General features: G+C 47.2%; 43 protein-coding genes and 2 pseudogenes. 27 read left to right on the top strand and 18 right to left on the bottom strand.

Translation table 11 applies throughout. The features are described 5' to 3' along the window. Positions 1-121 precede the first annotated feature (121 nt). Positions 122-643, top strand: a complete 522-nt coding sequence (locus LRY47_RS11205; protein WP_295225420.1) for a tetratricopeptide repeat protein — start codon at positions 122-124, stop codon at positions 641-643. Between the two features lie 87 nt (positions 644-730). On the opposite strand, the gene gmhB is transcribed toward LRY47_RS11205, so the two are convergent. Next, positions 731-1,264 (bottom strand): D-glycero-beta-D-manno-heptose 1,7-bisphosphate 7-phosphatase, encoded by a 534-nt coding sequence (gene gmhB, locus LRY47_RS11200; protein WP_295225418.1) that lies wholly within the window; start codon positions 1,262-1,264, stop codon positions 731-733. A gap of 72 nt (positions 1,265-1,336) precedes the next feature. On the opposite strand from gmhB, the gene LRY47_RS11195 reads away from it, so the two are divergent. The 15 genes and pseudogenes from LRY47_RS11195 (at position 1,337) to LRY47_RS11120 (ending at position 19,885) form a co-directional block, all read left to right on the top strand. Then, positions 1,337-2,125 carry a ParA family protein gene (locus LRY47_RS11195; RefSeq protein WP_295225417.1) on the top strand — a complete coding sequence of 263 codons (789 nt, stop codon included), beginning with the start codon at positions 1,337-1,339 and terminating at the stop codon, positions 2,123-2,125. Then, a complete protein-coding gene (locus LRY47_RS11190; RefSeq protein ID WP_295225413.1) occupies positions 2,122-3,621 on the top strand; it encodes an Hsp70 family protein in 1,500 nt (499 codons plus the stop codon). Before LRY47_RS11195 ends, LRY47_RS11190 begins: the two co-directional genes overlap by 4 nt. A 21-nt stretch (positions 3,622-3,642) precedes the next feature. Then, on the top strand, positions 3,643-5,883 hold the full coding sequence (locus LRY47_RS11185; RefSeq protein WP_295225410.1) for a methyl-accepting chemotaxis protein: 2,241 nt from the start codon (positions 3,643-3,645) through the stop codon (positions 5,881-5,883). 38 nt (positions 5,884-5,921) lie between these two features. Then, positions 5,922-7,433: a chemotaxis protein CheW gene (locus LRY47_RS11180; protein WP_295225406.1), complete on the top strand. Its 1,512-nt coding sequence runs from the start codon at positions 5,922-5,924 to the stop codon at positions 7,431-7,433. Beyond that, positions 7,430-8,503 carry a chemotaxis response regulator protein-glutamate methylesterase gene (locus LRY47_RS11175; protein WP_295225404.1) on the top strand — a complete coding sequence of 358 codons (1,074 nt, stop codon included), beginning with the start codon at positions 7,430-7,432 and terminating at the stop codon, positions 8,501-8,503. The genes LRY47_RS11180 and LRY47_RS11175 overlap by 4 nt, the downstream gene beginning before the upstream one ends. Position 8,504: 1 nt before the next feature. Beyond that, entirely contained in the window at positions 8,505-8,801 is a 297-nt protein-coding gene (locus LRY47_RS11170; protein ID WP_295225402.1) for a hypothetical protein, read from the top strand. Continuing rightward, positions 8,801-9,164: pseudogene (locus LRY47_RS14185) on the top strand (response regulator). Before LRY47_RS11170 ends, LRY47_RS14185 begins: the two are co-directional and overlap by 1 nt. Before the next feature lie 16 nt (positions 9,165-9,180). Then, positions 9,181-10,236 (top strand): HEAT repeat domain-containing protein, encoded by a 1,056-nt coding sequence (locus tag LRY47_RS11155; protein WP_295225393.1) that lies wholly within the window; start codon positions 9,181-9,183, stop codon positions 10,234-10,236. Between the two features lie 18 nt (positions 10,237-10,254). Further along, positions 10,255-11,082: a protein-glutamate O-methyltransferase CheR gene (locus LRY47_RS11150; RefSeq protein ID WP_295225391.1), complete on the top strand. Its 828-nt coding sequence runs from the start codon at positions 10,255-10,257 to the stop codon at positions 11,080-11,082. 2 nt (positions 11,083-11,084) lie between these two features. Further along, complete coding sequence (locus LRY47_RS11145; RefSeq protein WP_295225388.1) at positions 11,085-11,450, top strand: response regulator; 366 nt, start codon at positions 11,085-11,087, stop codon at positions 11,448-11,450. Positions 11,451-11,466: 16 nt separating this feature from the next. Next, on the top strand, positions 11,467-14,409 hold the full coding sequence (locus LRY47_RS11140) for a chemotaxis protein CheA (RefSeq protein ID WP_295225385.1): 2,943 nt from the start codon (positions 11,467-11,469) through the stop codon (positions 14,407-14,409). Positions 14,410-14,420: 11 nt separating this feature from the next. Continuing rightward, complete coding sequence (locus tag LRY47_RS11135) at positions 14,421-14,777, top strand: response regulator (RefSeq protein WP_295225382.1); 357 nt, start codon at positions 14,421-14,423, stop codon at positions 14,775-14,777. After that, complete coding sequence (locus LRY47_RS11130) at positions 14,770-16,242, top strand: hypothetical protein (protein ID WP_295225381.1); 1,473 nt, start codon at positions 14,770-14,772, stop codon at positions 16,240-16,242. The genes LRY47_RS11135 and LRY47_RS11130 overlap by 8 nt, the downstream gene beginning before the upstream one ends. Before the next feature lie 8 nt (positions 16,243-16,250). Further along, positions 16,251-16,934 carry a response regulator gene (locus LRY47_RS11125; RefSeq protein ID WP_295225378.1) on the top strand — a complete coding sequence of 228 codons (684 nt, stop codon included), beginning with the start codon at positions 16,251-16,253 and terminating at the stop codon, positions 16,932-16,934. Positions 16,935-16,984: 50 nt separating this feature from the next. After that, positions 16,985-19,885, top strand: coding sequence for an EAL domain-containing protein (locus tag LRY47_RS11120; RefSeq protein WP_295225375.1), 2,901 nt, complete (start codon positions 16,985-16,987; stop codon positions 19,883-19,885). Here the strand turns inward: LRY47_RS11120 and larC are convergent. Together larC and nth are read right to left on the bottom strand one after the other, a co-directional pair. Then, positions 19,860-21,017, bottom strand: a complete 1,158-nt coding sequence (gene larC / locus LRY47_RS11115) for a nickel pincer cofactor biosynthesis protein LarC (protein WP_295225373.1) — start codon at positions 21,015-21,017, stop codon at positions 19,860-19,862. The two genes, LRY47_RS11120 and larC, sit on opposite strands and share 26 nt — an antisense overlap. Further along, complete coding sequence (gene nth / locus LRY47_RS11110; protein ID WP_295225371.1) at positions 20,989-21,621, bottom strand: endonuclease III; 633 nt, start codon at positions 21,619-21,621, stop codon at positions 20,989-20,991. Before nth ends, larC begins: the two co-directional genes overlap by 29 nt. Positions 21,622-21,788: 167 nt before the next feature. Here nth and LRY47_RS11105 point away from each other — a divergent pair, with 167 nt between their 5' ends. Next, entirely contained in the window at positions 21,789-22,544 is a 756-nt protein-coding gene (locus LRY47_RS11105) for a sulfite exporter TauE/SafE family protein (RefSeq protein WP_295225369.1), read from the top strand. Here LRY47_RS11105 and LRY47_RS11100 read toward each other — a convergent pair. Then, positions 22,537-23,412, bottom strand: a complete 876-nt coding sequence (locus LRY47_RS11100; RefSeq protein WP_295225367.1) for a phosphatidylglycerol lysyltransferase domain-containing protein — start codon at positions 23,410-23,412, stop codon at positions 22,537-22,539. The two genes, LRY47_RS11105 and LRY47_RS11100, sit on opposite strands and share 8 nt — an antisense overlap. 233 nt (positions 23,413-23,645) lie before the next feature. Between LRY47_RS11100 and ccsA the strand changes: the two genes are divergently transcribed. The 6 genes from ccsA to LRY47_RS11070 are packed head-to-tail and all read left to right on the top strand — an operon-like array spanning position 23,646 to position 29,019. Further along, on the top strand, positions 23,646-24,437 hold the full coding sequence (gene ccsA, locus LRY47_RS11095) for a cytochrome c biogenesis protein CcsA (RefSeq protein ID WP_295225364.1): 792 nt from the start codon (positions 23,646-23,648) through the stop codon (positions 24,435-24,437). 7 nt (positions 24,438-24,444) lie between these two features. Continuing rightward, complete coding sequence (gene hemA / locus LRY47_RS11090) at positions 24,445-25,716, top strand: glutamyl-tRNA reductase (protein WP_295225361.1); 1,272 nt, start codon at positions 24,445-24,447, stop codon at positions 25,714-25,716. Further along, on the top strand, positions 25,713-26,636 hold the full coding sequence (gene hemC, locus LRY47_RS11085; protein ID WP_295225359.1) for a hydroxymethylbilane synthase: 924 nt from the start codon (positions 25,713-25,715) through the stop codon (positions 26,634-26,636). Before hemA ends, hemC begins: the two co-directional genes overlap by 4 nt. Then, positions 26,636-27,313 carry a uroporphyrinogen-III synthase gene (locus LRY47_RS11080; RefSeq protein ID WP_295225357.1) on the top strand — a complete coding sequence of 226 codons (678 nt, stop codon included), beginning with the start codon at positions 26,636-26,638 and terminating at the stop codon, positions 27,311-27,313. The genes hemC and LRY47_RS11080 overlap by 1 nt, the downstream gene beginning before the upstream one ends. Positions 27,314-27,323: 10 nt before the next feature. After that, positions 27,324-28,295: a porphobilinogen synthase gene (hemB, locus tag LRY47_RS11075; RefSeq protein WP_295225355.1), complete on the top strand. Its 972-nt coding sequence runs from the start codon at positions 27,324-27,326 to the stop codon at positions 28,293-28,295. Beyond that, positions 28,285-29,019 (top strand): DUF815 domain-containing protein, encoded by a 735-nt coding sequence (locus LRY47_RS11070; protein WP_295225353.1) that lies wholly within the window; start codon positions 28,285-28,287, stop codon positions 29,017-29,019. Before hemB ends, LRY47_RS11070 begins: the two co-directional genes overlap by 11 nt. Here the strand turns inward: LRY47_RS11070 and LRY47_RS11065 are convergent. The 11 genes from LRY47_RS11065 to LRY47_RS11015 form a co-directional block, all read right to left on the bottom strand. Then, positions 29,010-29,387 carry a (deoxy)nucleoside triphosphate pyrophosphohydrolase gene (locus LRY47_RS11065; protein WP_295225351.1) on the bottom strand — a complete coding sequence of 126 codons (378 nt, stop codon included), beginning with the start codon at positions 29,385-29,387 and terminating at the stop codon, positions 29,010-29,012. The two genes, LRY47_RS11070 and LRY47_RS11065, sit on opposite strands and share 10 nt — an antisense overlap. A 195-nt stretch (positions 29,388-29,582) precedes the next feature. After that, positions 29,583-30,755, bottom strand: a complete 1,173-nt coding sequence (locus LRY47_RS11060) for a phosphoglycerate kinase (protein WP_295225349.1) — start codon at positions 30,753-30,755, stop codon at positions 29,583-29,585. 9 nt (positions 30,756-30,764) lie between these two features. Then, positions 30,765-31,763, bottom strand: a complete 999-nt coding sequence (gene gap, locus LRY47_RS11055; protein ID WP_295225347.1) for a type I glyceraldehyde-3-phosphate dehydrogenase — start codon at positions 31,761-31,763, stop codon at positions 30,765-30,767. Positions 31,764-31,810: 47 nt separating this feature from the next. Continuing rightward, positions 31,811-32,992: a PAS domain-containing protein gene (locus LRY47_RS11050; RefSeq protein WP_295225346.1), complete on the bottom strand. Its 1,182-nt coding sequence runs from the start codon at positions 32,990-32,992 to the stop codon at positions 31,811-31,813. A gap of 36 nt (positions 32,993-33,028) precedes the next feature. Beyond that, positions 33,029-33,688: a double zinc ribbon domain-containing protein gene (locus tag LRY47_RS11045; protein WP_295225345.1), complete on the bottom strand. Its 660-nt coding sequence runs from the start codon at positions 33,686-33,688 to the stop codon at positions 33,029-33,031. Further along, complete coding sequence (gene gpmI / locus LRY47_RS11040) at positions 33,688-35,205, bottom strand: 2,3-bisphosphoglycerate-independent phosphoglycerate mutase (protein WP_295225344.1); 1,518 nt, start codon at positions 35,203-35,205, stop codon at positions 33,688-33,690. The genes LRY47_RS11045 and gpmI overlap by 1 nt, the downstream gene beginning before the upstream one ends. Positions 35,206-35,284: 79 nt before the next feature. Continuing rightward, positions 35,285-35,647, bottom strand: a complete 363-nt coding sequence (locus tag LRY47_RS11035; protein ID WP_295225341.1) for a TraR/DksA C4-type zinc finger protein — start codon at positions 35,645-35,647, stop codon at positions 35,285-35,287. A gap of 56 nt (positions 35,648-35,703) precedes the next feature. After that, positions 35,704-36,111, bottom strand: a complete 408-nt coding sequence (locus LRY47_RS11030; RefSeq protein ID WP_295225338.1) for a 23S rRNA (pseudouridine(1915)-N(3))-methyltransferase RlmH — start codon at positions 36,109-36,111, stop codon at positions 35,704-35,706. A gap of 68 nt (positions 36,112-36,179) precedes the next feature. After that, complete coding sequence (locus LRY47_RS11025; RefSeq protein ID WP_295225335.1) at positions 36,180-36,863, bottom strand: RNA methyltransferase; 684 nt, start codon at positions 36,861-36,863, stop codon at positions 36,180-36,182. Then, positions 36,860-38,770, bottom strand: a complete 1,911-nt coding sequence (locus tag LRY47_RS11020; protein WP_295225332.1) for a transketolase — start codon at positions 38,768-38,770, stop codon at positions 36,860-36,862. Before LRY47_RS11020 ends, LRY47_RS11025 begins: the two co-directional genes overlap by 4 nt. 200 nt (positions 38,771-38,970) lie before the next feature. Then, positions 38,971-39,828 (bottom strand): DMT family transporter, encoded by an 858-nt coding sequence (locus LRY47_RS11015; RefSeq protein WP_295225329.1) that lies wholly within the window; start codon positions 39,826-39,828, stop codon positions 38,971-38,973. 82 nt (positions 39,829-39,910) lie between these two features. Here LRY47_RS11015 and LRY47_RS11010 point away from each other — a divergent pair, with 82 nt between their 5' ends. Next, entirely contained in the window at positions 39,911-40,495 is a 585-nt protein-coding gene (locus LRY47_RS11010; protein WP_295225327.1) for a TetR/AcrR family transcriptional regulator, read from the top strand. Here LRY47_RS11010 and LRY47_RS11005 read toward each other — a convergent pair. From LRY47_RS11005 to waaF, 3 genes are read right to left on the bottom strand one after another with little or no spacing between them, the layout of a single operon-like run. Beyond that, positions 40,482-40,733, bottom strand: a complete 252-nt coding sequence (locus LRY47_RS11005; protein WP_295225325.1) for a glycosyltransferase family 9 protein — start codon at positions 40,731-40,733, stop codon at positions 40,482-40,484. The two genes, LRY47_RS11010 and LRY47_RS11005, sit on opposite strands and share 14 nt — an antisense overlap. 14 nt (positions 40,734-40,747) lie before the next feature. After that, on the bottom strand, positions 40,748-41,419 hold the full coding sequence (locus LRY47_RS11000) for a glycosyltransferase family 9 protein (protein ID WP_295225323.1): 672 nt from the start codon (positions 41,417-41,419) through the stop codon (positions 40,748-40,750). Further along, complete coding sequence (gene waaF / locus LRY47_RS10995) at positions 41,419-42,456, bottom strand: lipopolysaccharide heptosyltransferase II (RefSeq protein ID WP_295225320.1); 1,038 nt, start codon at positions 42,454-42,456, stop codon at positions 41,419-41,421. Before waaF ends, LRY47_RS11000 begins: the two co-directional genes overlap by 1 nt. A gap of 321 nt (positions 42,457-42,777) precedes the next feature. Between waaF and pheA the strand changes: the two genes are divergently transcribed. From pheA to LRY47_RS10980, 3 genes and pseudogenes are all read left to right on the top strand, one after another. Continuing rightward, the gene (gene pheA, locus LRY47_RS10990) at positions 42,778-43,848 is read left to right on the top strand and encodes a prephenate dehydratase (protein ID WP_295225317.1); all 1,071 of its coding nucleotides are present in this window, start codon (positions 42,778-42,780) and stop codon (positions 43,846-43,848) included. Continuing rightward, on the top strand, positions 43,845-44,942 hold the full coding sequence (gene hisC / locus LRY47_RS10985) for a histidinol-phosphate transaminase (protein ID WP_295225315.1): 1,098 nt from the start codon (positions 43,845-43,847) through the stop codon (positions 44,940-44,942). Before pheA ends, hisC begins: the two co-directional genes overlap by 4 nt. Next, a pseudogene (locus LRY47_RS10980) lies at positions 44,939-45,360 on the top strand (3-deoxy-7-phosphoheptulonate synthase); the annotation flags it as partial. The gene hisC and the pseudogene LRY47_RS10980, both read left to right, overlap by 4 nt.

The raw sequence follows: 45,360 nt of genomic DNA, 5'->3' as shown, positions 1-45,360 counted from the left end.
AGAAGGCTGCATTCAGCTTTGGGATATAAGAGACCTATGGAAGTGCACATGAATCAGATGAAGATGGCGGCATAATATTTACTAAGAAATAGTAAACTGATGTCTTGACAATAGGTCCACTATAAGACTAGAAGCCATTGAATGGATGGCAATAGGTGATAAAGCAAGTGCTGGCGGGAGATTTAGTGACGCCATAAATGCTTATGAAAAGGCAATTAATATTGAACCGGATAACTATCAAGCATGGAATAATATGGGAATTTCACTCGGGCAAATAATGAATTACGAAGAAGCTCTGGAAGCCTTTGAAAAAGCGAAACATATTAAACCTGACTCTCATGGTGTATGGAATAATATTGGTTTCGTTCTCAATAAATTAAATAAAAAAGAAGAAGCTTTGAAAGCTGTTAATAAAGCTCTAGAGTTTAATGACAAAGACCCATATATCTTAGATACAAAAGCGGTAATTCTAATGGATATGGGAGATGTAGATGAAGCTCAAAAGTGCATTAGAAAAGCAGTAGTAACGCTTTCACCTAATTCTTCTTACAAAAATGAAATACTTGAACATCAAAAGAAAATCCTTAAAGCTATAGCGGAAAGAGATAAGAAGAAGGCTGAGGAAGAAAAGAAGGACGTTTAAAAATAGACTGCTTCGTCATTAAATTCCTCGCAATGACGAAAAGTATAAATCCACCCCGACCCTCCTTTGCCAAAGGAGGGAGGAAAATCAAAGTCTCCCTTTCAGAAATTCGTAGACCTCTTTGACACTTGAAAAAATTTCGTCCGCCTCATCCGGTTTTGCGTCGGCATACTGGCTGGCGACAATGATATTAAGCCCCACGCCTGCGGATTTGCCCGCCTGCATATCAGAGACCTTATCACCCACCATAACGGATTTTGAAGCATCTATATCATACATTGTCATTGCCATCAGGAGCATACCGGGGTTAGGCTTGCGGCATCCGCACTCGCCTGTGAAATCCGGATGGTGCGGGCAATAAAAGAAATCAGTCAGCTCAACACCGCGCATCTCAAACTGCACCCTCATCCATTTATGCAAAGTCTGAACGTCCTCTTCCGTGTAAAAACCTCTGTCCACCCCTGCCTGATTTGTCACCACAATTATCTTATAGCCTTTGAAATTCGCAAAAAGACACAGATCGAATATTCCGTCTATGAACTCGATATCCTCCGACCTGTAAAGGTACCCTTTATCGACGTTGATTATGCCGTCTCTGTCCAGAAAAAGTGCCTTCTCCATACCATCTCCGCGTGTTTTTTTCATGAATATCAATGTAGCATAATTTTTAAATGTACACTATAATTGTCTACTATGTCAGCAGTAATCACATTTGCAAACAAAAAAGGCGGCAGCGGGAAAACCTCCACAGTGGTCAACACGGCGGGGGTACTTGGAAGCCGCGGGTATCGGGTGCTGACCGTAGACCTCGACCCGCAGGCACACTTATCTTTCTGGTCGGGCGTCAACACATATGACACATACCTCAGCATTTATGACGCACTGCTTGGCAAATGCAGCGGAAAAGACACTCTGTTCCGCACGGAACACGGGCTTTACGACGTTCTGCCTGCATCCACATCTTTCTCATCATCATTCATCAAACAGCTTCTTGACGGTCAAAATCCCGAAGGTCAGCTCAAGAAAGTTTTACTTGATTTCAGAAACGATTACGACTGCATACTTATAGACACACCGCCCACTGTAGCGGCACTCACGCTGAACGCACTGTCGGCTGCGGAATCGGTTTTCATCCCGATATTGCTCAATTTCCTCGCCATAGAGGGGCTGGCACAGCTCACCCAGACCATCTACCGCATCAACGCTGCGTTTAATCCTGATCTGCGCATGTGCGGCATCATCCCCAACCAGTACGACATCCGCAGCAACCACTCCAAACGCGTTATGAAAGAGATAAACGAAAACTTCGGTGAACAGATGATATCACCCCGAATCCGCAACGATATCAGGATAGCCGAGGCACCGGAATACAGAATTCCTATAAATTTATTCGCTCCTAACAGCAGAGGGTGTATGGATTTCAATCTTTTAGCCGATTTTATACTTGAAAAAGTAACAATCGCTAAAGGAGCGTCCAAATGAGCAGATATCCCGTCGGAATAGATTTCGGCACTACAAACTCCATGATAGCAATATTTAAGGAGAAGGGAACCATCGAGGTCATTTCATCCGACAGCGGAAAACGATTCCTGCCGTCTGTGATATATTTCAAAAACGGTAAGGAAGCTGTTACGGGCGACAATGCCCGCAGTATGCAGATGCTTGAATCGGAAAACACCATATCCAACGTCAAAAGATATATGGGATCCGATAAAGAATTCTCGATATACGGCAAAAACTTCACAGCGGTGGAACTGGCTGCTCTGTTCTTTAAAAAGCTCAAAAACCTGCACAAAGACTATACAGGTGACGACACGGCGGAAGCCGTCATAACCGTTCCTGCATATTTTGACCACCTCCAGCGGGAAGCTGTCCGTGCGGCGGCGCAGACTGCGGGTTTTGAGGTTATTGCGCTGCTCAACGAACCCACTGCCGCAGCGATATACTACAACAACATAGGCAAAAAAGAGAACGAACTATGCCTTGTTTTCGACCTTGGCGGCGGGACGCTCGACATAAGCCTCATAGAGCTGAACAAGGACTGCTTGAAAGTCAAAGCCACAGGCGGCTCAACACAGATAGGCGGCGTAGATTTTGACGTTGCAGTTGCGGACTATCTCAACGAAGAATTCCGTAAACTCCACGGCATAGACCTGAAAACCGACCCGATAGCCTATCAGCAGTTACTTTTTCAGGCGGAAAAAGCAAAAATGGAGCTTTCCAGCCTTAACGAAACAAATCTTGTTATTCCATACATAACCATAACCCCCAAAGGTCCTCTGCATTTCAAGATGGAGCTGAACAAACAGCTCTTCGGTAAGATAACCGAACCCATCATTCAGGGCATCCGCGATATTACCGAGGGACTTCTTAAAGAGAACAACATAAAACCTGAAGACATAAGCCGTGTGCTTCCTGTGGGCGGCGCAAGCAGGATATGCAACGTGCGCGCATTCATAGAAGAAATGTTCGGAGCATCAGTCAGCAAAGACCTGAACCCCGAAGAGGCTGTGGTCTGCGGCGCGGCAACAAACGCCGCAATGCGTCTGGGGCTTCTGGGCGACAGAACTTTTTTCGATGTCACAAGCCACAACATGGGGCTTGAAGACGACAACGGAATGTTTGAAGTCATTATGCGGAAAAACGAACCCTACCCCGTATCTTTCACACAGACGTTCACAACGGCAAGTGACGACATAAACGATATAACGGTTCATGTTCTGCAGGATACCGCACACTCAAGTCTTAACGTTTCCGACAGTCCGGAAGACGATCCGGAATACTTCATTAGCCTTGCAAAATTCGATTTTACAGTGGAAAATAGCGAAGAAGAGAAATTGATTGATATCTGTTTCATCATAGACGACAGCGGCATCGTAACCATCACCGCAAAAGATGTTAATTCTGGTAGGGAAACCGATTTCACGCTGAAAGCGTCTTTCGATTCTGATAAGATTAGTGATATAAAAATATATTAGGTTCATTTGGAGGTATCGATTATGAAAAAGCTGGCGAAACCCACCAGCCTAGCCGGAAGGACGGGTATTTTAAAAAAGGATGCAGATTCAGCGGCAGCTTCACGGGAGGAATCCAAAAAAATGGCTGTTGAAAAAGCAAGAGCAAGAACTCTGGCAAAACAGCAGTCAAACGCGGAAAGACTCGCCACCGCATCCGAAGAGATGGCATCCGCTATTGAACAGGCTTCAAGCGCGGCAAACCAGCTTAACGCCTCCATGGAACAGGTAACAATAGCCTCCGCACAGGCAAGCCGAAGCGCGGAAGGCATCAAAAACGACACAACCGCTCTTGAAACAGACGCAAAAAACGTACTCTCCACAACCATAGAATATGAAACCTCCACGGCAGAACTTATTAAAAAAGTTAAATCCACTGTGACTGCCGCAAACGAACTGAAAGATTCCGTTAAGGACGCAACGGAAAAAGTTGAGGAATCAACTCAGCTTGTTGACCAGCTTAAGGAAAAAGCGGACTCCATCGGACAGATAGTTCAGGTTGTTACAAAAATTGCCGACCAGACGAACCTTCTGGCGCTCAACGCCGCCATTGAAGCGGCAAGAGCCGGAGAACACGGAAAAGGATTTGCCGTTGTCGCGGACGAAGTCCGCACACTGGCGGAAGTTTCCGAAAAATCAGCAAAAAACATTAAAAACGTTATAGATCAGTCGCTCACCCAGGTTCAGCACGTTGTCAGCAAGGTTGACAGCTTCCTTATTCTTTCCAGAACAAACCTTTATAAAGCAGATTTCATCTCCAAACATTGCGGCTATGTCGGCAGTCATACGGATGAAATAGGCATTGAAGTCGGAAAGATCAAAAGCGGTGCAGTGGCAATCAGTCAGGAATCCACACGCGCTATGGATCTTGTGAACAGGCTGGCATCCTCTGCGGAACAGAACGCGGCAGCGGCGGAAGAGGTGGGAAAGTTCACCGAAGAACAGACAAAAGCGTTCAGCGAACTGACCGTTGCATCTCAGGAACTCGCTGAAATGGCGGACGACCTCAAACAGTCGACCGACATAGCTAAATCCTCCGAAGAGGTTGCGGCGGCAGCGGAAGAGCTTTCTTCCACAATCGAAGAGCTTGACGCATCGGCAGACGAGGTTCTCAAAGCCATCGACCAGATGGATACCGGAACAACCGAGATATTCACAGAAATAACCGGTATCACCAAAGAATTCGACAAAATAAGCACTCACATAAACAACGTTAAAAACAGCTGGCACGTCATGGCTGATCACGGAAAGCTGGTTGATAATGCACTGGACGAGATAAAAGCTCTGGATCACCTCGTGTTCATAGATCAGCTTGAAGACGCGATGAACAACAATCACGAATTCCACGGACAGCTCGACCCCACAAAGTGCGCGTTCGGTTCATGGTATCTCTCATATAAACCCGACAACGGAAAAGAAGAAAAGGCATACGAGTGTATCCGCGAACCTCACAACCATGTCCACCTTGGTGCAGGCGAAATAGTAAACCTCATGAAAGACGGCAAAATTCAGGAAGCAAGACGCATTTTTGACGAAAAGGTGAGACCTGCTGTCGGTGAATTCAAAACTCAGTTCAAAGACTTTAAACACGGCATAGAACTCATCATCAAAGGTTTCGTTGCTTCCATCAACAACCTGAAAGACGTTCACGATGAAGTGACCGTACTGAATAAATCGTTCGGCAATATCAAAAAGATCGTGGACACCATCAACAACGTCGCTATCCAGACCAATATGCTTGCAGTAAACGGCAATATTGAAGCGGCACGCTCAGGCGAATACGGAAGAGGTTTTTCTGTTGTTGCCGCAGACATCCGCGCACTTGCAAACGAATCCGCAGACAACGCGGACAAAATGAAAGACATCCTCGACGAAATGTATGAGCAGGTCATCAACTTTCAAAATGAACTGGCGGAGATCACCTCTCTCATCCGCGTGCAGATAACAAAATCCCAGTACGCAGTGGACAACCTTACGGAAGTGGGAATGATCCGCAAGCACCTCATCGAGCTTTATAAAACATGTTCAGGACACGTTGACGCGGCTGAATCCAGAGTCGAACAGGTCAACGGAGCATGTGAAGAGGGCAGAGAGGCGGCAGAAAACCTTAAGGCTCTCTCCGAAGAGGCGAAAAATGCCGCAGACGAGCAGGTAAAAGGTCTGCGTGAAATAGCGGCAGCAGCAGAAGAGGTTGCATCCCTCGCAGACGAAATGCAGACATTCTGATAATGCTCCTTGCAGCATACTGACAGAGGAGAGATTAAATGTCATCATCAGTTGAAAGCCGGCAGGACAGCATATATGTGTCGTTCCGCATCGGACAGGAAACATACGGCATAGGCATAGACGATGTTAAACAGATTATCCGTCTGCCGCACATCACCCGTGTGCCGAAGATGCCCCCCCATGTTCTGGGTATGACAAACCTCAGAGGTGAGGTCATGCCCCTCACAGATCTTTCGCTTCGCCTTGGCTACACGAAACCATGCGAAAACACGGACGATACCCGAGTAATAGTGGTGGAAAAAGAGGGTACGCTCAACGGCTTCGTTGTTGAATCCGTAAGCGAAGTGAAATCCACAGAGGTACACCAGCTTGACGCTTTCCCCGAAATGCTCAACGCGGACGTGGATAAAAGATATATCAGCGGAATAATGAAGGTGAATCAGGGCGGCAGCGTTATGCTCGTCCAGATACTCAACACCAACGAAGTAATCGACATTGCGATGCTGAAAGCGCAGATAGAGAAGCAGGGATTCCGCAAAACGGCAGCAGCAAAAGCGGAAGAGGCGGCGGCGGCGAACCTGCACGAAAAACGCTTCATCAGCTTTAACATAGGAAAACAGGAATATGCTGTGGAGATCCACCGTATAAACGAGATAATCTGGATGCCGGAAGTTACGGCAATCCCCGGACTTCCCGCCTATGTTCTCGGTATCTTCTCCCTGCGCGGGAAGGTGATACCGCTCATCTCGCTCCACGACAAGTTCGGAAGGAAAAACAGCGTTATCAATGAAAACAGCAGAGTGATCATCGTTGACATAAACAACGTGCTGGTGGCTTTTGCCGCGGACAAAGTGAACGCCGTGCTGAGCGTTGAAGAGAATCTCATTGAGGAACCTCCGAAAGCTTTTGCAGAAGAAAACAGCGAGATAGCCGCCGTGCTTAAGCTGGAAAAGGGCGAAAGACTGGTTATGGCTCTCGAGCCGAAGAATATCATGAACAAATCGGAACTGGAGGCGCTTTCAAAGGTTGCCGATCAGTCCGCAGGGGATCTGACTATGAGTGACCTTAACTCCCATTCAAAAGACGATGAAAAGCAGATAGTCACCTTTGAAATAGAGAACGAACAATACGGTATCCTTATTGAAAAGGTTCAGGAGATAAACCGCTACACCAACGTTACGAAGGTGCCTAAAACACCCAAATTCGTGGAAGGCATCATCAATCTCAGAGGCGAGGTTATCCCGCTTATAGACCTGCGCACCCGTTTCGACCTGAAGGCTAAGGAACGGGATGAATTTACCCGCATTATCATCGTTAATCTGAAAAAAATGAAGGTCGGCTTCGTCGTTGACGGGGTTGACGAGGTTCTGCGGATCAAAAACGAAGAGATCGACGCAGTTCCGCCTGTTCTTTCCGCAACCGTAAGCTCGGAATTCATCGGAGGGGTCGTTAGCTTGAACAGCAAGCAGAAGATGATACTTCTGCTCAACATTGAAGACCTGTTCTCGCAATCCGAAATGAGCAAACTGGAGAAAATGAAACAGGAATGAAAAAAGTAAGAGTTCTGGTTGTCGACGATTCCGCATTAATGCGGAAGAAAATTAAAGAGATGCTGGATGATTCGTTCGGTATAGAGGTCGTTGACACGGCAAGAAACGGAGAGGACGGGGTTGCAAAGGCAATGGCGCTTAAGCCGGATGTCATAACCCTTGACGTGAACATGCCGGTGATGGACGGGCTGACAGCCCTTAAGATCATCACCGATAATAATATATGCCCTGTAATAATGCTCAGCTCGCTGACGCAGGAGGGCGCGACGACAACCTTTCAGGCGCTGGAACTTGGCGCTTTCGACTTTGTTGCGAAACCCAGCGGAACCGTTTCCCGCGACATTGATATGGTCAAAAGGGAGCTTTCCGCAAAAGTTAAGGCGGCGGCAGGTCTAGGTCTGTCGAAACTCACAAGAAAAATATCCGTCCCCAGATTTGAAAAACACGAAGCGGAAGAACCCGAATATCCGGCAGAGCGGGCGGCGGGCGGAGACTTCAAAGCGGTCTGCATAGGCATATCCACAGGCGGACCCAAGACTATTTTCGACGTTCTGCCCCATATCCCGCAGAACCTGAACGCGGCGATATTCATGGTTCAGCATATGCCTGTGGGCTTTACGGAGGCTTATGCGAGAAGGCTTAACGATTCCTGCCGCGTAACCGTCAAAGAAGTTACACCCGGAGACATAGTGACCCCCGGGGTATGCTATGTTGGCAAAGCGGGAAACCACATGACGCTTTACAAAAAGATGAACGGCGAAATAACCATCAGGCTGGGGAAAACCCCTGAACATGCGTTCATCCCCAGTGTTGACATAATGATGGAATCTGTTTCCGGTGTTTTCGGCGATAAGACATTGGGCGTCCTCATGACAGGTATGGGCAATGACGGCGCCGCGTCAATGTGTAAAATTAAACAGGCCGGCGGGTACACCATAGCAGAATCCGAAGAAACAGCCGTTGTTTACGGCATGCCGAAAGAGGCGGTGCTTAAAGGCTGCACGGACATAGTACTCCCCAGCTATAAGATTGCCGCGGAGATATGCAGAAAAGTGGAAAAAGGTTGGTGATATGGAAGTTAAAGAGCTTAAAACCAAAATCAAAGTCACTTTCCCCGACGAATCCGAAATCTTCATGGCGGAAGAATTCCTGTCGCTTTTCGGCGAAACATCTTTCGGCGGGAAAGAGCTTGAAGCCGATATGACAAAGGTTTCATCCATGGACACAGTGTTTTTGCAGATAGCTCTTTCACTGTTTAAGACTGCGAAGGACGCAGGCTCAAAAATAACTCTCAAATCATGTGAATCATTTGATAAATTAATCTGTTTGTACGGATTGCAGATACAAGATGCGATCGGAGGAAATTAATGAAACGTATCCTTATTGTTGACGATGCCATAACCATGCGTCAGCTTGTTGCGGCAACTCTGAAGTCTGCCGGCTACGAAGTTGTGGACGCGAGGGACGGGGTGGACGCGCTTAAAAAAACTTGAAACGGGGCGCTTCAATCTTGTCGTTTCCGATGTCAACATGCCAAACATGGACGGCATCACCTTTCTTAAAGAGATGAAGAAAAACCCTACCCATAGATTTACGCCTGTAATAATGCTGACGACAGAATCTCAGGCTGGCATCAAGGAAGAGGGCAGACAGGCGGGCGCGAAAGCGTGGATAGTAAAGCCTTTCAAACCGAACGACCTTCTTGCTGTAATAAAAAAGATAATCGGCTGACGGCAGGAGCAGACAAGTGGACAGACAGACGCTCATTGAAAAGCTGAAAAATCCCGACGAGGCGGAAAGGATTTATACCGTCGAGGACGTTCTTTCCGAAAAGAACGAAGACCTCTATCCGGTACTCATCTGCCATATGTATTCGGAAAACAGCCGTCTTGTCCGCGAACTGATTGTCGAAGCTTTCAAAGTTCTCGACATCTCTCCTTTCTTTTCAGATATCGCGAAATATTTTGAGTCTGCCGATGCATACATAAGAAACTGTGCCATCGAAATATTCGGTTCAAAGGGCGAGGACGCGGTGGCGTTTCTCACCTCCATAATGGATCACCAGAACCGCGAAGTTCGCAAGCTGGTGCTGGACAGTCTTGTGGCGACCAGCTCCAAATACTCAATTCCAGCATTGCGGGCGGCGCTGAACGACAAGGCGCCAAACGTTATGATGACCGCTGTGGAATACCTCGGAAAGATATACGACGAGGACTCTCTGGAAGACATTATGAATATTTTTGAGCAGACACAGGAGCCAATGGTTCGCATGTCCTGTCTCGAAACACTCACGATAATGGGCAAACCCGCCACTGTTGACAGGGTTCTTGCCGTTGTGGGCGGAAGAATGATGGACAGTATTTTCAAACCCACGGTACTAAGACTCGTCGGAGAAAAAGGAGCAACACGCCATCTGGATTTCCTGCTGTCTTTTTTGAACAACAAAAATACGATGTATTTCAAAGAGATAGCAAATGCCGTACTCAAAATCGTTTCCAGACACGACATACATAAGCTGGACGAGGAACATACAAAATTTATGCTGACTAACCTCCGCAACCTTAACGGGTATCCGGAGGAGAGACTTACTTTTCTTTATATTGTGTCGCACCTTGATATCCCGGACAAGGCCGCTCTTTACGAGGAACTGGCGTCAGATTCAAACGAGAACATATGCATGACCGCTCTCGAACATCTGGCTGTGACAAGCAGGGACAAAGCTATCAGGATAACCGAAATGAAACTCGCAGGAGCAAACGGCGAGTTCCGAAGGATGCTTCAAAGCCTTTTGGAAACCTTATAGGAGCGGCACAAGCTGATTATGTTCATCAACAACGATGACTACACTGACCTGACTGCGTTTATTTATAAAAAGTCGGGTATTAAATTTGAAGAAAAGAAACGGTACTTCATCAACAAAAGGGTCGAAAAAAGGCTGCTTGAGATGGGTATAGAGGGCGTAAGGGAATACCTGCGTTATCTCAAATTCAAGGACACCGGCGATGAGTTTCAGGCTCTCATGAACCTGCTTACGGTTAATGAAACCTATTTCTTTCGCGAGTTCTCCACCCTTGAGACATTTGCAGAGCATTGTCTTCAGGAGATCATCGAAAGGAAAGAAGCCGCAAACGACAGAAATCTGCGCATATGGTCCGCGGGATGCTCCACAGGCGAAGAACCATATACCCTCGCCATCATCATAAGAGAGATGATGGACAACCTTGCAAACTGGGATGTGCGCATAACCGCCAGCGATATAGACGAAAACGTTCTGGCAAAAGCAGACGAAGCAAAATACGACGACCGGAGTCTGAAAGACGTTCCGGACGAATACTTCAGAAAATACTTCACCTCCTCCGGCGGTTTTCATACCCCTGTGAGAGAGGTGCGGAACATGGTCACCTTTGAACATCTCAATCTGATGGACAGGGACGCCATGAGGAAAAAGCGCGGATTTGATTTCATCTTTTGCAGAAATGTGCTGATATATTTTGACGAACTGTCCAGAAAGCAGGTGGTGGACCACTATTACATATCCATGAACAGAGGCGGTTACATTTTTCTGGGACACAGCGAATCGGTGGGCAGGATAACCACCGCATTCAGTATGAAACGCATGGGCTCAGGCGTTGTATACTACAAGGGGTAATTATGGCTATTAAGGTATTGGTTATAGACGACTCGGATATGGTCAGGCATTTCCACAGCAATATCCTTAAGTCTTCAGGATTTGAGGCAGACGGAGCTATCGACGGCATGGACGCTCTTGAAAAAGCCATGCAGACCAACTATGCCCTGATGCTGTGTGACCTGAACATGCCCCGAATGGACGGTATCACATTCATAAAAGAATACAGAAAAACGGGCAAAGAGACCCCGATAATCATAATAACTACGCAGGAAGAATTGGAAAACCGTAAGAAAGGTTATGAATCAGGTGCAAACCTGTACATAACAAAACCCGTTAAACCCGACGACCTGATACTGAATATAAAGATGCTTCTTGGCATCATTTGATTACCGGAGTGGAAATATGACTCAGATCGACATGGAAAAATTCAGGATGGAGTTTCTTGAGGAGGCAGCAGACCTCCTTGAAAACGCCAACGAAAGCATCCTTAAAGCCGAATCGGAGGGAGATGCGGAACTGTTCAACGCGGTTTTCCGCAATATCCACACCATAAAGGGCAGTGCAGGAGGGTTCGGGTTCGATAATATGTCGGAGTTCGCACACCACCTTGAATCACTGCTGGACAAGCTGAGAAACGGTGAGATCAAAATTGACGGGGATATAACAGACCTGCTTCTGAAAGGAGTGGACATCCTCTTTGAAATGATACAGTACGCACGCGATAAAAGACCATACGACCGCAATCTTTCTGACATAATAGCCATGTATGAGGCCACAAACGGCGAAGAACATGAAGAAGTGCAGAAAACCGAAACCGTTGTAAAAAACCTTCCGAGCGCGGCGGCAGATATCACTGAACATCTGCGTCTGAACGACCCTGGATTCGGTAAAGCATACAAAATTCAGGTGAACTTCACCGACGACATGCTTGAAAACGGCTACGACCCGCAGACACTCCTTGCCAACCTTAAGGAGATATCCGAATACTACCTGGCAGTCACAGACACCTCAAAGATATCCGAACTGTCGGCTCTGGAACCTTATAAGCTTTGCCTGCGTCCCGAAATATACATAATAAGCGACGCGGCAACAGAAGAGATAGCCGATCTGGCATTCGACCCTGACCTCATAACCATCACAGAGATATCTCTTAAAGAACAGGCGGCGCCTGTTCAGGAAGAACCCGAAGCACAGGTACAGGCTGAAGAATTCTCCGAAGCGGAGCCTGACGTCGATACTGTGAACACGTCCGGCATCCAGTACGAAATGCTGGCGGAGCTTGCCAGCGGTATCGAAGACTATTTTGAGTCAATAGAGAATTTCCTGATAGACATAGAAAAAACAGGCGAAGGCAAAAAAGATGCGGTGGACAACATCTTCCGTGTTTTTCACAACATAAAGGGTGACTGCGGATACGTCGGTTTCACCTTCCTTGAGAAATACGCCCACCTTGTCGAAAACATGCTGGACAAAGTGCGTTCAGGCTCAATTGTTTTCGACAGAAAAGCGGCTGAATTCATTCTCAACGTCATATCAGACGTTAAAGCGCTGGTGAAATCGCTTCTGAACAACACAACACCCGAGCTGCCGAAAACTTACAGGCAGTTGCAAAACCTCCAGGAGTCTATGCTGACACTGGAAGAGAAAGTTCCTGCCGTAACAGGCGACGTAAAGATATTCCTTGCACAGGTGGATCAGTTCTTCGAGATAATTTCACTGGCAAAAGCGGATGGAAACAATGCCGGCATGCTTAAACGTGCCGCCATGGGATTTTCCAATGCCGCCAAGTTCATAGGTTTTACCGACCTGATGGAAATAGCACATAAATTCGCAGATAAAGCAGGAGCGGGAGCAGACTTCTCATCCGAGCTGACACAGATAGAGCATTATATCAAAGACCTGAAATCTCCGGCAAAGAAACTCGGCGAACTGCTGATTGAGTCCGGCAAGGTCACTGCAAAAGAAATCGAGGAAGCTAAGGCTCAGCAGAAGAAGATAGGCGAGATACTTGTGAATCAAGGCAAACTTGAGCCCAAAGACCTTGAGATAGCCCTTAAAAAACAGGTTATCATGAAAGCCACCACGAGCGTTCCCGAATCCGACAGCAGCAGCATATCCCTCGCCTCCGCCCTCACAAAAGAAGAACAGGAGGAGAAGGGCGATACCTCCAAAGAGAAATATTCCCAGTCCATGAAGGTGGATCAGGAGAAAATAGACAAATTCACAAACACCATAGGCGAACTTGTGGTGGCGAAGAACGCATACGAATATATGATGCAGAGGCTCATACGCGAGTTTGATCTCCCCACAAGTCTGATAAAAGACTTCAAGGACAATTCAAACCTGATATCCCGCATTTCTCAGGATCTCCAGCGCGACATAATGTCTCTGCGCATGGTGCCCATTAAGCAGATATTCAACAAATTCCCACGCGTTGTCAGAGACATCGCACGCAAGCAGAACAAACAGATAGACCTGCGCATAATAGGCGAAGACACAGAGATTGACAAAAAGATAGCGGATATCCTCTCCGACCCGCTGGTTCACCTTGTGCGAAACTCCTGTGACCACGGTATCGAATCACCTGAAGAAAGATCGAAAGCTTCCAAACCGGAAGAGGGGCAGCTCATTCTGAAGGCATACAACGAGGGCAGTTTCGTCTATATCGAGGTTATCGACGACGGACGCGGAATGGATCCTAAAAAGATTCTGGCAAAGGCCATACAGAAAGGACTCGCTCCCGATGATGCAGTGCTTTCCGACAACGAGATAATACAGTTCATCCTTGCGCCCGGCTTCTCAACCGCGGAACAGGTGACGGACATCTCCGGACGCGGCGTAGGCATGGATGTCGTTAAAAGCTCCATAACCAGCGTAGGCGGCACAATAGACGTTCAGTCGTCTCTGGGCGACGGTTCAAGAATGGTAATGAAAATACCCGTAACAATAGGCATGTCAACATCGCTTCTTGTGCGCATGAAACCTGATGAACACTACGCTTTCCCCATTGAGAACGTGGCGGAAACCATAAAGGTTGCCAAAGAACAGGTCAAGGACCTCCATTTCGGCAACGGGATATACTACAGAGGCAACGTACTGCCTCTGATACAGCTTTCAAAACTGCTCGGCGACGAGGAAAAAGAACTCGCCGATGAGGTTAATATCGTTATAACGGTTACAGATGAGGGAAAAACGGGTATAATTGTGGATGAACTGCTGAACAGAATGGACATTGCCATCAAACCCGTGCCGGAATACTTCGCTCATCTCAATTACATAGGCGGTGTTACCATACTTGGCGACGGACAGGCTGTTCTGGTTTTGAATGTTAACAAATTATTATAGCGGCGGGAATTATGAATGTACTTATTGTGGACGACAACTCTCTTCACCTGAAGATGTGTAAGATACTATTGGAGAAACTGAAACATAAAGTTGATACTGCGGAATCCGCGAACGTGCTGAGAAAACTGCTCCCATCCATGCAGCAGCCGGACGTTGCTCTTGTGGATTTCAGGCTGGAACCGGGCATAACAGGTGTCGATATCCTGAATATGCTTAAAATTGAGCACAATTGGACAAAAACAAAATACATCGCTCTTACGGCAGACGTTGCCGAAAAGAGCAATCTCGGCGGAGCAGGATTTGACGGCATTATATTTAAACCCGTTACAGAGACTCTTCTCGCAGAGACACTAAGAGCATATGAATAGCGCATACGACAGACTTAAAAAAGAAATCGACGGGTGTTTTTTACAGATCGTAGGGATAATAAACGAAATAATCGAACACCGCAGTGAAAGTTTCGGCGCAATGCTGAGCGTTGGAGAGAAGATTCAGAGCGACTCGAACAGCTTTGTCGGCAACACGGATGAGATAGTCCGCCACATTTCGGACAACATCAACAAGAAAATAGAAAATCTGAACATGGAGAAGATGCGTGGAGAGCTGAACGATGCCACAGATACTTTTCTCTCCATAACGGAAGAGCTTGAGCTTCTGTCATACAATACCATTTGCAGGACAATGGCGCTGGGCGATAAAGGTTCAACCATTACCCACATCAGCAAAGAGATAAAAAAATACTCAACAACCGTTAAAACCCTTCTGGATGAAATAACCAAAGAATTTGCCGCCGTTTACGAACAGTTCAGGTATATAGCAGAGAACATAATCAACAGCGATATAAACAGCAGTGCGGAATTTCTTAAACTGGACGACACAGACACTATAGTCATCACGTCGGATGTATCGGAGCTTATTGAAAACTCCCAGTTTCACGACATCTTTTCGCAGGAACTTGAAATAATCAAAGACGCCATGGGCAAAAACAGTTTCAGCGGGGCTTACGAAGCCGGAACTGTATTCGGCATATACGAAAAGGCGCTGGCAAAACTGGATTTTGTGAAAAGTGAACTGCAAAGCAAGCTCTACAACATAAAAGAGATCATGAAGGACTTCCTGTACTCCTTCAACACCGACCTGCAGAATATCGTCGGCAAAACCAATATCCTGCGCGAAGAACTTATGCGTGTGCATGAGGTTTCAAGCACAATATGCAGCACAATAAACGACCTTCAGCTGAAAACAACCCGTTCCCAGACGGTTATAAATCAGGCGTCGATGCGTGTAAACGGACTTGGAAAACAATCCAAAACATTCAAAAACCTTGTGGTTGTGACAGCTATAGAAGTTGCCAGAATAAACGACGAAGACCTGAAAAGCGTGGTCTCATCCATGTTGAGCACTGAACAGGAACTTCAGAGGCTTATAGCAAAACTACACGCAAATATTACTCTATGGCAGGATCTGCAGACGGATTTCAGTTCAACCTTTAAAGAGGCGGGAACACATCTGAAATATATTTGCAGTTCCAACACGTCCACGGAAAGAGACTACATGCTCAAGAACACATACGACCTTGAAAACCAGCTCACTAATTTCCGCAATATCTTCACAGGCGATAAATATATGAGTTTCTTTGACACCAACACTGAAAAACTCATTGATCTGTTCAGCGAATTCATTGACAACGTTCAGGAAGAGTTTGAAAAATTCAACAATAGGCTCACCAATGAAATACTTTCCGACGAAGACTTCACCAGAGGCAGAAACGAATCTGAACTGAAAGACATACTCGCATCAGAAGACGAGCAGTCCAGCATAGAGTTCTTTTAGGCATAACTATGAAACTGCTGATAGCCGACGACGACAAACTCAACAGAACACTCCTTTCAAAGCTTATGCAGAAGATGGGCGTTGAATGTATTCCTGCGGAAGACGGACAACAGGCGCTTGACATAGCACTGGCGGAAGATTTCGACGCGATTTTTCTGGACATAAACATGCCCCTGATGCAGGGTCCTGAATGTGCAGAGAAGATCAGGAAAAATGCAAAGGAGAATAACCGCAAACTTCCCGTTCTGGTGTGTATCTCTGCCGACGATGAATATTCTGACGATCCGCTTTTCGATTTTGCCCTCTTTAAACCTTTTATGAGTGAAAATATACTGAATTTTCTGAACGCATTGTCCGAATGTAAAAAAGAGATGCTTTATGACTTTGATGACGTATCAGAAAAAATCGGACTGGATAACGAAACCATGCTGATGCTTATGGACGAATTCATATCTGTCATGGATGAAGAGTATCTTAACCTCAGAAATGCCGTTTACGCCAACGATAAAGAAATGACCACTCACACCGCCCACAAGATGAAGGGTGCAGCGGCTGGCATGATGGTAACCGGACTTCAGGAGCTTTGTGCCGAAATGCAGAATGCTGATAAATCAGATAGAGACAATGTTAAACTGTCCCTTATCAGAATTCACTGCTGTTACAATAAATTTCGGGCATTATTCACACGCTGACAGACTTGCACCCGCCTTACCTTTCTGTTAAATTATATTAGGTAAATACCATGATAAATACGGACATATGCATCGGAGACCTCTTAAACAATGGGAGTATAGTTTTTTTCAGGCTGAAACCTGAACCAGGATACCCCTTTGTCTGGATATCTCATAATTCTTCAAAGGTCATAGGATACGACGGTGCTGATGTTGAAAAGGGACTGGCATTCACGGATATCGTATTCCGCGAAGACCGTTTCAAGGTACTTTCTGCTATTGAAGACAGTGTGCAGAGAGGGCAGGATTCCAGCTTTGAATCCGGTTTCAGAACGATATGCGGTTCAGGAAAGACTATTAACGTCCGCGCATTTTTCAGTATAAGAAATAATAATGGCGAAACCTGCGTAAGCGGCTATATGTCGGACACGTCCGGCAGTTCCGAAATTTCAACACGTCTTGAGACCATTCTTTCAACTATGCCCGGCGGCATGATAGAGATGGACACGGAGTGCCGGATAATCTCTGCAAACAAAGCCATACACGAAATATACGGTTACAGCTCCGAAGAGCTTAAAGGCAAAAGCCTGTCAATACTCATGGACGAACACAGCGGGAGCTACGTTGTAGACAATTTCAGAAGGGCGGCAATTAACGAGGCTCTGCCGACCCGTTTCACACATAAACATCTGAAAAAGAACGGAGAGGTCGTTTATGTCGAGCTGGCATGGGACTATGTCAGGGGCAGCAAACACAGCATAAAAGGATTTATGTGCTCAATAACCGACGTCACCGATAAGAAACTTTCCCACGACGCTATGGTGAAACAGCTCAAATTCCTTCATCATATACTGGAATCAATATCAAATCCCTTCTTTGTTGTGGACACGGAAACAATGGATGTCGTCATTTCAAACAGTGCGGCTGGCGGCGCAACAAACGTTAAATGCTATGAACTGTTACACGGGAAGGGCAAAGCCTGCTTTCTGGATTCGCTCGAATGTCCTCTTGAAACTGTTAAAACTACCCGTCAACCCTGCGTACGCGAGCAGATTCATACGCAGGACGACGGTTCAAAGACATATTACGAGATACACGGACAACCCGTTTTCAACGAAAAGGGGCAGGTTGTTCAGATGATAGAATATGCTCTGGACATAACGGATAGAAAAAAAACGGAAAGCGAGCTTGAGAAATACAGAAACCATCTTGAAACGCTGGTAAAAAAGCGCACGGATGAGCTGAACAAGGCGAACCGGCAGCTGATGGAAGAGATTGACGAGCGGATCGAAAAAGAGCGTCAGCTTGTTCTTGCCGCAAACGTTATAGAAAATACCATTGAGGGCATCACCATAACCGACTGCTTCGGCACTATAATGCAGGTGAACCCGGCCTTCACTGAGATAACAGGCTACACACCGGACGAGGTTATCGGCAAAACGCCGCGCATACTGAAATCCGAAAAGCATGACGAACAGTTCTACCACCGCATGTGGGACAGCCTTATAAAAAAAGGCAACTGGTCGGGGGAGATATGGAACAGGCGCAAAAACGGCGACGCATATCCGGAATGGCTCTCCATCAACGCCATACGCGACGAACTGAACAACATAACCCACTTTGTTGCAGTGTTCCACGACATATCGGAAGTTAAGCAGGGCGAAGAGAAGCTGAAATATCAGGCAAACCACGACACACTGACCGGACTTCCGAACAGGCAGCTTTTCAACGACCGCCTTGAAATGGCGATAGCATACGCAAAACGGCACAACCAAAAGATCGCGGTCATCTTTATCGACCTCGATAACTTCAAAAACGTTAACGATACACTTGGACACTATGTCGGTGATATTCTCCTGCAAAAAGTTGCAGAGATACTTAAGAGCTGTGTCCGAACGGAAGATACGGTTGCTCGTCTGGGCGGCGACGAGTTTATGCTCATCCTTCAGGACATCCTGTCGGAATCCAACGCAGTTGACACCTCAAGACGCATACTGTCGGAGTTCGCAAAACCGATCAACATCACCGGAAACGAATTCTTTATAAACGCCAGTCTGGGCATAACCATCTATCCCGACGATGGTGAAGATGTTCTTACCATGGTGAAGAACGCGGATCTTGCAATGTACCGTGTAAAAGAGACGGGAAAGAACGGCTATCAGCTTTTCACTAAAAATATGAACGAAAAGGTACTTTCCCGCGTTAACATGGAAAAAGAACTGCGCAAGGCTGTGGCAGCAGGCGATTTCGGCGTGGTATATCAGCCGAAGGTGAGCCTTCTGACGGGAGATATAACCGGTGCGGAAGCTCTTATCCGCTGGAACAGAGACGGTGAGCTTATTCCTCCCTCGGAGTTTATACCTGTTGCGGAAGAGACCGGACACATAATCTCAATAGGCAGAACCGTACTGATAAAGGCCTGCGAAGACGCCGTAAAATGGCAAAAAATGGGATTTACCGACATAGATGTTGCAGTGAACCTGTCCGCAAGACAGTTCCGAGACGAAAACCTTATAGACACAGTATGTTCAATTGTTAAGTCCACAGGGATAAAACCGGATCTTCTGGGGCTTGAGATAACCGAGAACACAATGATGGAGGATATCCAGACAACGATAATCGCCCTCGCGCATCTGGTTCAGCAGGGAATAAAGATATCTATCGACGATTTCGGAACGGGATATTCATCCCTCAGCTACCTGAAACTGTTCCCAATAAATATTCTCAAGGTAGACAGACAGTTCATAAAAGACATCCCCGACGACCCGGACGACATAGCCATCTCAACGGCGATAATCAATCTGGCAAAAGGTCTCAACCTACAGGTTATCGCAGAAGGTGTGGAAACTCAGGCACAGCTCGATTTCTGCCGGGAACGCGGATGTGACGAAATACAAGGCTATTTTTTCAGCAGACCCCTTTCATACGACGAATTCATCGAGCTGCTCAAAAGCGGTAAAAAACTGCTTTAGCCGCGGAATAAACCTCTGCCGCAGGCATATTCAGCTTTTCGCCAGCCGCTACGCAATCATCCCATTCAGGGCTGTATTTTATTATTTCTTTATATTCAAGCACTTTAACATGCACCGTTTCACCGCGGACATCGACGCTCTCCATCCGCCTGTCCATTATGATTCGGTCAACAGAGTAATACCTTAGTCCGGCTGTGGACGTGTCCGCAAAAAGCACACGCGCAACAGCTTCAAGATTATCCTGCTCGCAAAGTACGTTCACCAGGAAAACAGGTCTGTTCTTTTTTCCGATGGACTGGGTAATAGTGATATCAGTAGCAATGGATTTCAGCCTTGCAAAGAGATGCCCCATCATCTCGCCGGTACAGTCGTCGATGGAGGTCTCAGCCATCACAAGTCCCCTCTGCACAGCGCCCTCAATGAGTATGCCGCGAAGCATGTTCGGCACGGTTTTAAAGGTCTTTGTGCCTGTGGAAAACGCGGTTTTTATAATTTTGCCGGACAGTCCGCCGTATCTTTTCACATAATATTTCAATATAGCAGCGCCCGTAGGCGTGGTCATTTCAGTCTGTTCGTAAGAGGGGGCGATCTCAACTCCCTCAAGTATTTTCAGCACCGCAGGAGCAGGCACAGGCATTATGCCGTGCGCCATCTTAACCATTCCGCTGCCGAGAACAGGCAGAGAGGACGTTATCTCTTTTATGCCGAGTTTTTCAACACCGTAGGCAAATACCGCTATATCGAATATAGAATCCAGTGCGCCCACTTCATGAAAATGCACATCATCAGGCGATTTGCCGTGAACCGCACCTTCCGCATCGGCAATTATCTGGAATATGCCGACGGCATCCCTTTTCACCTGTTCGGAAAAAGCGGAGCGCTCCAGCATGGCGCGGATATCCTTCATTGTTCTGTGGGCGTGCTCATGGGGCAGGTCAAGTCTGAGCCGACCGCAGACGACACCGGAAACGTCGGCGCTCTCCACGGATGCCTTTATCTCAACTCCGACCATATCCGAAACGAGCTTTGCCGCCTCTGCAATATCAAGCCCAAGCCCGCAGAGGACCCCAACGGACATATCGCCCGATATACCTGAAACTATATCAAAGTGAAGCGTAGTATCTGCAGACATTATTTACCCCGCATATGCCGCATTTCGGGCTTTTAGCCGTGCATATCTCCCGCCCGAAGCGGATGCACCTGTGTCCCCAAATGCAGTGATTTTCGCCGTCTATTAGCTTCTCAAGCTCATGCTCTATTTTAACAGGATCTTCGGTATCAACCAGACCCAGCCTGTTCGTTATCCTTTTTACATGCGTGTCCACAACGACCCCCGCTCTGTGCCAGATGTTGCCCCGCACAACGTTTGCGGTCTTTCGTCCAACGCCCGCCAGCGCCGTAAGAGCATCCATATCATCAGGCACTTCGCCGCCGTGGTACTGCACCAGACTGTTCGCCATGCTGATGAGATTTTTTGCCTTAACCTTATACATCCCTGCGCTCTTTATCAGTTCCGCCACGTCTTCATACTTTGCAGAGGCAAGAGCAAAAGCGTCAGGGTATTTTTTAAACAGGGAAGGGGTGAGCTCGTTCACCCGTTTATCGGTACATTGCGCTGAAAGAGCGGTAGCGCAAATGAGTTGAAACGGATTTTCATAGTCCAGCGAGCATTTCGCATCCGCCCAATTTTCAGCTAAAAAATTTTCAAAAATCTTCGAGAGTTCTTTTTTATCCATATTTATCCGATCGAATGAGATTGCTTCGCTGCACTTGCAAAGACAAACGATACCCGTCTTCGCGAGGAGCGCGGCTACGACGCGATCCCGTCTTTACTCAATACATTTTATTTATAATTTATTTTTTTCCGTTTGCCCATATGCAGTTTTTAGGTATAGTATTGCCGATGGATTTTGAACTGCTTAAATATCTGATACTTCCGACATTCGGCTTCTTCGCCGGATTCATAAACACTATGGCAGGCGGAGGTTCGTTCCTGACGACGCCACTGCTCATATTTACAGGTCTCGACCCCACAGTGGCAAACGCCACCAACAGGCTCGGCATCTGGATTCAATCCGTTTTCGGCTTCAACAAATTCCGCACTATGGGTTATTTCCCTGTCCGCATGGGCAAAGTATCCATCCTGCCCTCAGTTACGGGAGCGCTTCTGGGTTCATACCTTGCGACAATCGTCGCAGAGGATGCTTTCCGCAAATATCTCGCGTTTTTCATGGTCATTATGACACTTGTCACCTTTTTCAAACCGAAATCTTCAAAGGTCACCGAAGACCTCGAAAAAGACCTGAAAAACACCGTCATCTGCTCTCTGGTTTTCTTTGTCATGGGTATATACAGCGGATTCATTCAGGCGGGTGTAGGATTCCTCGTGCTTGCTTACTGTGTAATGAGCGGCATGGATTACATACGCGGCAATGCTATAAAGATGTTCATGAACCTGTCTACGGCAACACTTTCAATGGTGGTATTCATTTACAACGGTAAGGTTGTCTGGCTTCAGGGGATATTACTTGGGCTGGGTATGGCGGCAGGTGCCGTTATCGCTGCGAAATTCTCTGTCAGGGCAGGAAACGTGTTCATCAAAAGATTCGTTTCAGCCGCAGTTATACTTTTTGCAATCCTTCTTCTTGTCACTAAATAAAGGTCATTCTGTACTTTCTGACAAGCATATCGGGAACGTAGCTGGTTTTCGCCACGCGCAGGGCAACACTGCCCAGATCCTGCTCAAAGTTTATGAATTCGTACCTTTTCGGCAGAATTGACGCAAAATCGTTATAGATGAACTGATAAATACCTTTGTATGTTGTCAGACCCTTCGCAAAGTGCATGACGTATGTATTCTCCGTCAGCTCCTCGCCGAGAATAAAAGCCGCTGGCTTCTTGTCCGCGTAGTAAATCCCGCCGCAGATGCCAAGCTCTTTGTAAAGAGTGAGCGCCTCATGGCAGGCATTGTAGTCTGTCTGGTCTTGCGGCAGGTCAGCCTGTGACTGCCATTCATCAAGTATATAGAACGCATCGGCTATGTTGTCCTGTGTTATCAGGAACGCCGTAGCGGAATAGAGCTGTGTAAACTGTTTAAGAAGGTTGCGTTTCTTGTGGAGCTTGCGTCCTGCATAGGTGGACATCTTAACACTGGTATAGATATAATCCGTGTCGCCGTCCTGATATGTCAGGTTTACGCCGTACTGTTTGAAATACTCCGCCCAGTCCTCAAAAACCGGAAAGAAAAAATCGCAGTTTTTCTGCAACTCCCGCAGGGTTTCAACGGGAACATCCCGCAGGTCGGCAGCAGGCATGATGTGCGTTTTGCCGTCATAGGTGGTACCCTGAAGGAAAGTGAACCCGTCCTTTTTAAAAACATGATAATCATGGTTGCCCCGAAAAAGATAAAGGTTCTGAAAGCTGTATTCGGATACAGGGATATTAACTGATTTCAGCATTGGAGAAAGCGTTGGCTTGTGTTCAAGCGATATGGGAGTGCCGATCATTTCTGTCATAAAGTTTACCATCTACATCAATTTCGTCCTAAATCAATTAAATGCAAGTACAAAAATTGTTTTTGTTGTTGTACGCCCTAAATAGCGTATGACGCAATATAAAATCTCATTTATGAAATAATTTTGCATTTCATCTTAATAAATTTTCCCTTTCAAAAATACCTGTGTTATATATAATTTAGTTTCAGGTTTTGATTATAAGCCATTACGGCACTTTTTTTGTGCCTGAACGGAGCGGACTAAACATGTTTTTTGATCTTTCCATTCTGTGCGCAGTGCTTGCGCTTCTGCATGTCACCCTGTTCATATTCATGGGCTATCAGAGGCTTGCGTCAATAACAAACATCTTCGCCGTTCTTGGTCTTGTGTTCTCATCGGCGCAGTTCATCACACTTTGGCAGACAAAACACATGCTCCCTTTCGGGTCTGTCAGCGGACTTTTCCTTTTCCTTTCGCAGGCGCTGATGCTTGTTTACATCATGATGTACATAAAATACCGCAGACTTACGCTGGGTCTTTTCATCTTCCCGCTTACGGTGCTTTTCATTATGATAGCCCGTTTCGCAGGAGGTATCCCCGCTAACATAAATCCCCATGCGGCAGGTTTCTGGCTCTATATCCACCTGCCATTCACAATAATCGGCACCGCTTTTTTCATGGTCTCAACAATCGGCGGCATAATGTATTTTGTTCAGGAGCGCCAGCTTAAGAACAAAAACTTCGGGATAATCTTCCGCACCTTTCCGCCCCTTGACACAATAGACAAGCTTATCAACACAACTCTTTACATCGGTTTCTATACCTTCACCATAGGTCTTCTTTCGGGGCTTATATGGATGATGTATGCCAATGGGGTAATAAACATCTACAGCCCCAAGCTTGTTTTTGCCATAATCACATGGATAATTTACAGCGGCATAACTTTTTACAAACAGATCAAAGGGATGTCCCCAAAGGACACGGCTTTGTCTACCATAGTAGGTTTTATTTCCGTACTGATTACATACGTCGGTGTGGCTTTTTTTGTAATGGGATGAAATTAATATGCAACTTGCAGTCTTAGGCTTAAACCACAACACCGCGCCTGTCGGCGTAAGGGAAACCCTTGCTGTTGACGGTTCGGAACTTGCTGAGATTTATTCTGAAATAATGAGCAACGACAGGATCTATGAGGCGATGATAATCTCCACCTGCAACAGAGTGGAATACTACATTGTGACCGACGATTTCCTGTGCAACATCGAAAGCGTTCTTGAAATTGTTTCCGAACACTGCAAAATGGACAGATCGGAACTTCGCAAATACACCTACATCCACTGCGGAGAGGATTCCGTGCGCCATATCTTCCGTGTGGCAAGCGGTCTTGACTCACTTGTCATGGGCGAACCGCAGATATTCGGTCAGGTCAAGGATTCGTTCGAGAACTGCCGTCTCTACGGCGGCGCGGGTACCTTCCTCAAAAAACTTGAGGAATACACTATCAAGACCACCAAAAAAGTGCGCACCTATACTGGCATCGGTGAAAACCCCGTCTCCGTCAGCTACGCCGCTGTGGAACTTGCAACAAAGATATTCGGAAGTCTTTCCGACAAACACGCACTCATCATAGGCGCGGGCGAAATGTGTGAGCTGGCGTCCAAACACCTTGTCACGGCAGGGATAGGCGGCATCACAGTCACCAACAGAACATTTGAAAAAGCACAGCGTCTCGCAGGCGAGGTAAACGGTTCGGCTGTTGAGTTTGACAGCTTCAAAACCTGCCTTCCTGATTCAGACATAATAATAAGCTCGACGGGAGCGACAGAGCTTCTCGTTACCGCGGCTGATGTTAAAGATGCTATGGCGCTGAGAAAGCGCCGTCCTATGTTCTTCATAGACATAGCAGTTCCCAGAGACATTGACCCCCTTATAAACGAACTTGAAAACGTATACGTTTACAGCATAGACGACCTTAAAGCTGTGGTTGACGCAAACCGCAAACAGCGCGAAAAAGAGGCTGTGAAAGCCATGGAATACATCGACGCGGGTCTTGCCATGTTCTACGAATGGCTGGAATCCATGAAGATAATCCCCGTTATCAAATCTCTGCGTCAGCAGTTTGAGGATAAAAAGGAAGAGGAGCTTAAACGCTTTTCATCCAAATTCAAAATCGAAGACAAGAACGAACTTGCAAAAATAGAATACCTCGTAACCGCATACATGAACAAGGTACTGCACACGCCGCTGAAGAACCTTAAGAACGCTTCGGCTGTCAAAGGTAAGTACTCGCTGGACGAGGCGCTTAAAATCTTATTTGAACTTGAGGATATGAAATGAAAAAAGTCGTAATAGCAACAAGAGGCAGCAACCTCGCACTCTGGCAGGCGGAACATATCAAGGCTCTGCTTATGGAAAAACACGGAGTTGAGGTTGAGCTTAACGTCATAAAAACAAAAGGGGACATCATCCTCGACGTACCGCTGGCAAAGATAGGCGGCAAAGGTCTGTTTGTTAAAGAGATCGAACAGGCGCTTCTGGATGGCACTGCCGACATAGCCGTACACAGCATGAAGGACGTTCCCATGGAACTGCCCGAAGGACTGACACTCTACGCAAGCCCCATAGGCGAAACACCCTATGACTGCTTCGTTTCCGTTAAATACAACAAGCTGGACGAACTGCCTCAGGGCGCAATCGTAGGCACAAGCAGCCTGCGCAGAAAGGTACAGCTCAAAAAATACCGTCCCGACCTCGTGATCAAAGACCTGCGCGGCAACGTGAACACCCGCCTTGCCAAGCTTGAAAAGGGCGAATACGACTGTATCATCCTTGCAAAAGCAGGACTTGTACGCCTCGGTTTTGAAGAGCGCGTACGCGAGACATTCAACACCGAAATGATGCTCCCCGCTTGCTGTCAGGGAATCCTCGGCATAGAGATACGCGAGAACGATGCAGAGATGATGAACCTGCTGAACTTCCTTCGCCACGAAGAGACCGAAACACGCGTTAAATGCGAACGCTCATTCCTGCGCCGTCTGGAAGGCGGATGTCAGGCACCCATCGCCGGACACTCCGTTGTTAAAGACAATATCATCTCCATGCGCGGTCTCGTTTCCGATATAGACGGAAACACCTTCATCGAAGAGAACATCAACGGCGATATCAAAGATGCAGAAGCTCTCGGAACAGCCCTCGCCGACAGAATACTCGGTGCAGGCGGAAAAGAGATACTGGACGAAATCTACAAAAACGCCTGATGAACGTCCTTGTAACACGGGAAGCCGACAAATACGCAAAGTTTGCGAAACTTCTGTCGCAGGCGGGTCATACACCGTTTTCCCTGCCGATGATAGAGTGCGTTCCCGTTGACGCAGAAATAGGCGGTTATTACGATTTCGGAGTTTTCACCAGCCTCAACGCTGTGAAATACTTTGACAAATATAAAGATTCTGTCCGTTTCGGTCAGATAGCTGCCGTCGGTTCAGCAACGAAAGCGGCAATGGAAAAAGCAGGATACACCGTAGACCTCATGCCGGATGAATTCTCCGCAGAAGGACTCATTGCACTATTTTCCGGATGTAACCTGACTGGGAAGACTTTTCTCATGGCGGGCGCTGAAACACGCGCAGGAAATTTCCATGAGTGGCTGAAACAGAACCAATGCACCGCTGAAATTGTCACTATATACAGAACGGTTCCTGCCCCACGGACAAAAGAAGATATCGACGCTTTTATGGCGGAAAACAGAATAGACGTGGTGACTTTCGCATCGCCGTCCGCAGTCCGAGCTTTTTTTGACATAACTGATACCGACAAAACCATTGTTGTGATAGGAAAGACCACCGCAGATGCGGTAAAGAAATATAACAAAGATTGCCTGACCCCAAAGGATTTCACCCTTGAGGCTATGACAGAGATAATAAACACACTTTAAGAGGTGACATATGTTCCCCATTGACAGACCCAGAAGACTGAGAACCAGCGAAACAATGAGACGGATGGTGCGCGAAACCACACTAAGCGCGAATGACTTCATCTACCCTCTGTTCGTCTGCGAAGGCGAGAACATTAAAAATCCCGTGTCCTCAATGCCCGGCGTATATCAGATGTCCATAGACAACGTCGTTAAAGAATGTGAAGAGGTTAAAGCCCTCGGAATCCCCGGTGTTATCCTTTTCGGGATCCCCGCATATAAAGACGAAATGGGTTCCGAAGCATACAACGAACACGGAATCATACAGAAAGCTATCCGCGCCATTAAAGCACACGTCAAAGACCTGCTTGTCATCACTGACGTATGCATGTGCGAATATACAGACCACGGTCACTGCGGTATCATCAAGAACGGCGAAGTGGACAACGACGAAACACTCCACTATCTCGCGCTTGAAACCCTTACACATGTCAAAGCAGGCGCAGACATGGTGGCACCCAGCGATATGATGGACGGACGCGTTGAAGAGATGCGAAACATCCTTGACGACAACGGCTATTCCAACATACCGATAATGAGCTATTCTGTTAAATACTGCTCCGCCTTCTACGGTCCTTTCCGCGAGGCGGCAGAATCAACACCGAAATTCGGCGACAGGAAAACATATCAGATGGATCCCGCAAACCGCACAGAGGGACTGAAAGAAGCGGCTCTGGACATTGCAGAAGGCGCTGACATTATTATGGTCAAGCCCGCGCTGCCCTATCTGGATCTGATAAGCGACCTGAAACAGAACTTCGACAGGCCTGTTGCGGCATACCAAGTCAGCGGTGAATATGCCATGATAATGGCGGCTGACCAGCTCGGCTGGATGGACGGACACAGAGCCATGATGGAAGCACTCACATCAATCAAACGCGCGGGAGCCGATATAATCATAACCTATTACGCGAAGGAAGCGGCGAAAACTCTTGGGAAATAAAACAAATGCTTACAGGTGGATTGAAGGCGAACTCGTCCAGATAGACCACATAGAACAGGTTAAAAAGGGCGACCTTGTCGCCATAGACAGGCAGGTTAATCTGGCTGTTAAGAATATAGAAGCGTTCGTGAAAGGCATACCCGCACTCAATATGCTCCTCTGGGGAGAGAAGGGTCTGGGCAAGTCAACTATGATAAAAATGCTCCTTACCGAATACGCGGAAGAGGGTCTCACTGCGGTTGAATTCCGTCATACAGATATCACGGATCTCTATGGTCTGTATGGAGAAATCCGCAAAATGCCCGATCGCTATGTAATGATATACATGGATGACATCTCCTTTGATGCGGGCGATTCCATGTACCGTCTTTTCAAGTCTATCCTTGAAGGCGGACTGGAAGAAAAACCTAAAAACTGCATCTTTGTGGCTACATCAAACAAGCGCCACATGATAACTGAAAAAGCTGAAACCTTCGGCGATGTGTATGACAGGGACGAGGTCAACGAAAAAGCCTCTCTTTTCGCACGCTTCGGACTTGCTATCGGCTTTTATCCATTGAATCCAAAAGATTACAAACGAATTGTTAAATCATATCTTGAATTATTTGACATAGGTGCTTATGAAAATTGGGAAACTGAAGCAGAAGCCTATGCCATGGACAGAGGCGGAAGAAGCGGCAGAATAGCCAAACAGTTCGCTATTTACAAAAATATTTACAGATAATCGAGAATTTCATAGTCACCTGGGGCGAGTTCTTTCGTTTTGAGCTCGTCCACGGTTCCCCAAAACATGTCAATATGCTCTTTCATTTCAAATCTTGTCGAAATAAGCTCTGAATGGTAGAAGTGCAAAATTATTTTTCTCTCATGTGCAACTTTTTGAATTGTTTGAATAAACCTGCACACTTTTACGTCTGCATCGAATTCTTCCAGCATCTCGCGGACAAGCGCCTCTTCGTGTGTCTCGCCCGATTCAACCTTCCCGCCCGGAAACTCCCAAAGACCTCCAAGCTGTCTGTCCAGCGGACGACGCGCTATGAAATACTTACCGTCTTTGTTGAGAACTGCCGCAACAACATCAATTTCTTTCATAAGACCTCAGGTAGCGTAACTGTCGGCTACATCATAATTGGTGTTTAGATACAAGCAGTACAAGGAAGTCTTTTTGAGCGGGCTGCGAGCATACAAAGCAGTATGTGAGCAGTTCCGAAAAAAGTCTGACGAAGTAATGCGCAGTATATAAACGCCAAAAATACATCAAAAAAAGCGGGGCAAAAGCCCCGCACTTTAATTTCTATCCAGAATATCTATCCCCGGGAGAGAACCGAACTCAATAAACTCAAGTGAAGCCCCGCCGCCCGTTGAGATATGATCAATCGTATCGCTGACGCCAGCAAGGTTAACAGCGGCAACAGAATCGCCGCCCCCCACAACTACAGTTCCTTCCGCTCCGCCAAGTGCGCGGGCTATTGAAAATGTGCCGTTTGCATATTGCGGGTTCTCGAAAACGCCCATAGGGCCGTTCCAGAGTATTGTTTTGCATCTGTTCAGCTCATGGATATACATATCCGCAGTTTTCGGGCCTATATCAAGTCCCATGCATCCGTCCGGAATGTCCGCACAGTCACAGGCACAAGGCTCACCGCAGAATTCTTTGGATATCACATGATCCATAGGAAGCATGATTTTGACCTGCTTCTTCTTGGCTATGGCAAATATCTCCTCGACAACGTTGAGCTGGTCGTCCTCAACCATAGACGTACCGACAGTGTGTCCCTGATATTTCAGGAACGTATAGGCCATTGCGCCGCCCACAAAAATATCGTCTGCAAGTTCCAGAAGGGACTTAATGACGCCTATCTTGTCGGAAACCTTCGCACCGCCTACAATGGCGCCGAAGGGTCTTGCGGGATTTTTTATAAGCTGGCTGAAATACTGTATCTCTTTTTCAACAAGGAAGCCTGCCGCCTTGTCATGGATAAGTTCTGCCATGCCGTATGTTGACGCGTGTTTGCGGTGGCATGTGCCGAAAGCATCGTTTATATAAACGCCTGCGTTTGCGGCAAGAGCTTTCACAAATTCCGGGTCGTTCTTCTCTTCACCTTTGTAGTAACGCAGGTTTTCAAGAAGGATAACGTCTCCGTCATTCATCTTTGCCACTGCGTCTGCTACCGGCGCGCCTATGCAGTCTTCAACAAACGTAACGGGCATGAATTTGTCCGTTATATATTTTGCAACGGGAGCCAGCGTATAATCTGGGTTCTTCTCGCCTTTGGGTCTGCCGAGGTGAGAAGCAAGGATAACCTTTGCGCCCTGCCCCTGTGCATAGCGGATGGTCTTCATCGCCTCCACTATGCGGGTGTCGTCTTTAACGACGCCGCTTTTAACGGGAACGTTGAAATCCACGCGGATAAATACTCTTTTTCCTTTAAGGTTCAGATCTTTGATGCACTTAGCCATAAATAACCCTTAAAGCACTTTAGTCAGCAGCTCGGCGCAACGGTTGGAATAGCCCCATTCATTGTCGTACCAGCTTACTATCTTCACCATGTTGCCTTCAAGCACCATAGTGAGCAGAGAATCGAATGTTGATGATGCAGGTTCGCCGTTAAGGTCGATAGAAACAAGGGGTTCGTCGGTATAACGCAGAACACCTTTCATAGCGCCTTCGGCGGCTTTTTTCATAGCTTCGTTAACGGATTCCTTTGTTGCCTCTTTTGCAAGTTCAACAGTAAGATCCACCAGCGAAACGTTGGGTGTGGGGACACGCACTGCATATCCTGTCAGCTTGCCTTTCAGCTCCGGCAGAACCAGACCCACAGCTTTTGCCGCACCTGTGGAGGTGGGGATCATGCTGACGGCACACGCTCTTGCGCGGCGCAGGTCTTTGTGGGGCAGGTCAAGTACGTTCTGGTCGTTTGTATATGAGTGGACTGTGGTCATGATGCCTTTATTCAGTCCGAATGTGTCATTGAGAACTTTTGCCACGGGAGCGAGGCAGTTTGTAGTACAGGAAGCGTTAGAGATGATATGATGCTTTGTCTTGTCATACTGGCTGTCGTTAACACCTATGACAAGTGTAAGGTCAACCTCTTCGCCGGGTGCGGAGATAATGACTTTTTTAGCGCCGGCATCTATATGCTTCTGAGCAAGGGAACCTTTTGTAAATCTGCCTGTGGATTCAAGAACAACGTCAACGCCAAGCTCTTTCCATGGGAGAAGGGCGGGGTCTTTTTCCGCACATATCTTCACTTTTTTTCCGTTGATGATGATACCGTCTTCAGCGGCCTCCACATCAAACTTAGCGGGTCCGTGAACAGAGTCATATTTGAGCAGATGCGCCAGTGTTTTGGTATCTGTGAGGTCGTTGATAGCCACGATATCAACATCAAGTCCGCGCTGGACGATCGCTCTGAGAGTACAGCGTCCGATACGTCCGAAACCGTTGATTCCAAGTTTTACACCCATTTTAACCTCCGGTATAATCCCTAGTTCTGATATTTAAAGATGTTATATTAATCGCTCTCGGGCGGCGCTTCAAGCTTAAGGTGACGGCGGATTGATTTTATCTCGTCTGTCACCATTTTAAGGAGCGTTCCGAGTTCTTTGTCCGTAACAACGGATTTCTTATTAACAGTGTTGATAAGCCTTTCAAGCTGATAGACCGTCCTTTTGCTGAGATCGTTATACTTCTCCTGCTGAAGCTCCAGAGTGCTCTGGAAGTTCTTAAGGGCGGTTGCGGAGCGCACCAGCTTATTCTTTATGTCCTTGTTCTCCTGCCGGAGTTTAAGGAGTTCGTTTATGTTATCATCCGCAAAAAGTTTTTCCAGCGCTTTGCTCATCTTGCGGTTTTTCAGAAACACTTCGTCATAGTTCTTTTCAAGGTCTTTGTACGCCTTTTTCAGATCACCGATCTCGTTCATCTTGTCGACTTCGGCTTTCTGGAAGGTTTTGACGCGTTCCTTATATTTTTCGATGGACTGGACGAGGTGGAAGTGTTCTGTAATGTCGAACATAAACTCGCCGAACTCGTTCAGTTCACCGGTCTGGTCATAAACCGGAAACATGTGATGCTCGAAATGGAGAGTTTCGCTCTCTTTTTCTATGCGTATGTTCTGCGAGCCGACGTTTTCCCCTGCCATAATTTCAGCCATCCGGCAGAAAGTACAGGGTTCCGTTCGCCCGTGTATAACTTCATAGCACTTTTTGCCTATCATCTGCGGGATGTTTGTCTGTCCCAGAAAATCGGCAAGAGCCTTGTTCACGTTTATTATCAGATACTCGCCGGAAACACTGAACAGCGGCATTTTCAGACCGTCCAGCAGTTTCATCATCTTCATACGGCTGTGTCGAAGCACTCTGACAGATTCCTGCGCTTCCATCATAACGCCGTTGACAGACCGCGCAATAGTGTTGAGGTGTTTGCGGTTTTTGTCAGAGTTTATCATAACGACGACCCTTTCACCCTCCTGCTCGTAGCGCAGGAAATAAAAGGACATCATGTTTTCGCCTTTTTTAAACGACTGGAAAAATGTTTCTTCGCTGTCGAGATAAGACTTCATGGTGGAAGGCACAGGCACCTTTTCGTGCTGTCCTGAAACAACCTGATAAAAAGCTCCATTGTCGGGAAAATAAATATATACAGGGAAGGAGCAGTCCCTGAACAGAATAGCGACTCTTGATATAAGTGTGTTCATTCGTACCTCTTGGATGCGCGGGAAAAAACCGATGTCCTAGTAACGCCCCCCCGAAAGAACATAGACGTCAGTTTTGACCGCACCCGCCTGTTTCAGAATTTTGCAGCACTCTTTAACAGTGGCGCCTGTGGTTATAATATCATCAACGAGCAGAATTTTCAAATTACTTAAGTCCTTGCCGCAGAAAAAAGCACCCTTTACGTTAATATGTCTCATCCGGCTTTTAAGCTTATACTGGTATTCGGTTTTCCTATTTCTTACAAGCAACTGCTCATAATGTGTTCCTGTATGTACAGCAATGTGTTTTGCCAGGCTGCGCGCCGGATGCGCTATCCTTCTAAGTTTTCTTGTGAAATGTGACGGAACATCAGTAATAATATCATATTTTTGTAAGAATGTGGCATGAACCAGCAAACCCAGACTGCTCATACCCGTTACGCGGTATCCGAACTTTATCTGCAGCAGAAGTTTTTTCAAAGCTCCGGTGTATCTGTAGTCTATATATATCCTGTCCCAGGGCGCACCGCCGAGGCAGTGTCCGCAGACTTTTGCGTCCGCACCTAGTGGATGCCCGCAGTTTTGACAGAAATGCTTATAGCCAGCTAGCAGACTTCTGCACTTGTCGCACAGAGGCAGTCCGGTTTCACATCTGCCTTTGCATCCTGCGCACTCAGGCGCGAATATTTCGCTGAGCATTATCTTCTGAGGAGGCTTTCTCCCGTCATTTCAGCCGGTTTTTCTATGCCCATGATATCAAGCAGAGTAGGGGCGATGTCAGCCAGCTTGCCCGTTTCATTCGTCAGCTTACAGTCATAGTTATATATAATGAACGGAACGGGGTTCAGTGTATGTGCCGTATGGGGCTGATTGTTCTCGTAATCCCACATAAGTTCGCAATTGCCGTGATCTGCCGTAACGGCGAGAACCGCGTTCTTCTCTTTGACAATCTTCATAACCTCGCCGAGGCACTCGTCAACCGCAATACACGCCTTGACCGCCGCTTCAAGTATGCCGGAATGTCCGACCATGTCGGGGTTCGCAAAGTTCATGATGACAACGTCAACGGAATCTATCTCCTGTTTGAACCTGTCAAGCACCTGATAAACACTCATCTGCGGTTTAAGATCGTATGTGGCGACATCTCTGGGAGATTCCAGAAGGGCGCGTTTCTCACCCTCAAAAACTGTTTCCGCACCGCCGTTGAAAAAGTATGTAACATGGGCATATTTTTCGGTTTCAGCAATACGGAGCTGTTTCAGTCCATGCTTGCTGATAACCTCGCCGAATATATTCTTAAGAGTTTCCGGTCCGAAAGCATAAGGACACTGAAATTTGCTGTCATACTGAGTGAGCGTCATGAAATGCACTTCGGGAGTGACGCGGGGAAACTCCGTGAACGTTTTGTCTGTGAAAACAGTTGTAAGCTGTCTCGCTCTGTCCGCACGGAAGTTAAAGAAGAAAACGCCGTCGCCGTCGTTCACTTTTCCGTCGAACCCTTTTATCACGGTGGGTTTTATGAATTCGTCCGTTTCACCTCTGTCGTACCCTGCCTGAACAGCCGCGCAAGGGTCGTCAGCTTCAAGCCCTATGCCTTCGCGCAGAGCTTCATATCCGAGTTTTGTTCTGTCCCAGCGTTTGTCCCTGTCCATTGGGTAGTAGCGCCCTGCGACTGTGGCAATTTTGCCGTAGTCCAGTTCATTCATGTATGCGGTCAGTTCCTGCATATAGCCCAGACCGCTTTTAGGCGGAGTATCACGTCCGTCCATGAAAGCATGAACGTAAACTTCCGGTATGCCGAACTGTTTCGCTATGGCTATGATGCCCTTAAGATGCTCGATATGGCTATGCACACCGCCGTCGGACAGAAGTCCGAAAAGATGCAGCCTGCCCGTATCAGCTTTGACCGTGTTCAGAAAAGCTGCAAACTCAGGATTCTTCGCCATGCTTCCGTCTTTTATGGCGAGGCTCACGCGAAGAAGTTCCTGATAAACAATGCGTCCAGCTCCGATGTTTGTGTGACCCACTTCGGAGTTGCCCATCTGTCCTTCGGGAAGACCGACATGCTCTTCGCTGGCATTAAGCTTCGTATGGGGACATTCCGCCATCAGCTTAAAAAAATTCGGTGCTTTGCTTATTCTGATAGAATTGTATTCTTCTTCATCCCTGAGACCCCAGCCGTCGAGGATGAGCAGTACAGTTTTCTGATTCGACATGACATGCTCCAAAAAGATTGGTAGTGAACGTGAGTGTAGCACAAAAAAGAAAACCCCGCCATAAGAGACGGGGTGTCAGTTACATCTTGATAAGACCTTTCTTTTCCAGTTCGGTCTTGCAGTCGGTGCAGTATCTGGCGAATGGCACATACTCGAGGCGTTTCTCCTCAATGTCCTCTTCGCACTCTATACATACGCCATAGGTGCCATTTCCGATGCGCACCAAAGCCTGCTCAATGAGGCGAAGCTTAAGAGCGTCCGTCTCAACGCGTCCGAGCATGAGGTTTTTGTTATAGAGATTATATGCTTCATCCGCGGCGTCCTGTGTACCGTCTTCGCCGAGGCTCATTGCATCGTGATATCTCTCGTTGAGCTTGTCGATGAGTTCTCTCCTCATCTTAAGCAGTTTGTCCCTGTGGTAGTTCAGTCTTTCCCTGTCCATACCAGCCCTCCTTAAAAGCCAGATGTAAAAGCAGAAAAGCCTTTTACACGCAGTTTCTATTTATGATACGGATGACCGTTCATTATGGTCAGCGCCCTGTAAATCTGTTCCGCCAGAACCAAAAGACTGACCCTGTGTGCCATTGTCATTTCGGACAGCGAAATAAATTCTTTAGCCGAAGCCCTAACATCAGCCGGCAGACCCTCTGCCTCGCCGATGTAAAAGGTCACGTCCCCGTAGGTTTCAATGCGTTTGTTCAGCCATTCGGCGAATTTTTCGCTTGAAAACTTCGTTCCTGCGGGATCCATTCCAACCAGAAGTCCTTTATGGTTACCGCCGTGACCGTTCTTATCAACCTCGACCGTAACAGGCATAAAGCCGCCAGACATTTTTATGTATCTGTCAACTAAACTCTTTATTTCCGGTTCTTTAATTTTGGATGCCATAACTATTTTTATCAGCATCGGAATTGCTCGTAAAATATAGAATGAGTTTTACTCTGTCAACTCTTTTCGGAGTGAAAGAATACTTTTTACAGATTCCTCGTAAATTCGTACAGTATAACAGCCGCGCTCTGAGCAACGTTCAGAGAGTCAATATCCCCGCGCATGGGGATTTTCACATGGGTATCTGCAAGCTCCAGAAGAGCGGGTCTTATTCCCTTGCCTTCCGAACCCATGATAAGAATTGATTTCGGGTCAAACGCAGCGTCTTTAAGAGCTGTCTGACCGTTAACATCCGCCGCATACACTTTGTACCCTGCATCTTTCAGCTTTTTAAGAGCAGTCGCGGTGTTCACCGCACCGACCACAAGCGTGTGAAAGATTGTGCCGCTGGACGCTTTGCAGACAGCAGCCGTAACCGGAGACTGTTTGTCAAACCCGACCATAACGGTCTTTACGCCGAAACAGTTTGCCGCACGGATTATCGCGCCGTAATTATGGGGGTCGAATATCCTGTCCAGAATAACCACAGGTCCGTTCTCAATTATCTTATCGAACGCCTTGTCAAAGTTTTTCGGTTCTATGTCTTTTATATCGGCGGCGACGCCCTGCGCCTCCTGACCGAAAAAGTGTTCAAATTCTTTCGAGCCGTAAGTTCTGTATTCCACAGTGTACCTTTTCGGGTCGAAAGTGGAGTTCACCTTCACATGAAGGAGTTTTACCATATCAAGTTTAAGCGCTTCCTCAACAGTGTTGCGTCCGTGGATTATCATGCAAGCTCCGCTTTAATGCTTTCTGCAACTGTTTCAGGGTCGAGACCCAGCAGTTTGAATATATCGTCGGGTGTACCGGAGAATGCATAGCCTCTCACACCGAAACGCACCAGCCGAACGGGTTCTCCGTCCTCTGAAAATCTGTTGGCAAGAGTTGCCGCAAGACCTGTGAATTCGTTATGGTCTTCATAAACGAAAACGGGTTTGTCTGTGTATTTCTCAAAAACTTCCATATCGGGGTGAAGAGGGCATGAGCAGTTAAGAACCGCTGCCTTGATACCCTGTTTTTCAAGGATTTCAGCAACCTTAAGCGCTCTGCCTGTCATACTGCCGTAGGTAGCAATAGCAAAATCGCCGTCGCGAAGAACGTCCACCTGTCCGTATTTGAAAGTATAGTCTTTTCCATAGAAGGGTTTGTCACCGTTTGCTATTACCGCAAGTTTTGAACGTCCCATACCCACAAGGAAGTTGCCGGGGTTTTCAGCGGCAAAACATACTGCCTTGTATGTCTGGTTTGGGTCAGCAGGGATTATCACGCGGAAACCGAAAAGGTTGCGCAGTGTGCCGAGATAGTCGATACACTGGTGGGTTTTTCCGTCTTCGCCCACGTCGATACCGATGTGGGTTGTGACGGTTTTAAGACTTGCCGCGTTTATATCGTTCAGCCTCTGCTGGTTGTAAACTTCGTCAACACCGAACACGCCGAAATCCGCAAAGAAGGGGAGAACGCCGTTGACGCTCGCCGCACCAGCCGCAGAACATGCGTGGTGTTCCTGAATACCTGTCTGAACAAAATTGTCGGGGAATTCCTTTTCAACTTTGTCGGTCTTAACGGAGCTGGCAAGGTCACAGTCGAAAACTGCAACAGGTGTCATGCCCTCCGCCTGAGAACCTTTCACAAGGTCGTATATCGCGTCACCGAAAGCCGAGCGGCAGTCGGTCTTAACATCAAGCCCGTACTCTTTGTTGATATCGTATGAAACTTTAACTTCGGGGATTTCAAGCTCGTGGTGTGAAGGATCGAACACGAAGCTTTTTCTCGCCTCTTTGTATACGGCAATGTCGTTTTCAAGCCCAAGCTCGCCGAGTGCTTTTTCAAGCTGTTCCTCGGTAAGGGGTTTGCCGTGATATCCATGGATGTTTTCCATGAAGGAAACGCCTTTGCTCATCACTGTTTCAGCAAGGATAAGCACTGGCTGTTCTATCTTCTGTCCGTATTTAATAGCTGTGAAAAGTTTTTCATAGTCATGTCCGTCAACAGTGATAACGAACCATCCGTCAGCGGTATAATCGTCTTTTATGTTCTGATACATGACGTGTTCAATGTCGCCGCTTATCTGGAGTTTGTTATAGTCAATGAACGCGGTGATGTTAGTAAGTCCGTGCATAGCGGCAAAGCGTCTCGCTTCGGACTGCTGACCTTTCTGCTGTTCGCCGTCACCCATGAAGCAGAAAACGTTGAACTCTTCGCCCGATATCTCGCCTGCCATTGCAGCGCCGCAAGCCGCGGAAAGTCCCTGTCCGAGGTTTCCTGTCGTCCACTCCACACCGTTCACCATCCTTTCGATGTGACCTTCATAGATGCTTCCGGCAAGGCGGAATTCTGAAACAGCCTTGTCGATATCGAAAAAACCGTTTCTCGCCAGTGCGGAGTATACACCGGGGCTTGTATGTCCGTGGGAAACGAAAACTCTGTCACGCGAAGGTGATTTCACGTTTTCGGGTGTGATGTTCGCAAACCTGTAAACGGTCAGATACATGTCTATGGAAGACATGGAACCGCCGGGGTGTCCGCTTGCGGCAAGTGTTGTCATTTTAAGTATATCGCCGCGGCAAAGCCTTGCGGTCTCTGCCAGCGCTGATGCATCCTCTGCGGTGAAATCTACGTCAAAGCCACGGTTTCTCATATATAATACCTCAGTTAATTTTCTCTTGCTCCCTCCTTTGCAAAAGGAGGGTTGGGGTGGATTTGATTGATATCTAATGTAAATCCCCCTCATTCCCCCTTTGCTAAAGGGGGAAGCAAGAACACGAAACAAACTTTGCTACAAGTCTGTAACCTGTATCAGGCTTTGGCTTTATATAACGTATGCAGGGATGTGTCAATTTATTTGGCACCTGCGCGGCGCATCATGAAAAGCGAGTGGGCGGTTATGGCGCAGATTATCACCGCACCGCCGGCAAAGGTCTGGGCTGGCGGTATCTCTGTGAAGAACAGCCACGCCAGAAAAGGCACGAGAACCGTGCGGGTAAGCGTATAAAGGCTTATTTCCATTGCGGTTATGTGTCTTGCCGCTGTGGAGATGAAAGCCCTGCCTATGGGAGCGCTGAGTAGTCCCATCGCCGCCATTACAAGCACAGAAACAACGCTGAAACTGCTAAAATCAGTTCCGAACGAACTGAAAAGCATAATAAAAAATCCGCCGAAAGATATAGCCATGGTGCGGCTTATCTGCGGATATTTGCGCCATATCACATAATTGAGTGAGGAGAACATAGCCGCCGCCAATGCGTACATATCGCCCAGAAGTCCGTGTCCTCCAAGCGAACCTCTTACAATTATATATACACCTAAAATTGATACAATCACTGCCGCCCATGTACTTAACGAGGTCTTCTCACCAAGCAGGAAACGGCTGTAAATAGATGAAAACACCGCGGATGTCGTCATGATAAGCACGACATTGGCTATTGTTGTTTCCTGAACAGCCAGAACAAAAGTCGTCCCGCTGCCGCCCATAACAGCACCGGAAAAAATAAGTATCAGTCCGCCTTTTTTAACAGCGTCCGCAACCCCTTTGCCCCACATCTGTGTCACGAGAAGCATCGAAAGCATTGAAAATATACCGAAAAGAAAGGATGCCCCGAAACCGTTAAGTCCTGAATATCTGATAAATATCGCATCGAACCCCATAAGGAAAATACCTGAAAATGCATATAATGTGCCTTTAAACTGCTCTGACATTATAACCTCCGCATAAAATCATACCGTATAGTATGATAAGCTAATACTTGACAGTATTGTTGTCAACAGGTATTCTTTAAGCATGTCAAAAGCGCTTGAAAACTATAAAACGAAACGCGAATCAATAATAAAAGCAGGCAGAGAGCTTTTTCTGAACCACGGATATTCCAGAACCAGCATGGACGAAGTGGCAAAGACCGCCTGCGTCACAAAACAGACGGTATACCGCTATTTTGTATCAAAATCCGACCTGTTCGCTGAAGTCATTTCCCAGATGAGCAAAGAGAACGATATCTATACCTTCGGCAATATGTCGCCCGAAAAAGAACTTATAAAATTCGGGATACAGTTCATCACCATGCACATGGCAAGGCACAGACTGGAGCTTTTCCGTATGATGATATCAGAAAGCAGGGACGGAAGCGAGATAGGCGGAATGTTCAAAAGCATGGTTCAGGATGCGCGGAGAAAACCGCTGACAGGCTTTCTTACAGACAGACTCAATGTCAGAGAAGCGGATAAAATGGCAAATATGCTCATATCCATGCTGCTCTCCATGCGCTCGCCGATACTTATGAATACCAGAGACGTACCCGACGCCGACGAAATAGAAAAACATGCGGAGACCTGCGTAAAACTTTTCATGAACGGTGTTAAAGGTTTTTAAGAGCCTCAACAACCTTATCCGGCGTAAGCCTTTTCATACAGTCAAAGTGTCCCTTCGGGCAGGCTTCAAGCCCGTGAACGTCGCACGGACGGCATTCAACTGAATTATCTTCGACAACCCTGACGCCTGAAAACAGCGGAAAGAATCCGAATTCCCTTGTGGTTGACCCGAATATGCCTACTGTGGGCTTTTTAAGAGCTACAGCGGCGTGCAGAGGACCTGAATCGGAAGAGATCACCGCTTCGCAGGATACTATAGTATCAAAAAATCTTTTATCTTCGATTTTCCGGTTTTGTCCACAATACCTTTAACATCAGGAGCCTTGCCCTCTCCCGCAAAAACAGGAGTATAACCGTCGGCGACCAGAAGCTCCGCAAGCTCTGCGGCATAAGGGTAGGTTTTCGTATATCTGCTGGCGAACGGATGCACAAGAATATGCTTTTCAACAGGTTTCGCATCCGAAAACAGCACAGGGCGCAACTCTTCAAGCTCCGGCATGGGAGTGCCAAATGTTTCTGAGATGGGCTCAAAATACTTCTGCACCACATGCAGACCGAGCCGCGGGTCAGGCTTACGGGTCTTCACAAACCTGCGCCTTGCGGCGGAATCTTTTATGTATTTGTGATAATCCGCCTGTGCGTGAAACTTTAAAAACATCGATAAAAGTTTGCCGTGCAGGTCGAATATATGGTCGTAATCCTCTGTTTCCTTCTGAATAAGGCTGAAATATGCCATTATGCCGTCTTTTTTTCCGTATTCCACCACGCGGTTTACAAAGGGCAGCCCCTTGAAAACGTCTCCGAAGGGTGCATATGTCAGCACGTCCGCCTCTGCATCGGGAAAAAGCTCTTTGAATTTCCTTATAACCCCGGTGGTGAGGATTATATCCCCCAGTGAACTGAAACGGACGAACAGAACCTTCATCAGTCCGCCTTCACAGTTTCGTATTTCGGTTTGATAGGTTCCGCAACCTGTTCTTTCTCAAGAAGAGCCAGAACGTCCTGCGTGCTTATCTCAAGCATGCAGCGGAAATGTTTTTTCGGGCATTTTCTGCTTCCGTGCAGTCCGCAGGGACGGCAGTTAAGACCTGCCACCTCAGCAACGCGGCTCACCTCGTCATATGGAGTGAAGCCCAGCTCCTTCACAGTGGGACCGAAGATGGCAATGCACCGCACACCCGCCGCAACGGCTATATGCATGGGTCCTGAATCGTTGGTCACCATAAACCCGAAATTTGCTATCAGCGCGGGAAGCTCTTTAAGAGAAGTTTTCCCGCACATATTGATATGTTCGTATTTTGCAGCCTTCATGAGTTTTTCCGCGGCGGGAACGTCTTCCGGCGCGCCTATTATAACAGGCGTGTAACCGTCCTCTTTAAGCCTGTCCGCAACCTCCGCAAAGCGCTCCGCAGGCCACATTTTTGTCGCCCATACGCTTCCGGGGGCAATACCTATGAGGTTTTCACCGAGTTTAGCAAACTCCGCCTTCTTCTCTTGGTCAATAACAACCTTAAGCGGATATTTCGCCGGATATTCTCCGAAAGCCGCCTCATAAAGGGTCAGATTTCGCTGAACCTCGTGCAGATCCATATATCTTGCGCAGGACGAGGTCAGAAGGGCAGAAAAAGCACTTTCGACAAATCCGACGCGAACGGGAATTTTCGCAAGCCACAGTGTAAGGTTTGTGCGGAACGATTTATGAGGGGTAAGCACTATATCAAACCCGCGCTGTTCAAGATACTTCGCAAAGCGGAAGATGCCTGAAAGCCCCGAATAGCTTCTGCGTTTGTCAAAAGGGATAACTTCCGATATTTCTGCAAGCCCGTCAAAAAGCGGCACATATTCGGGACGCACGCAAAAAGATATCTGCGCTTCGGGGTATTTTGCTTTAACAGCCTGTATCAGCGGCGTTGTAAGCACGCTGTCGCCCAGAAAGGACGGATTGAATATTAATATTTTCAAGTTATTTCCTCGTATTTTCTCCCTCCTTTAAAAAAGGAGGGTCGGGGTGGATTTGACTGACATTGAATGTAAATCCCCCTTAATCCCCCTTTGTCAAAGGGGGAGACAAAAGCACAAAACAAAGCATCTTAACGGCTCTCTTATGCCTGCTCATGAAAATATACAGACAGCACGGAACGAAATCAATCTGTTTCGGAAAGTAGTTAAATAGCAAACTAAAATGACATATTTTATACAGATAATATAGCGTTTTAATTTTTTTCCATCAAAACATGCTTCAAACTCTTGCGAAACAGGCTTTTGTCTGTTATCTTCTCTGACATGGAAGAACTTGACAAACACAGACAAAACATTGACGACATAGACCAGAAGATACTTGAACTTCTGAACAACAGGGCGAAAGAGGCTATGCACATAGGCGAGATAAAAAAAGCCGCAGGGCAACCCCTTTACGTTCCTTCGCGCGAGAAAAAAATATTCGAGCGTCTCACCGGACTTAACACGGGACCTTTCCCCAACGACGCACTGCGCTCGGTTTACCGCGAGATAATCTCCGCCTCTCTCTCTCTGGAAGAGGTGCAGAAGGTCGGTTATCTGGGTCCCGAAGGCACCTTTACAAACATGGCGGCGATAAAACAGTTCGGACTTTCCGCAACACTGATACCCATAAGGAACATCCCCGAGGTTTTCGACAGCGTAGAGCGCGGACGGATGGCGTTCGGCATAGTGCCTGTGGAAAATTCGCTGGAAGGCATAGTCAACCACACGCTTGACACCTTCACCACCAGCAACTTAAAAATATGCGGTGAGATATACCTTGAAATAAGCCATAACCTTATGAACAAAACGGGCAATTTCGAGGACATACAGGTCATATACAGCCATTATCAGGCTATCGGTCAGTGCCGCAAATGGCTGGCTGCGAACTGCCCCGACATTCCCGTACACGAGATAGATTCCACTGCGAAGGCGGCGGAGCTGGCATCAAAAGACCCCACAGTTGCCGCCATCTCAAGCGAGATGGCACAGCTTAAATACAGTCTGCGGGTTGTTGAAAAGTCCATTGAAGACAACCCCAACAACTTCACAAGATTCCTGCTCATAGGAAACTATGAGCCTTTGCCCACAGGTAACGACAAGACGTCCATAGTGTTTTCCGTGACTCACAAGGCGGGTTCCCTTTACGAAGCGCTGTCTGTTCTTGCGAAGGCGGATATAAACATGACAAAAATAGAATCCCGCCCGTCCCGCCAAAAGGCATGGGAATACGTCTTTTTTGTTGACGTGGAAGGGCATATAGCGGATAAAAGATTAAAAACCGCACTCGACGGTCTCTGTGAACACACGGCATTTTTCAAAGTGCTCGGTTCATATCCTAAGGGGGAAAAATGACAGATTTCAAAAAACTCGCCGGAAAAGCAATTGCAGAAATAGCTCCCTACAAACCCGGCAAACCCGTTAAAGAACTTGAAAGAGAGCTTGGAATCAAGGAAGCGATCAAACTCGCATCCAACGAGAACCCTTTTGGTCCCTCTCCCAAAGTTAAAACAGCTCTTAAAAACTTCTTTCCGGAAATATCACGATATCCCTACGGCGATGCGCACTACCTCCGCACAAAGCTCGCCTCTAAACTTGAAGTACCTGCAGACATGCTCCTTTTCGGAACAGGCTCGAACGAGATCATCGAACTCGCAATCCGCACGTTCCTGAAAGACGGCGAACATGTCATAAGCCCCGCGCCCAGCTTCTCCGTGTATTCTTCAATAGCTCAGGCGGCGGGCAAAACTTGCAACTGGATCCCCTGTAAGAAAGATTTTTCTTTCGATTTCGACGCGCTTCTTGCCGCCATCAACGACAAGACACGCATGATTTTCATAGCGAACCCCAACAACCCCACAGGCGCATACACTGCAGACAAAGAAATGCGCGCCTTCATGGAAAAAGTACCGTCAGATGTTATTGTGGTATTCGACGAGGCATACGTTGAGTTCGCAGACGCAAAAGACTTCCCCGACACGATGAAATATCTGGACAAGTTCCACAACATATTCATCATGCGCACCTTTTCAAAGGCATACGGCCTTGCGGCTCTTCGCTGCGGATACGTTATAGCAGACGCAATGGCAATCGACATGATGAACCGCGTACGCCAGCCATTTAACACCAACATGGCGGCACAGGTTGCGGCGGAAGCGGCTCTGGAAGATTCCGCATATCTGGACAAGATTATCAAAAAGAATAAGAAAGGCAGGAACTATCTCCAGAAAGAGTTCAAAAGACTCGGACTGCCATTCATCAAATCACAGTCCAACTTCATACTTGTTGAAGTCGGTGAAGGCGAAAAAGTATTCAACGACCTTCTGAAAAAAGGAATAATCGTCCGCTTCCTCGGACCCTCACTTGGCAAATACATTCGTGTTTCCGTGGGTACGATGGAAGAGAACGAAGCGTTCGTCGAACAGCTCGTTAAGGTTCTCGGCAAATGATAATCGTATTTAAAAAAGATGCGGCAAAGACCGACATCGAACATGTGCAGAAAAAGCTGGAGCAGTTCGGCTTTAAGACAAGCATGTCCGAAACAAACGGAAGAAACATTCTCGGCGCAATAGGCGACGAGAGTATCCTCCGTGAAAAACCGCTTTTTGCCATGCCGGGTGTTGAGAAGGTGGTTCCCATCTCAAAACCTTATAAACTGGTAAGCTCTGATTTCAAGAAGACAGAAACCGTTATCGACATAAAAGGCGTTAAAATCGGCGGCGGAAACGTCGTCGTTATGGCTGGTCCCTGTTCTGTTGAAAACCGCGACATGCTCATGTATCTCGCCGAGCGCACAAGCAAGGCGGGAGCAAGAATACTGCGCGGCGGAGCTTTCAAACCCCGCACATCCCCATATGCCTTTCAGGG

Origin of the sequence: Seleniivibrio sp., from assembly GCF_021209385.1 — a bacterium.
GTDB lineage: Bacteria > Chrysiogenota > Deferribacteres > Deferribacterales > Geovibrionaceae > Seleniivibrio.
The sequence above is the reverse complement of the archived record's forward strand: the minus strand, read 5'-3'. Positions and strand labels throughout refer to the sequence as shown.

Excerpts from the sequence above, each read along its gene's own strand:
- gmhB (WP_295225418.1), bottom strand. The coding sequence starts at position 1,264 with ATGGAGAAGGCACTTTTTCTGGACAGAGACGGCATAATCAACGTCGAT.
- LRY47_RS11195 (WP_295225417.1), top strand. The coding sequence starts at position 1,337 with ATGTCAGCAGTAATCACATTTGCAAACAAAAAAGGCGGCAGCGGGAAA.
- LRY47_RS11190 (WP_295225413.1), top strand. The coding sequence starts at position 2,122 with ATGAGCAGATATCCCGTCGGAATAGATTTCGGCACTACAAACTCCATG.
- LRY47_RS11185 (WP_295225410.1), top strand. The coding sequence starts at position 3,643 with ATGAAAAAGCTGGCGAAACCCACCAGCCTAGCCGGAAGGACGGGTATT.
- LRY47_RS11180 (WP_295225406.1), top strand. The coding sequence starts at position 5,922 with ATGTCATCATCAGTTGAAAGCCGGCAGGACAGCATATATGTGTCGTTC.
- LRY47_RS11175 (WP_295225404.1), top strand. The coding sequence starts at position 7,430 with ATGAAAAAAGTAAGAGTTCTGGTTGTCGACGATTCCGCATTAATGCGG.
- LRY47_RS11170 (WP_295225402.1), top strand. The coding sequence starts at position 8,505 with ATGGAAGTTAAAGAGCTTAAAACCAAAATCAAAGTCACTTTCCCCGAC.
- LRY47_RS11150 (WP_295225391.1), top strand. The coding sequence starts at position 10,255 with ATGTTCATCAACAACGATGACTACACTGACCTGACTGCGTTTATTTAT.
- LRY47_RS11145 (WP_295225388.1), top strand. The coding sequence starts at position 11,085 with ATGGCTATTAAGGTATTGGTTATAGACGACTCGGATATGGTCAGGCAT.
- LRY47_RS11140 (WP_295225385.1), top strand. The coding sequence starts at position 11,467 with ATGACTCAGATCGACATGGAAAAATTCAGGATGGAGTTTCTTGAGGAG.
- LRY47_RS11135 (WP_295225382.1), top strand. The coding sequence starts at position 14,421 with ATGAATGTACTTATTGTGGACGACAACTCTCTTCACCTGAAGATGTGT.
- LRY47_RS11130 (WP_295225381.1), top strand. The coding sequence starts at position 14,770 with ATGAATAGCGCATACGACAGACTTAAAAAAGAAATCGACGGGTGTTTT.
- LRY47_RS11125 (WP_295225378.1), top strand. The coding sequence starts at position 16,251 with ATGAAACTGCTGATAGCCGACGACGACAAACTCAACAGAACACTCCTT.
- LRY47_RS11120 (WP_295225375.1), top strand. The coding sequence starts at position 16,985 with ATGATAAATACGGACATATGCATCGGAGACCTCTTAAACAATGGGAGT.
- larC (WP_295225373.1), bottom strand. The coding sequence starts at position 21,017 with ATGTCTGCAGATACTACGCTTCACTTTGATATAGTTTCAGGTATATCG.
- nth (WP_295225371.1), bottom strand. The coding sequence starts at position 21,621 with ATGGATAAAAAAGAACTCTCGAAGATTTTTGAAAATTTTTTAGCTGAA.
- LRY47_RS11105 (WP_295225369.1), top strand. The coding sequence starts at position 21,789 with ATGGATTTTGAACTGCTTAAATATCTGATACTTCCGACATTCGGCTTC.
- LRY47_RS11100 (WP_295225367.1), bottom strand. The coding sequence starts at position 23,412 with ATGGTAAACTTTATGACAGAAATGATCGGCACTCCCATATCGCTTGAA.
- ccsA (WP_295225364.1), top strand. The coding sequence starts at position 23,646 with ATGTTTTTTGATCTTTCCATTCTGTGCGCAGTGCTTGCGCTTCTGCAT.
- hemA (WP_295225361.1), top strand. The coding sequence starts at position 24,445 with ATGCAACTTGCAGTCTTAGGCTTAAACCACAACACCGCGCCTGTCGGC.
- hemC (WP_295225359.1), top strand. The coding sequence starts at position 25,713 with ATGAAAAAAGTCGTAATAGCAACAAGAGGCAGCAACCTCGCACTCTGG.
- LRY47_RS11080 (WP_295225357.1), top strand. The coding sequence starts at position 26,636 with ATGAACGTCCTTGTAACACGGGAAGCCGACAAATACGCAAAGTTTGCG.
- hemB (WP_295225355.1), top strand. The coding sequence starts at position 27,324 with ATGTTCCCCATTGACAGACCCAGAAGACTGAGAACCAGCGAAACAATG.
- LRY47_RS11065 (WP_295225351.1), bottom strand. The coding sequence starts at position 29,387 with ATGAAAGAAATTGATGTTGTTGCGGCAGTTCTCAACAAAGACGGTAAG.
- LRY47_RS11060 (WP_295225349.1), bottom strand. The coding sequence starts at position 30,755 with ATGGCTAAGTGCATCAAAGATCTGAACCTTAAAGGAAAAAGAGTATTT.
- gap (WP_295225347.1), bottom strand. The coding sequence starts at position 31,763 with ATGGGTGTAAAACTTGGAATCAACGGTTTCGGACGTATCGGACGCTGT.
- LRY47_RS11050 (WP_295225346.1), bottom strand. The coding sequence starts at position 32,992 with ATGAACACACTTATATCAAGAGTCGCTATTCTGTTCAGGGACTGCTCC.
- LRY47_RS11045 (WP_295225345.1), bottom strand. The coding sequence starts at position 33,688 with ATGCTCAGCGAAATATTCGCGCCTGAGTGCGCAGGATGCAAAGGCAGA.
- gpmI (WP_295225344.1), bottom strand. The coding sequence starts at position 35,205 with ATGTCGAATCAGAAAACTGTACTGCTCATCCTCGACGGCTGGGGTCTC.
- LRY47_RS11035 (WP_295225341.1), bottom strand. The coding sequence starts at position 35,647 with ATGGACAGGGAAAGACTGAACTACCACAGGGACAAACTGCTTAAGATG.
- LRY47_RS11030 (WP_295225338.1), bottom strand. The coding sequence starts at position 36,111 with ATGCTGATAAAAATAGTTATGGCATCCAAAATTAAAGAACCGGAAATA.
- LRY47_RS11025 (WP_295225335.1), bottom strand. The coding sequence starts at position 36,863 with ATGATAATCCACGGACGCAACACTGTTGAGGAAGCGCTTAAACTTGAT.
- LRY47_RS11020 (WP_295225332.1), bottom strand. The coding sequence starts at position 38,770 with ATGAGAAACCGTGGCTTTGACGTAGATTTCACCGCAGAGGATGCATCA.
- LRY47_RS11015 (WP_295225329.1), bottom strand. The coding sequence starts at position 39,828 with ATGTCAGAGCAGTTTAAAGGCACATTATATGCATTTTCAGGTATTTTC.
- LRY47_RS11010 (WP_295225327.1), top strand. The coding sequence starts at position 39,911 with ATGTCAAAAGCGCTTGAAAACTATAAAACGAAACGCGAATCAATAATA.
- LRY47_RS11000 (WP_295225323.1), bottom strand. The coding sequence starts at position 41,419 with ATGAAGGTTCTGTTCGTCCGTTTCAGTTCACTGGGGGATATAATCCTC.
- pheA (WP_295225317.1), top strand. The coding sequence starts at position 42,778 with ATGGAAGAACTTGACAAACACAGACAAAACATTGACGACATAGACCAG.
- hisC (WP_295225315.1), top strand. The coding sequence starts at position 43,845 with ATGACAGATTTCAAAAAACTCGCCGGAAAAGCAATTGCAGAAATAGCT.